This window comes from Streptomyces sp. NPDC030245 (assembly GCF_055572995.1).
Window position 1 is genome coordinate 826,910 of record NZ_JBVICF010000002.1, and the last position, 40,865, is coordinate 867,774.

Consider the following 40,865-nt stretch of genomic DNA (forward strand, 5'->3'; position numbering starts at 1 on the left):
TTCCCGGCCCGGTCCTCGGCCCGTTCCTCGGCCCCGACCACGCGTCGGCGCGCGGGGCGGGGCGTGGGGCGGTGCGCGGGGCCTCCGCGATGCGGCCCGCCACCTCGGACGCCCACTCGGAGATCTGGCGGCGCAGCTCGGCCTCGGCCTCGGCGCGCTCCGCCTCCTCGCGGGCCTGGCCGGTGGCGAGCGGTCCTGCGTCCTCCCACGGGCCGTCCGCACGCGCCTCGGAGAGCAGCCTTCCGCGCGTCTCCGGCCTGCTGACGATCACCGGCAGCGCCGCGAGTGCGGGACCGCGGCCGCTGCCGGGCAGGAGGCGGACGGCGAGAAGGCGTGCGGCGAGGAGGTAGAGGGCACAGAGCAGGGCCGCGACGACCGCCGGCTCGAGCTGCGTGGGGACAAGGTGCGCGGAGATGAACTGCATGCCGGGGCTCTACCCGCTCATCCGTGCGCAACAACGCACACGTGCGGGCCGGTTGTCCGTCCGCCCGACCCGGGCCCTGCCGAACAGCGCGGCGGCGCCACCCCGAAGACACATGGTCTCCGGCGTGACGCCACCGTACGGGCTCACCGGCAGTGGTGTGCTGTCAGCTGTCCTTCGGGGCCGTGAGGCCCTGGGCCTCGCGCTCCACCCGGCGGCGGACGCCGAACCAGCCGACGACCAGGGCCGCGCCCACGACCGGGATGAGGAACAGCGTCTTGCGGCCGACCTCGGCGTCCTTCCACATCAGGCCGAGGACGGCGAGCAGGAACGCGATCGTCACGTACTCGGTGACACCGCTGAAGGGGAGCTGGAACTTCGGCCGGGTGATCTCGCCGCGCTTCGCGCTGCGCACGAAGGCGAGGTGGCAGACCATGATCGTGATCCAGGTGCCGATGATGCCGAGCGAGGCCACGTTCAGGACGATCTCGAAGGCCTTGCCCGGCACCACCTTGTTGAGGCCGACGCCGACGACGCCGAGGGAGGCGGTGAGCAGGATGCCGCCGTAGGGCACCTGGTTGCGGTTCATCTTGGCGGTGAACCGCGGGGCGGAACCCGACATCGCCATCGAGCGCAGGATGCGGCCCGTGGAGTAGAGGCCGGAGTTGAGCGAGGACATGGCGGCGGTGAGGACCACGAAGTTCATCACGTCACCGGCGGCCGGTACGCCGATCTTGGAGAGGACCGTCACGAACGGGCTCTGGGCGGCCGAGTACACCGTGCCCGGCAGCAGCAGCGCGAGCAGGACGACGGAGCCGACGTAGAAGAGGCCGACGCGCCACATGATCGAGTTCACCGCGCGCGGGACGATCTTCTGCGGGTCCTTGGTCTCGCCCGCCGCGACGCCGACCAGCTCCAGCGAGGCGTACGCGAAGACGACGCCCTGCATCACGATCACGACCGGCATCAGACCGTTCGGCATCAGGCCGCCGTGGTCGGTGATCATGTTGAGGCCGGGCGTCTCGCCGCCCACCTTGTGCTGGCTGGCCAGCAGGTAGATACCGATGATCATGAAGGCGCTCAGTGCGGCCACCTTGATGATCGAGAACCAGAACTCCATCTCGCCGAAGTACTTCACCGAGACGAGGTTCACCGACAGCACGACCGCGAGGGCGATCAGGGCGAGCACCCACTGGGGGATGTCGGTGAAGAAGCTCCAGTAGTGCGTGTACAGCGCGATCGCCGTGATGTCGGCGATGCAGGTGGTCGACCAGTTGAGGAAGTACATCCAACCGGCGAAGAACGCGCCCTTCTCGCCGAGGAACTCACGCGCGTACGAGACGAACGAACCGGACGAGGGCCGGTACAGGACCATCTCGCCGAGCGCCCTGACGACGAAGAACGCGAAAACGCCGCACACGAGGTACGCGAGGGCGAGCGCGGGGCCCGCCGAGTGGAGACGGCCGCCCGCCCCCAGGAAGAGGCCGGTGCCGATCGCGCCACCGATCGCGATCATGTTGACGTGACGGGCCTTGAGGTCCTTGCTGTAACCGGCGTCGCCCGCGTCCGCGGGGGCCTGGGGCGCATCTGTGCGGGATGCGTCCAGGACGGCCGAATCTACGGCTTCCTTGCTCACGTGGGGGATCTACTCTCTGGTGCCCGGAAGAGCTCCCGGGGTCCGGATGTGCTCCGGCCCGCGACACCCCTGACGCGCGCGGACCGACGGGACACCTTCCCCCACGGATCACCCCGCACGCGGTGGCGCACGTCACATAGCGGGACTTCTCACATGCTGGTCAGGGGGTGTACAGGGCGTCGATGACCTGCATGTACTTGTCACGGATCACCCGGCGGCGCAGCTTCAGGGACGGCGTCAGCTCGCCGGTCTCCGGGCCCCACTCCTCGGCGAGCAGCCGGTAGCGCTTGATCTGCTCGGTGCGGTTCAGGCGCGCGTTGGCGGCCTCCACGGCGCGGGCCACCTCCGCGAGGACCGCCTCGTGGGTGACCAGGTCCCCCTCGATGCCGCGCGCGGCGGCCCAGGCGGGCGCCATCTCGGGGTCGAGGACGAGCAGCGCCACCAGATAGGAGCGGCCGTCCCCGTGGACGAGGGCCTGGCCGATCAGCGGGTGCTCCTTGAGGGCGCTCTCGACGAGGGCGGGCGCGACGTTCTTGCCCGTCGAGGTCACGATCAGCTCCTTCTTGCGGTCGGTGAGCCAGAGGTAGCCGTCCTCGTCGAGCCGCCCGATGTCCCCGGTGGCGAACCAGCCGTCCGCGTCCCGCACGTCGTCGACGCCGCCGTCCGGCCTCAGATAGCCGTCGAAGACCGTCGCGCCGCGCACCAGGATCTCGCCGTCGTCGGCGACCCGTACTTCGAGGCCTTCGAGGGGGCGGCCCACCGAGCCGAGCCTGAACCCGTCGGGCCCGTTCGCCGTGACGACACCGGAGGTCTCGGTGAGCCCCCACGCGTCCATGATCACGAGGCCGAAGCCGGCCCAGAACCTGGCCACGTCCAGCGGCATCGGCGCCGACGCGCTCGCGGTCCACACGAGCCGGTCGAACCCGGCCAGGGCGAGCAGCGGGTCGAGGACCCGCTCCTTGGCCTCCTCGTACGCCGCCCGGAGCTCGGCGGGCGGCTCCTCCCCGCGCTCCCGGCAGGCGATGTGCGCGCGTGCCGTCTCGTTCGCCGCCTCGATGGCGCGGCGCCGCTCCTCCGGCAGCCCGGCGAGCGCGGCCCGCACGGACGCGGCGAGCTTCTCCCACACGCGCGGGACGCCGAAGAACTGGAAGGGGCGCAGCTCGCGCGCGGTGGCGGCCACTTGTGCGGGGTCGGCGCACAGATAGACGTGGGCGGCGCGGAGCACCGGCAGGTAGATGCCGAGCAGGCGCTCCGCGATGTGCGCGAAGGGCAGGTAGCAGATGTGCCCGACATGTTCGGGGAACTCGACGACGCCGTCCAGGGCGATGCCGTTCAGGATGACGTTGCGGTGCGTGAGGCGGACGCCCTTGGGGTCGCCGGTGGTGCCCGAGGTGTAGACGACGGTGAGCGGATCGGCCGGGCGGTTCTCGCGCCAGCCCTTCTCGAAGACGTCGGGGTTGAAGAGGCGGCTGCCGGTGGCGTGCAGGGAGCCGTACGTACGGTGTTCGCCCGCCTCGGCCGCCTCCACCACGACGAGGCGCTCCAGCGGGGCCGTGTCGTCCGACAGGAGGGGTTCCCAGCGGGGCAGTTCCCGGGCGCCCTCGACGATCGCGAAGCGGGCCCGGCTGTGCCGGACGATGTGCGCGACCTGTTCGGGGGCCGAGGTGCCGTACACGGTGACGGGCACGGCTCCGAGGTGCACCAGGGCGAGGTCGCTCAGCCAGTGCTCGGGGCGGTTGCCCATCATCATCAGGACGTGCTCGCCGCGCTCGACGCCGAGCGCGGCGTAACCGGCGGCGAGGACGCCCACCTTGCGCCGCGCCTCGCGCCAGGTGAGCGTCGACCACTCCTCCCCCACGCGCCACGACAGCGCGGGCAGGTCTCCGTGGTCCTCGGCGTTGCGGAGCAGCAGGGCGGGGAGCGTGATGTCGGCAGGATCTCCGGGGAGTCGCAGGATCGTGGTCATGACCGCCTCCTGGTGCCATCGATTGGGGCGGAGGGTTTCACAACACTGGTGTGCCAGCAATACTGTTGCACCATGACGACCGATACCGAGGGCGTGGTGACCGAGGCCGGTGAGCCGACGCTCACGGTCGACGAACTCGCCGCGCGCGCGGGCGTCACGGTCCGCACGATCCGCTTCTACAGCACGAAGGGGCTGCTCCCGCCGCCGGTGATCGGCCCGCGCCGCGTCGGCCGCTACGGCCAGGAGCACCTGTCCCGGCTCGCCCTCATCGAGGAGCTCCAGCACCAGGGGATGACGCTCGCCGCGATCGAGCGGTATCTGGAGCAGCTGCCCGCGGACCTCAGCGCGCACGACCTGGCCATCCACCGCGCCGTGGTGGCCTCGTGGGCGCCCGACTCGGCGGAGGACACCCCGCACGCCGAGCTGGAGCGCAGGGCGGGCCGCGCGCTCGGCGACGAGGACCTGGACCGGCTCGCGGCGATGGGCGTGATCGCCCGCACCCCGTCCCCCGGCACGTACCGCGTGGACCTGGGCCTGCTCCGCCTCGGGGTGCAGCTCTTGGACGTGCCCATCGCGCACGAGACGATCCTGGCGGCGCGCACGGTCCTGATGGAACACACCCGCGAGGCCGCGCACCAGCTGTCCCGGCTCTTCCGCGACGAGGTCTGGGGGCCCTACCGCGAGCGTGAGTCGGACCCCGAGCACGTGGCGGCGATGCGGTCGCTCTCGGCCCATATGCAGCCGATGGTGGTGCAGGCGCTGGTGACCGCGTTCCAGCGGTCCCTCAAGGAGGAGCTGCGGGAGTGGCTCAAGGAGAGCTGAGCCACTCCCGCGGACGGGCGACGGACGACGGGCGACAGGTCAGCCGTCGCTGAACCGCTCGCCGTTCTCCGCCTTCTCGATGAGCAGTGCGGGCGGCGTGAACCGCTCTCCGTAGCGCTCGGCGAGCTCACGCGCGCGTGCCACGAATCCGGGCAGGCCGCCTTCGTAGCCGTTGATGTACTGAAGGACGCCGCCCGTCCAGCCCGGGAAGCCGATGCCGAGGATGGAGCCGATGTTGGCGTCGGCGACCGACGTGAGGACGCCCTCCTCCAGAAGGCGTACGGTGTCGAGCGCTTCGGAGAAGAGCATGCGCTCCTGCATGTCCTCGAACGGGATCTCGTGCCCCGGCTTGGTGAAGTGCTCGCGCAGCCCCGGCCAGAGCTTGGCGCGCTTGCCGTCCACGTAGTCGTAGAAGCCCGCTCCCCCGCTCCTGCCGGGGCGCTCGAACTCATCGACCATGCGGTCGATCACGGTGTCCGAGGGGTGGCCCGCCCAGGTGCCGCCCGCCTCCTCGACGGCCTTCTTCGTCTCGTTGCGGATCTTGCGGGGCAGGGTGAGGGTCAGCTCGTCCATCAGGGACAGGACCTTCGCCGGGTAGCCCGCCTGGGCCGCCGCCTGCTCGACCGAGGCGGGCTCGATGCCCTCGCCGACCATCGCGACGCCTTCGTTGATGAAGTGCCCGATGACGCGCGAGGTGAAGAAGCCGCGCGAGTCGTTGACGACGATCGGCGTCTTGTTGATCTGGCGCACCAGGTCGAAGGCGCGGGCGAGCGCCTCGTCGCCGGTCCGCTCGCCCTTGATGATCTCGACGAGCGGCATCTTGTCGACGGGCGAGAAGAAGTGGAGCCCGATGAAGTCGACCGGGCGCGTGACCCCCTCGGCCAGGGTGGTGATCGGCAGGGTGGAGGTGTTGGAGCAGAGCAGCGCGTCCGGCTCGACGATGTCCTGGATCTCCTGGAACACCTTGTGCTTGAGCGAGGTGTCCTCGAAGACCGCCTCGATCACGGCGTCGCAGCCCGCGAGGGCCTGCGGGTCCGCGGTCGGCGTGATGCGGGCGAGCAGCGCGTCCGCCTTCTCCTGTGTCGTACGGCCGCGCTGGACCGCCTTGACGCAGAGCTTCTCGGAGTACCCCTTGCCCTTCTGCGCCGCCTCCGCGGAGACGTCCTTGAGGACGACCTCGATGCCCGCGCGGGCGCACGAGTACGCGATGCCGGCGCCCATCATGCCCGCGCCGAGCACGGCGACCTTGCGGACCTGGCGCGGCTCGATGTCCTTGGGGCGGTTGGCGCCGGAGTTGACGGCCTGGAGGTCGAAGAAGAACGCCTGGATCATGTTCTTCGCGACCTGGCCCGTGACCAGCTCGGTGAAGTACCGGGCCTCGATGGTCAGCGCGGTCTCGAAGTCGACCTGGGAGCCCTCGACGGCCGCCGCGAGGATGTTCCGCGGGGCCGGGTAGTTGGCGCCCGCGGTCTGCTTCTTGAGGTTGGCGGGGAAGGCGGGGAGGTTCGCCGCGAACTTGGGGTTCGCCGGGGTGCCGCCCGGGATGCGGTAGCCGGGCCGGTCCCAGGGCTGCTGCGACTCGGGGTTGGCGTCGATGAAGGCGCGGGCCTTCTCGATCATCTCCTCCGGGGTGGCGGCCAGTTCGTGGACGAGACCGTTCTCCAGGGCGCGCTTCGGGTTGTACTGGGTGCCCTGGAGGAGCACCTTGAGGAGGGCGTCCGTGATGCCCATGAGGCGGACGGTACGGGTGACGCCGCCGCCGGCGGGCAGCAGGCCGAGGGTGACCTCGGGCAGGCCGATCTTGGAGCCGGGGGCGTCGAGGGCGACGCGGTGGTGGGAGGCGAGGGCGATCTCGTAGCCGCCGCCGAGGGCCGCGCCGTTGATGGCGGCGACGACGGGCTTGCCCAGGGTCTCGATGCGGCGCAGGGAGTTCTTGATGGCGTTGCCCGTGTCGAACGCCTGCTGGGCGTTGTCCGGGCCGACCTTGATCATGTCCTTGAGGTCGCCGCCCGCGAAGAAGGTCTTCTTGGCGGAGGTGTAGATGAACCCGCGGATGGCGTCCTTGTCGGCGGCGACGGCTGCCTCGGCGCGGTCGGCGATCGCCGCGATGGAGTCCTTGAACGCCTGGTTCATGGTGTTCGCGGACTGGTTGGGGTCGTCGAGGACGAGGGTGACGACACCGGTGTCGTCCTGCTCCCAGCGGATGGTCGTGCTTTCGGTCATGTTCGCTTCTCCGTGAGGTGTGGGGCGGGCGGGTTTGGGGGGGGCGGCTGGGGTTCGTGGCCGACTGGCCGCCGGTGGGGGCTGGTCGCGCAGTTCCCCGCGCCCCTGAGATGCGCACTCCGTGCGCCATCTCAGAGGGGCGCGTCGGGGAAGGCGCGGCGGAGCCGCGGGCCTTCAGGGGCGCGGGGAACTGCGCGAGCGACCACGACTCACCCGCGGTCGGCGACGCACCCCGGCCCCAACGGCGCGACCCCTACAGCCGCTCCACGATCGTGGCGATGCCCATGCCCCCGCCCACGCACAACGTGGCCAACCCGTACCGAAGATCCCTCCGCTCCAGCTCGTCCACGAGCGTCCCGAGGATCATCGCCCCGGTCGCCCCGAGGGGGTGACCGAGCGCGATCGCACCCCCGTTGACGTTCACCTTGTCCAAGGACAGCCCCATGTCCTTCACGAAGCGCAGCACGACCGCCGCGAACGCCTCGTTGATCTCGACGAGGTCGATGTCGTCGATGGTGAGACCGGCCTTCGCGAGCGCCTTGCGGGTCGCGGGCGCGGGCCCGGTCAGCATGATCAGCGGCTCGGAGCCGGAGACCGCCGCGGAGACGATCCGCGCACGCGGCGCGAGACCGTAACGCTCACCGACCTCCTTCGTGCCGATGGCGACGAGCGAGGCGCCGTCGACGATGCCGGAGGAGTTGCCCGCGTGGTGCACGTGGTCGATCTCCTCGATCCAGTGGTACTTCTGGAGCGCGACGGCGTCGAAGCCGCCCAGGTCGCCGATGTCCTTGAAGGACGGCTTCAGCTTGGCCAGGGAGTCGGCGGTGGTGCCGGGCCGCATGTGCTCGTCGTGGTCGAGGACGACGAGGCCGTTGCGGTCCTTGACCGGGACGACGGACCTGTCGAAGCGGCCGTCCTTCCAGGCCGCGGCGGCCCGCTCCTGCGAGAGCGCCGCGTACTCGTCGACGTCGCGCCGCGAGAAGCCCTCGATGGTGGCGATGAGGTCGGCGCCGATACCCTGCGGCGCGAAGCCGGTCTCGAAGTTGGTCATCGGGTCGTTGAACCAGGCACCGCCGTCGGAGGCCATCGGCACCCGCGACATCGACTCGACGCCACCCGCGAGCACCAGGTCCTCCCAGCCCGAGCGGACCTTCATCGCGGCGAGGTTGACCGCTTCGAGGCCGGAGGCACAGAAGCGGTTCTCCTGGACGCCGGCGACCGTGTCGGGCAGGCCCGCGGCGATGGCGGCGATCCGCGCGATGTCGGAGCCCTGGTCGCCGACCGGGCCGACCACGCCGAGGACGATGTCGTCGATGGCGGCCGGGTCCAGGTCGGGGAAGCGCGCCCGGATCTCGTGGATGAGGCCGACGACGAGGTCGATCGGCTTGGTGCCGTGCAGGGCACCGCTGGCCTTGCCGCGTCCGCGCGGGGTGCGGATCGCGTCGTATACGTACGCTTCGGTGGTCACGCGTGAGCCTTTCGGGGGTGTCCGGGAGGGTGAGGGTGCGGGTCAGCCGAGGAGGGAGCGGCCGATGATCTCCTTCATGATCTCGGTCGTACCGCCGTAGATGGTCTGGATGCGGCCGTCGGTGAAGGCCTTGGCGACGCGGTACTCCGCCATGTAGCCGTATCCGCCGTGCAGTTGCAGGCAGCGGTCGGCGACCCGCTTCTGGAGCTCGGTGGCCCACCACTTCGCCATCGACGCGTGCACGGCGTCGAGTTCCCCGTTCGAGTGATCGACGATGCACCGGTCGAGGAAGGTGCGGGTGACGGCGCACTCGGTGGCCATCTCCGCGATCTCGAAGCGGATGTGCTGGAGCCGGGAGAGCGGGCGCCCGAAGGCCTCGCGCTCCTTCACGTAGGTCGTGGTGATGTCCAGGAGGTGTTCGGCGGCGGCGATCCCGGCGACGGCGATGCCCATGCGCTCCTGCGCGAGGTTCGTCATCAGGTGGACGAAGGCGCCGTTGAGCTCGCCGAGCAGGTTCTCCTTGGGGACGCGTACGTCGTTGAAGAACAGCTCGGCGGTGTCCTGGGACTTCTGGCCGATCTTGTCGAGGTTGCGGCCGCGTTCGAAGCCCGGCGTGCCACGCTCGACGACGAGGAGCGACAGGCCGTGCGCGCCGCCTTCGGGGGAGGTCTTGGCAACGACGATGACGAGGTCGGCGAGGATGCCGTTCGAGATGAACGTCTTGGAGCCGTTGAGCACCCAGTGGTCGCCGTGGTCCTCGGCGCTGGTGCGGATGCCCTGGAGGTCGGAGCCCGCGCCGGGCTCGGTCATCGCGATGGCCGTGATGGTCTCGCCGGTGCAGAAGCCGGGCAGCCAGCGCCGCTTCTGCTCCTCGGTGGCGAGCGAGGTCAGGTAGGGGCCGATGATGTCGTTGTGCAGGCCGATCGCGAGTCCGGCGGCGCCCGCGCGTGTGAACTCCTCGGCGAGGACCGCGGCGTAACGGAAGTCGTCGTTCCCGCCGCCTCCGTACTCCTCGGGGACGGCGAGGCCGAGCAGCCCCTGCTTGCCGGCGGCGAGCCAGGCGTCACGGCTGACGATGCCGTCCTTCTCCCACTGCTCGTAGTGCGGCAGCACCTCCTTGGCCAGGAAGGTGCGGACGGTCTCGCGGAACGCCTCGTGTTCCGCGGAGAAGATCTGTCGCTTCACGTACGGCCTCCTAGAGCCAGCCCTTGACGGTTTCGATCAGTGCGGCCGGGTCGGGGCCGACGGGTGTGACGTTGAGCATGGTGACGCCCGCCGCGCGGAAGGCCTCGACACGTTCGCGGACGTGGCCTTCGGGTCCGCAGAGGGACATGAGCTCGCAGAACTCGTCCGGGACGGCGGCCTCGGCCTCCTTCTTCTTCCCGGCCAGGTAGAGCTCCTGGATGAGCGCGGCCTCTTTCTCGTAGCCGTACGCGACCGCGAGGTCGTTGTAGAAGTTCTTCCCCTTCGCGCCCATGCCGCCCACGTAGAGGGCGATCCGGGGTCGCGCGAGGTCCCGTAGGGCCGCCGCGTCGTCGCCGATGGCCAGCAGTCCCCCGGCGACGGTTTGCAGCGGTCCGAGGGCCGGGTCGCGCTTCTCCTTGCCGGCGGCGAGCGCGGCGCCCCACACCTCGTGCGCCTTCTCCGGGATGAAGAGGGTGGGCAGCCAGCCGTCGGCGATCTCGGCGGTCATGCGGACGTTGGCGGGGCCCAGGGAGGCGACGTACAGCGGCACTTCGGGGCGCACCGGCCTCGTGAGGATCTTCAGGGGCTTGCCGAGCCTGCCGCCCTTCTCCGGAGGCAGCGGCATGTCGGTGATGCCGTGGTGGTCGATGACCTCGCGGCGCAGGATGCGGCGGGTCAGCTCGATGGTCTCGCGGGTGCGGCCGAGCGGCTTGTCGTACGCCTTGCCGTGCCAGCCCTCGACGACCTGCGGGCCCGAGGCGCCGAGGCCGATGATCGCGCGTCCGCCGGAGACCGCGTCGAGCCCCGCGGCGGTCTGGGCGATGAGGGCGGGGGTGCGGGAGTAGACGTTGAGGATGGCGGCGCCGATCCTCATGCGCTGTGTGCGCGCCGCGAGGTAGCCCATGATCGTGGGCGAGTCGAAGCCGTACGCCTCCGCGACCCACACGGCGTCCAGGCCCGTGGATTCCAGGGCGGCGATGCCGTCGGTGCCCTCGCGCGGGTCGCCCGCGTAGGCGAGCGGGACCGAGATCTCCATCAGTGGTCTTCCTCTCCCTTGCCCGGTGCGGCCGTCAGATCCGGTACGTCCCAGTCGCGGGCCACCTCGGCGGTGTCGGCGCCGGGCTGCGCGGGGCCGGTGCGGACCCGCGTCGGGGTGGCGGAGAAGCGGGGCGCGGGGGCGGGCTGGGTGATGCCGCCGTGGTCGACGAAGGTGCCGCGCGCGGCGAGGTGCGGGTGGGCGGGGGCCTCGCGCAGGGAGAGGACGGGCGCCACGCACGCGTCGGAGTCCTCGAAGAGGGCCGTCCACTCGTCGCGCGTACGTTCCCTGAAGCGGGCGGCGACCGCCTCGCGCAGTTCGTCCCAGCGGGCCAGGTCCTTGCGGGCGGGTGCCACGTCGGCGAGGCCAAGGAGGGTGATGAACTCGTCGTAGAACTGCTGCTCCAGGGAGCCGACGGCCATGTAGCCGCCGTCGGCGGTCTCGTAGGTGCCGTAGAATGGGCAGCCGCCGTCGAGGAGGTTGGCGCCGCGGCGGTCCTGCCAGCCGCCGGCCGCGAGCATGCCGTGGATCATCGCGGAGAGGTGGGCCGCGCCGTCGACGATCGCGGCGTCCACGACCTGTCCGGCGCCGTGCACGCGCGCGTGGTGGAGCGCGGCGAGGATGCCGACGACGAGGTAGAGCGAGCCGCCCGCGTAGTCGCCGACGAGGTTCGCGGGGATCGCGGGCGGCTCGTCGGCGTTGCCGATCATGCCGAGGGTGCCGGTGACGGCGATGTACGCGATGTCGTGCCCGGCGCGCTGCGCGAGCGGCCCCTCCTGGCCCCAGCCGGTCATCCGGCCGTAGACGAGCGCGGGGTTGCGAGCCTGGCAGGCGTCGGGGCCGACGCCGAGGCGCTCGGCCACGCCCGGCCGGTACCCCTCGATGAGGACGTCGGCGCGCTCGACCAGGTCGAGGACGCGGGCCGCGCCGCCGTCGGCCTTCAGGTCGATGACGACGGAGCGTTTGTTGCGGTTCGTCACGTCGTAGTGGGGGTCGATCGCGAGGCCGCCGCCGCGGGGGCGGTCGACGCGCACGACGTCCGCGCCGAGATCGGCCAGCAGCATGGCCGCGAACGGGCCGGGCCCGATGCCCGCCAGCTCCACCACGCGCACTCCGGCGAGCGGTCCGTGAACGCCCTTGTCCGGCACTGCCATTGAGCCCCCAGCGCTATGAACCGGCTATGACACAACTGATGTAACACCAGTGATGCTAAGAACGTGTTCCACTCTGCACAAGCCCCTGGCGAGCAAGCGCTTAGCGCGCACGCTAGCCTCGGCCACTCACGACCGCACGGGGGCGTACAGCGGAGAGGTGTCATGACCAGTCAGCACGGCGAGATCGACGCGACCGGCGGGGCCGGCGGGAACGACGGGACGGGCGGGAAGACGGACCGCACCTACGACATCGTGCTCTTCGGAGCGACCGGCTTCGTGGGGATGCTCACCGCCGAGTACCTCGCCTCACACGCCCCCGAGGGGTTGCGGTGGGCCATCGCGGGGCGCGACACGGGGAAGCTGGAGCGGCTGCGCGAGCGCCTGGCCTCGCTCGATCCCGCCTGCGCCGAACTGCCCCTGGTGCGCGCCGATTCGGCCGACCCGGACTCCCTGCGGGAGATGGCCGCCCACGCGCGCGTGGTCGCCACGACCGTCGGTCCCTACCTGACGTACGGGCAGGAACTCGTCGCCGCGTGCGCGGAGGCGGGCACCGACTACGTGGACCTGACGGGCGAGCCCGAGTTCGTCGACCTCATGTATGTGCGGCACGACACGCGCGCGCGGGAGACCGGCGCCCGCCTCGTGCACGCCTGCGGCTTCGACTCGGTCCCGCACGACCTGGGGGCGTACTTCACCGTGCAGCAGCTGCCCGAGGGGGTGCCGCTGCGCGTCGACGGTTTCGTGCGGACCAACGGGCAGTTCTCCGGCGGCACGTTCGCCTCCGCGCTCAACCAGTTCGCGCGGGCGCCGCAGATGCTGGCCGCCGCGAAGGAGCGGCGCCGCCGCGAACCCCGCCCGGCGGACCGCAAGGCGTACGCCCCGCCGAGCGCGCCCAGGTACGCGGGTGAGGTGGGCGCGTGGGCGCTGCCGTTGCCGACGATCGACCCGCAGGTGGTGCAGCGCTCGGCGCGGGCCCTGGAGCGGTACGGGCCCGACTTCCGCTACCGGCACTACGCGGCCGTGAAGACGCTGCCGGTCGCGCTGGGCGCACCGGTGGCCCTCGGCGGTCTGCTGGCGGCCGCCCAACTGCCGCCCGCGCGACGGTGGTTGTCGGGCCGGCTCAAGCCCGGCGACGGGCCGAGCCAGGAGCGGCGGGCCAGGACGTGGTTCTCGGTGCGGTTCGTCGGCGAGGGCGCCGGCACGCGCGTCTTCACCGAGGTCTCGGGCGGCGACCCCGGGTACGACGAGACGGCGAAGATCCTCGCCGAGTCGGCGCTCTGCCTCGCGCTGGACACCCTGCCGCCGTCCGCGGGGCAGGTGACGACCGCCGTGGCGATGGGCGACGCGCTGCTCGCGCGGCTGCGGGCGGCGGGGATCTCGTTCCGGGTCGCCGCGGTGCGGTAGTACGGCGCGCGAAGATGCCCCGCACGTTCGCGTGCGGGGCATCCATCGGCAGGTCAGACCACCGGCACCGGGTAGGTCGGGTACTCCACCCCGGAGACGTACTGGACGACCCGGATGACCTGGCACGAGTAGCCGAACTCGTTGTCGTACCAGAGGTAGAGGATCGCGTTGTCGCCGTCGACCTTGGTGGCGCCGGCGTCGACGATCGAGGCGTGGCGCGAGCCGATGAAGTCGTTGGAGACCGCGTCGGGGGCGCTGGTGAAGTCGATCTGACGCTTGAGCGGCGAGGTCAGCGACACGTTGCGGAGGTAGTCGAGGACCTCCTCGCGGGTCGTCTCGCGGCCGAGCCGCAGGCTGAGGATGGCGATCGAGACGTCCGGCACCGGCACGCGGATCGAGCTGCCCGTGATCGGCGCCTTCAGGTCCGGCAGCGCCTTGGCGACGGCGGAGGCGGCACCGGTCTCCGTGATGACCATGTTGAGCGGCGCGGAGCGGCCGCGGCGGTCGGCCTTGTGGTAATTGTCCAGCAGGTTCTGGTCGTTGGTGAACGAGTGGACGGTCTCCACATGGCCGCGCACCACGCCGTACTCGTCCGCCATCGCCTTGAGCGGCGGCACGATCGCGTTGGTGGTGCAGGAGGCGCAGGACAGGATCTGCTCGTCCGGCTTGATCGTGTCGTGGTTGACGCCGTGCACGATGTTCGGGACGTCGCCCTTGCCCGGGGCGGTCAGGACGACCTTGTCAATGCCGGGGCGCAGGTGCTGCGAGAGGCCCTCGCGGTCCCGCCACTTGCCGGTGTTGTCGATGAGGATGGCGTCCTTGATGCCGTACGCCGTGTAGTCGACCTCGGAGGGGTCGTTGGCGTAGATCACCTTGATCTCGTTGCCGTTGGCGACGATCGTGCTGTTCGCCTCGTCGACGGTGATCGTGCCCTGGAACTGGCCGTGGATCGAGTCGCGGCGCAGCAGCGAAGCGCGCTTGACGAGATCCTCGGCGGCCCGCCCCCCGCCCCCGCGGACGACGACGGCACGCAGTCGCAGGCCGTTGCCGGAGCCCGCCTTCTCGATGAGCAGGCGGGCGACGAGGCGGCCGATGCGGCCGAAGCCGTAGAGGACGACGTCGCGGCCCTCGCGGCACTCGATCTTGTTGTCGCCGGTGGCGCCCGCGACGGCCTCGGCGGTGAACTCCTCGACGCTCAGACCGCGGTCGTCGCTGCGGTACGTCGCGGCGAGCATGCCGATGTCGATCTGCGAGGGGCCGAGGTCGAGCGTGGTGAGGGCCCGCAGGAACGGCAGCGTCTCGGTGACCGAGAGCTCCGCGCCCGCGATCTGCCGGGCGAATCGGTGGGTCTTCAGGATGCTGACCACCGACTTGTTCACCAAGGAGCGGCTGTGCAGCAGGACCGTCACGTCCCGCTCGCGGTGCAGCTTCCCGATGATCGGGATCATCGACTCCGCGATCTCCTCGCGGTGCTTCCAATTGGTGAACGAGTCGTCATTGACAGTCACAGAAGTATCTTTCGAGCTAGGCGGCGCTCATATGCTAACCCGCCCCTCATTTGATCGTTCAACCCGGTGGCTCACACCCCGGTCGCCTCCCGCAGGGCCGCGCGGCACAGGGCGTCCGCGCGCCGCGTGGACTCCGGGAGGCGGTAGCGGGGCGTCAGGCGCAGCACGTGCGCGCAGGCGTTGGCGAGGCTCACCCGGTGGCCGACCGAGACGAAGACCGGCTTCACGCCCTCCCGAGTGCGCAGCGCGCGGCCCACCTCTTCGGCGCCGTCCAGGAGCGGCGCCCCGCTGCCCCGCGCGGCGGCCGGGGCCTCGTACGAGAAGGTGAAGGGGTTCTTGGCGACGCCCAGCGTGGGCAGCCCGGTGAGCACGCCGAGGTGGCTCGCGAGGCCGAAGCGGCGCGGGTGGGCGATGCCGTAGCCGTCGCAGACGACCAGGCCGGGGTCGGTCCGCAGGCCGGCGAGTGCGGCGCGGACCGCCGGGATCTCGCGGAACGCCAGCAGGCCCGGCACATAGGGGAACGCCACCATGCCGACCGCCGTCGACTCCTCGACCACGTCGAGCGTCGCGGCGTCCAGGACGACGACGGCCGCGGCGACGATGTCCCGCTCGTCGTCGTAGGCGACGTCCACCCCGGTCACGTGTCCCGTGCCGGGCGGTGGGCCCTCCTCGTCGAGGACGACGCGGGTACGCAGTTCGTCCTGGACGGCGCGTGCCGTCCGCTCGTCGGTGGGCCAGTCGGGGGGCGATGTGTGGCTGATCATGGTGCGGGCCAGCCTAGTTGGGCGCCGACGGGGTGCGGCGACCGGCGGAGGCGGCCCGGATGTCCGGCATTAAAGACGCGTAAAGATTGCCGGAACCAGGCAATGTCAGGTCTTTCACCGCCGTGCCAGGATCGCTCCGTACCGAGGTGAACGGCATGACGGGGGAAGTGATCCGATGACGGTGTTTCTGGTTCTCGGCATCGCGGGGATCGTGCTCCTGGCGCTCTCGCTCGTCCTCGACGGGGTGCTCGACGGCGTCCTCGGCGGGGCGGGCGCGCCGGACGGGCTCTTCGACGGGCTCCTCTCGCTGCCGGTCGTCGCCGGGTTCGTGTCCATGCTCGGCTTCGGCGGGGCGCTCGTGCTCGGCACCACCGGCCTCGGCGCGGGCCCCGCCACCGTCGCGGGAGCCTGCGCCGGGACCGGCGCGGCCTTGCTGACGTGGAAGTTCACCCGCGCCCTGATGCGTGACCAGACCGCGCGCACCCCGCGCGGCGACGACCTCGTGGGCACCCCGGGGTCCGTGGTCACCGCGATCCCGGCCGACGGCTACGGCGAAGTGCTGCTGCACCTCGCGGGCCAGCGCGTGAAGTTCGCGGCCCGCAGCTCCGTCGCCGTGGCGCGGGGCACCGAGATCTGGGTCGACGCGGCCCTCTCGCCGACCTCGGTGACCGTGCGGCCCGTGGAGCGCTGACCCGGCGCACGCCCACCGGCCGCCCGTACACCACCCATCACGAAACCGATCTGCCGTCCCCGGGCGGCAGGGGGGAACGCACCATGAGCCCAGTCCTGATCTCCGTCGTCGGAGTCGTCGTACTCCTCGTCCTGTCGGCGCTCGTCGTCATCACGCGCTACAAGGTCGCCGGGCCCAGCGAGGCCTTCATCGTGACCGGCCGGCGCGGCAAGAAGTCCACCGACCCGGACACCGGCCGGGTCATGACCGACAACAGCGGCCAGAAGGTCGTGGTCGGCGGCGGCGTGTTCGTCGTGCCGTTCGTGCAGCAGAAGTTCACCCTCGACCTGTCGTCGCGGCACATTCCGATCGCCGTGCGCGGCGCGGTCACGCTGCGCGGTGTAAAGGCGAACCTCGAAGGCGTCGCCATCGTGAAGGTCGGCGGCACCGAGGACTCGATACGGGCCGCGGCGCAGCGGTTCCTGGTGCAGCAGGACGGCATCGTCGGCTTCACCCAGGAGGTGCTGTCGGGCGCGCTGCGCTCCATCGTGGGGCGGATGTCGGTCGAGGACATCATCCGGGACCGTGCCGCGTTCGCCGGGCAGGTCGCCGAGGAGGCCGAGGCCAGCCTCTCCGGGCAGGGCCTGGTCCTTGACGCCTTCCAGATCCAGGACATCACCACCGAGGGCTCCTACCTGGAGGACCTGGGGCGGCCCGAGGCGGCCCGCGCCAGGCAGGAGGCGGACATCGCCGAGGCGGTGGCGCGGCGCGCCGCCGAGCAGGCGCGGCTGAAGGCCGAGGAGGAGATCGCGGTCGCCCAGCGGACGTTCGCGCTCAAGCAGGCCGAGATCAAGGCCGAGACGGACGAGGCCGCGGCCCGCGCCGCCGCCGCGGGTCCCCTCGCCGAGGCGGCCCGCAGGCAGGACGTCCTGTCCGAGCAGGAGAAGGTGGCCCAGCGCCAGGCCGCCCTGACCGACCGCGAGCTGGACACCAAGGTCCGCAAGCCCGCCGACGCCGCGCGCTACCAGGCCGAGCAGGAGGCGGAGGCCCGCAGGATCGGCCTGGTCAAGCAGGCCGAGGCCGACGCGGAGCGGGCCCGGCTCACCGGTGAGGGCGAGAAGGCGCACCGCGCGGCGCTCGCCGACGCCGTGCGCCTGGAGGGTGAGGCGGAGGCCGCCGCCATCGGCGCGAAGGGGGCCGCCGAGGCGGAGGCGATGCACAAGAAGGCCGACGCGTTCACGCGGTACGGCGACGCCGCCGTCCTTCAGATGCTCGTCGAGGTCCTGCCGAGTGTCGTCGCCAAGGCGTCGGAGCCGCTCAGCGCGGTGGACAAGATGACGGTGATCTCCACGGACGGAGCGGGCCGGCTCTCGCGCACGGTCGCCGACAACGTCGCCCAGGGCGTCGAGCTCCTCAACTCCACCACGGGGGTCGACCTCGCGGAGCTCCTGAAGAACCTCACCGGAGCCAAGGCGTCGGCCCCGGCCCCGGCTCCCGCGCCCGTCAACGGCCGGATCGAAGTGACCGACTAGGGGCCGTCACGCCCCCGTGCGCCGCATCACGAGCGCCAGGGTGTCGTCCTGGTGCAGCACGTCACCGAGCAGGTCCGCGGCCAGCAGGCCGGGGACCTGCTCGGTCGGCCGTGCGCGGTGCCGGCACAGGGCCTCCTTGAGGCGGGCCTCGCCCGCGATGGGGTCCCGGCGGCTCTCGGTGAGGCCGTCCGTGTACAGGAGCAGGACGTCGTCGGGGGCCATGGTGGTGGTCAGGACGCGGTCGCTGCCGGGCAGCGGAAAACCGATGCCGCGCCCGCGCACCTCCAGGTAGGTCGCGCTGCCGTCGCCGTGGGCGAGCAGGGCCGGGGGGTGGCTGCCGTTGGCCAGGGAGAGGGTGCCGTCGACCGGGTCGAGGCGGGCGAGGAGCAGGGTCGCCATGACGTTCTGGTCGAAGGGGGCCAGGATGGTGTCGGTCCGCGCGACGATGCTCTCCAGCGGGTGGCCTTCGAGAGCGAGGGTGCGCACCGCGTGGGTGACGGTCAGCGCGGTGCGGGTGCTGGTGATGCCGTGGCCGATCGCGTCGACGACGGTGATGTGGACGGTGCCGTCCGGCAGGGTGAACCAGTCGTACAGGTCACCGCCGGTGGGGGCGTCGTCGCTTGCGGGGGCGTAGTGCACGGCGAGTTCCAGGCCCTCGACGTGCAAGGGTCTCGGGCGCAGCGCGTCCTCCAGGGCGCGCAGGGTGCGGCCGTGCGCCGTGCGCAGCTGTTCGTCGCGCTCTTCGAGCTGTACGTAGAGGGCGAGGACCCCGCTGTTCGTCTCGGCCAGCTCGTGCTTGAGCCGCTGGTGTTCGTCGGCGAGGGCGTCCGCGCGCGCCAGCGCGGCCCTGAGCTCCTCCTCGAGCAGGGCGATGTCGGTCTCGCCGTGCTGCGCCGCCGGGGTGGGGGCGGCCGGGGGCGACTGCCGTCCGGCGTGGGGCGCCCCGTGTCCGTACGGACCGGTGGACGGCAGGGGCAGGTTCCATACGAAGGTGCCGTCCGGCTCGGTCATCGCGCGCAGCGGCAGGCGGTCCGTCGCCACCTGCGCGCCGGTGCTCTGGGGCGGCAGGCGCAGGGCGAGGGTCAGCCGGTGGGCGCCGTCCTCGCCCGTCTCGCGTCCGCTCAGCAGCGTGACCGGGCTGCCGCCGCCGAGGGTCGGGGCGGCGACCTCGCTCAGCGACAGGACGAGGCGTGCCCGGTCGTCGGCCGGCAGCCGGTGTCCCAGGGCGATGCTTCGTACGGTGTGCCGCAGGGCCTTGAGCGTACGGAAGGTTTCGCGGGTCATCTCATTCCCAGGTGCGGGCCGAGGGCCAGGATGGTGGCGTCGTCACGACGGCGGCGGTGGGTGTGGGCCAGGGAGGCCGCAAGGAGCACCGGGGGCAGTGTGAGGCGCGCGTCGGTGGGGGCGTGGGTCCACCGGTGGTCGATGCCGTCGGTGTACAGGACCACGGTGGTGTGTGCGGAGACGTCCACGAACCGGCTCCTGGGCGTGGGGAGGTTGTAGCCGACGATGCCGGCGTGCCCGGTGAACTGGTGGTGGACGCCTTGGGGGGACAAGGTCGTGGCGCGGACGTTGCCGATGCCGCAGAACTCGGCCCGGCCGCCGGATATGCGCAGTACGGCGACGGCGGCGCCGCGGGTGTGCCGCAGCGCCTTGTGCAGTGCGGCGACGATCTCCACCAGGGGGGCGGTGGGGTTCGCCAGGAAGGTGCGTTCGGCGCGCTGGGCGGCCGTGGCGGCCTCGGGGCCGTGACCGAGCCCGTCGATCATCAGCGCGGTCCTGGCGCCGTCGTGTTCGGCGACCGCGTATCCGTCGCCGCTGTCCCGCTCGCCGTCGGCGGGCAGGCAGAGCGCGCCGGGGGCGCCCGGGGCTCGGGACGCGTCCGGCTCGGCGAGGCGGGCGTGGGCGAGCGTGCCGAGTCCGGCTTCCGAGCGGATGGTGAAGTCGGTGGCGATGCGGCGCGCGGCGCCGAGACCCGCTCCTATCGTCTTGGTGGTGCTGTAGCCGTCCCTGAGGCTCAGGGCGACGTCGGGCATGCCGGGGCCGCTGTCGACGGCGACGATGTCCATGCCGCCGCGCAGCGGCGAGCGCTGGACGAACAGGGCGCCGTTCCTGGCGTGCTTGACGATGTTGCTGGCCAGCTCGCTGGCGAGGACGGCCGCCTGGTCGGGCAGCGCTCCCGGCATGCCGTGCGCGACCGACCTGGCCTGGTCGGCCGCGCTCTGCACCGCGCTGGGGTGGTCTATGGCGATGTGCAGGGTGCGTGCCGCCACGTCTGTGTTCACCGTCGTCCGTTCCAGCGCACGGCGGTGATCGTCGTCCCCTGGCCCGGCGCGGTCTCCACCTTGAACTCGTCCATGAGGCGGCGGGCGCCGCCAAGACCGTGGCCGAGCCCTGCCCCGGTGGTGTACCCGTCGATGAACGCCTGGTCGAGGTCGGCGATGCCCGGCCCCTGGTCGGTCACCGAGAGCCGCAGCCCGCGCCGGCCGCCCTGCCCGATGATCTCCAGGGTGACGGAGCCGCCGCCGCCGTGGACGTAGGCGTTGCGGGCCAGCTCGCTGGCGGCCGTGACGATGCGCGTCTGGTCGACGAGCCCGAAGCCGGCCCGCAGCGTCGCTTCGCGCACCGCGTGCCGCACCGCGAGCAGGTCCTCCTCGGCCCGGATGACGTGCTCGCTGCGGACGGGCTCGGCCTCGGTACGGGTCTGGGCGGGGACGGTGTGCGTTTCTTCGAGGTCACCGTAGAGGGACACCACGGCTCCCCTTGGCTGACGGGTCAGGCTGCCAGCCCAGTGCGATCATCCCCTGCTCCGCGTTGAGGGTGGTCTCGACACCGGACAGCTGAAGCCCCAGTTCCACCAGGGTGATCGCGACCGCGGGACGCATGCCGGCCACTATCACCCGGGCTCCGAGCAGTCGCGCCGTGGTCGTCAGCTCCATCAGCGTACGGGCCACGAACGAGTCGATGATCTCCAGGCGGGAGATGTCGATGAGGATCGCGCGCGCCCGGTCGGCGACGATGCGCTGCGTCAGCTCCTCGGTGAAGGCGATCGCCGCCCGGTCGTCGAGCTCGTTGAGCAGGCCGGTGACCAGCACGTCACCGAGCCGCAGAATCGGTACGCCGCTCAAGGCGCCGCTCACCGCGCACCCGCGAACGAGGCCCGCTGCTCCGGCTGGTCCGTCACCATCGGGATGGCGGCGGCGAGGGCGTCGGCCAGTGTCGCGCGGGTCAGGATGGGCGACAGGTCGATGCCGAGCTGCGCGATGATCTGGGCGATCGGCGGGCGGATGCCGCTGATCACACAGTCGGCGCCCATCAGCCGCACGGCGTTGACGGTCTGCATGAGGTGGTGCGCCACCGCGGTGTCCACCGTGGGGACGCCGGTGATGTCGATGATGGCGACCTGCGCCTCGTCCCGCTCGATGGCCTCCAGGAGGTTCTCCATCACGACCTGGGTGCGGGTCGTGTCGAGCGTCCCGATCAGCGGGACGGCGAGGACCCGGTCCCAGATGCGCACCACGGGCGTGGAGACCTCCAGGAGCTGGCGGCTCTGGCGCCGGATGATCTCCTCGCGGCCCTCGACGAAGGTCTCGAAGGAGATGGCGCCCGCGGTGTCGAGCAGGCGGTTGATGAACAGGGCGGCCTGGTAGAGGGCGGTGACGTCCCGCGTGTCCTGCTGCACCGCTTCGAGGAGCGCTTCCTTCAGCGCCAGCACGGCCATGTAGGTGGCCGTGGCAGTGGCGCCTCCTCGGGCGCGGCGCAGCGAGAGGTCCGTCACAGCCTGCCGCAGACTGCGGTGCGAGGCCACCACGTCCTGGACGGGACAGTCCGTCTCCAGGCCGGCGAGCAGTGTCGCGACCAGGGAATCGGCTTCCTCGTTCAGTTCGTCCTCGGTGATGCCTGTCTGAAGGACCGCCTGTTCCGACTGAAGCTGCACCCAGCGATCGGCCACTTTCTCCCCCTGCTCACGCAGGGCGGCAATGACGCGCAACCGGGCCTCGGGCTCACTGGTGTTCATGCCATCCACCTTAGCAATTGTTGTCGCACGGCAAATATTAACCGAGTTCGACGATCTTCCCGCAGGCAGAGGCTACGTCGCGTCAACTACGCGGACCAGCAGCACCGTTGTCGCCGCGACCGGGCCACGACCGTCTGCGAGTACCTTGATTCGCCGGATGTAAACCCACGCGATCAGGGGAACATCCGCCGGTCGCTCGACACTCCGTCCCCCTCCCCCCGCCGCGGTCAGGCGGACTCCGCCGCGCGGCCGCCCGCCGGGCCGGGCCGGGGCGCCGTGGACTCCACCGATCTGTGGAAACCGCTCAATCCCTCGACCAGGGCGGAGCGCTCCGCGGGCCGCATCTCCGAGATGGCTTCGAGCAGCGCACTCTCCCGGCGGGCCCGCAGTTCGTTGAGGTAATTTTCTCCCCGGCTCGACAAGCGCAGTTCGAGCTCGCGGCGACTGGCTGAACTGAGGGACCGCTCGATGAAGCCCAGGGCATGGAGGCGGTCACACATACGACTCACGGAGGACGGCGCCGACCCCAGGTACTCACCGAGGGCGCGGAGGTTGATCCCCCGCGCACCGTCGAGGGCGTAGAGCACGCGCAGTTGCGACGACGACACCGGTGCCGTCGTGGTGATGTCCCTGCCCCTGCTCCACAGCACCTCGAGCAGCTCGATGACTTCCCGGGCAGCATGCGCGGCCGCATCTCGGCTGCCTCCGGCGGAAGTTTCGGAATCCATGCCCTCAACTGTGACACTTCGCAATGATCCTGTCAGTCGCTGAGACATGGCAGGCCGACGGCTCCTTCGCAAGCTTCTCCCGTGTTTTCGCAGGCTCTTCCCATATCAGGAACGACCCGAACAGGAACAGGTGGTATCCGACAAGTGGACAGACTCACGGCCGTGGAACGTGCGCTGCGCAGATCCGCACCGCACGCTCTCATCGAAGCAGTGCGGGACGCGCTCGCCGTTCACTACGCAGCCGACTCCGTGGAACTGCTCATGGCCGACTACGCGATGACCATACTCCAACCGGTCAGCGCCCTTCCGGAGACCGCGGCACCCGTGCCGGTCCACACCGGTGCGCCCGGCCGCGCGTTCGGCTCCCAGGAACCCCGTGTGGTGAGGGACACACAGGACGGCCCCGCCACCGTCCACCTCCCCGTCACCGTGCGCGGGGACCGCATCGGCATCCTGAGCGTGCGGCTGCCCGCCGAGGCCTGCGATCCCGCGACCGTCCGCGAACTCGCCGAGGCCGCCGAGGTGCTGGCCCACGAGATCGTCGTCGCGGACCGCGACACCGACCTCTACCTCCAGGCGCGGCGGGCCGACCGGCTCACCCTCGCCGCCGAGATGCAGTGGCAGTTGCTGCCCGGCTGCTCCAGCTCCCGTCCGGAGTACGACATCGGGGCCCAGCTCGAACCGGCGTACGCCATCCACGGCGACAACTTCGACTGGTCGGCCTCGGCCGACCAGCTCACCCTCACCGTCACCAACGGCATGGGCGAAGGCATCCAGGCCGCCCTGCTCACCAACCTCGCGGTCAACGCGCTGCGCAACGCCCGGCGCGCCGGACTCTCCCTCGCCGACCAGGCCTGCCTGGCCGACCAGGCCGTCTACGGCCACTTCCAGGGCGCGCTCCACCTCTCCATGCTGCTCCTGCGCTTCGATCTCACCACGGGCGACGTGGAGATCATCGACGCGGGGTCGCCGCGGATGTGGCGGATGCGCGACGGAAAACCGGAGCCCATCGAACTCGACGCACAGCTGCCGCTCGGCATGTCCGAGGACACCCCCTACAGCACGGAGCACTTCCGGATCCTGCCGGGCGACCGGCTCCTGTTCGTCAGTGACGGCGTCTACGACACGGCGTCGCCGACGGGCGAGCGGTACATCGAGCGCGCGCTGACCCGGGCGATGACGAGCACCCGCCTCCTGCCGCCCTCGCAGGTCCCGCGCGCGGTGCTCAACGAGCTCTCGGGATACCGCGGGCCGATCGACACCGACGACGACGCGATGATCGTGTGCCTCGACTGGCGCGGTCGCGGCTGAGCACCGTCGCACCGGAGAACAAGGGCGTTGAACCCGCCACTTTTCGGGCAACAGTTCCTTTCGTACGGCCACGACTCGGGATGGCCGACCCGATGAAGGAGGAGGCTCATGCGGACACAGCACATACCGCTCGACATCGGACCGCCGGCAACCGCCACCTTCGACAAGAGGCCCGAGGCGGTCTCGGACGCGAGGGACCTGACCCGCGGCTACCTCGCGGGGCTCACCCCCGGCGTGGACGACGAGCACGCCGCGAGCATCGAACTCGTCGTCTCCGAGCTCGTCACCAATGTGGTGCGGCACGCCCGCGGCACCCTGTGCGCGCTGCGGCTGCACGCGCGGCCCGGCATCCTCACGGTCGACGTCTCCGACGCCGACCCCCGGCCGCCGCGGGAGCGGGCTCCCGACTTCGAGGGCGGCACCGGCGGCTTCGGCTGGCCCATGGTCCAGCAGCTGGCCAGAGCCGTCGGCGTCACGCGCGGCCCGAACGGCAAGACGGTCCGGGCCGAGCTGGCGCGGTAACGGCACCCCGGCGTCCGCCCGCGCGACCCGCGCGGTGATACTCCGGTCATGGATTGGGCGCTGCGCTCCGCACGGACGGCGGACATCGAGACCATCGCCGAGCTGCGGGCCACGGTGCTGCGACCGGATCTGGAGCGGCTCGGACGCTTCGATCCGCACCGGGCGCGGCAGCGGCTGCGGGACTCGTTCTCCGCCGCGCACACGTCGGTGATCGAGACGGCGGGCGCCTTCGCGGGCTGCGTCACGCTGAGGCCCGCCGCGGACGGTCGATGGCTGGAGCACTTCTACCTGGCGCCGCGGCACCAGGGAAGAGGCCTCGGCTCGGCCGTCCTCGGCCACCTCCTGGAGCTGACCGACGCCGAGGACACGACGGTCCGCCTCGACGTGCTGCGGGGCAGCGCCGCGCGGCGGCTGTACGAGCGGCACGGGTTCACCGTCGAGGACGAGGACCCCGTTGACGTGTTCATGGTGCGGCTGCCAGGGGGACGGCGGGCCTCGGCCGACGTCTGTGGTGCCCGGTAGCCTCGCGATCATGTTCATTCTCGAATTGACCTACACCGCGCCGGTCTCCGCCGTCGACGAGCAGCTGGCCGCCCATGTCGAATGGCTGGACCGGCAGTATGAGACCGGGGTCTTCATCGCCTCCGGCCGCAAGAACCCGCGCGACGGCGGCGTGATCATCGCCGTCGCCGACGACCGCGCGCGGATCGAGGAGATCGTCGCCTCGGACCCGTTCACGACGGCCGGGGTGTGCGCGTACCGGATCACCGAGTTCTTCGCGACGAAGACGGCCCCGGCACTCGCCCCGTACCGCGAGCAGCTGCCCGCCTAGGGCCTGCGTCGAAGTCCCTACCGCGCCGCCCTGCTCCGCTCCAGGCGGGCGATGCGGCCCTTCTCCCCGGCGGCCCAGCAGCCCCGGTCGCGGGCGCAGTCGACGGTGTCGTACGACCCCGTGTCGACCGTCCGCCAGCTCCGGCCGCCGTCCGTCGTCACGTCGGTGCCCGTCGGGCCGACGGCGAGGGCCGTGGAGCGGCTGTGCGGGAACCAGGCCACGCCCGAGCGGTAGGCGGGCGGCGGGCGGCCCGCCGGGTCCCAGTGGCGGCCGCCGTCCCGGGTGACCGCGGCCGCCCGCGGCGAGGCCTGGCCGGCGCGGTAGTCACCGCCGACCGCGATGCCGTGGCTACGGTCGCGGAAGGCCAGGCCGAAGACGCCGCGGGCCGGGTCGCCCGCGGGGACCGGCGCGTCGGTGGCCGTCCAGGTCAGTCCGCGGTCGGCCGAGTGCAGGACACGCGCGCGTGCCGCTCCCCCGGTGGCCAGCCACACGTCGCGCGGCCCGGCGCTCACCAGACACTGGCCGCTCGCCGCGAACCCCGCCTCGCCCGCCTGGGCGGCGGGCATCCCCGCACCGGGCAGGATCCGCCAGGAGCGGCCGCCGTCGGCGGTGGAGAGGATGCGGAACCTGCCGTCGACGGGGTCGCTCAGCGCCAGTCCGTGGCGGCGGTCGAAGAAGGTCATGCAGTCGTAGAAGGCTCGGGCGTCGGTGTTCCGGAAGGACTCGGCCCAGGTGGCTCCGCCGTCCTCGGTGCGCAGTACCCGGGACGCCTCGCCCTCGCCGATGGCGAGCACCACCGCGCGGCGCCCGTCGAAGGCCTCGATGTCGCGGAACTCCAGACCGGCGGCGCCGGGCGGGGAGACTTCACGCCAGCTCTCGCCGCCGTCGGACGTACGCAGCACGGTTCCGCCGGAGCCTGCCGCCCAGGCTGTGTCCCGGCTGACGGCGGCGAGGCCGCGGAAGCGGGCGTCGGTACCGGTGTCCGTGAGCTGCCAGCGCGGATCCCGGTCCGGGCGGTGCGTGCGCTGATCCGCCCCGGCGGCGCCGGGCGCCGCGAGGACGCTTCCGGCGAGCACCACCCCGCAGAGTCCCGCGAGTACCGTCCGTCTCATCGACTTCGACTTCCCCATGCCCCTCATGGCGGGCGAAGCTAGCCGACGCGCCGGGGCTCGTCCAGATGGCCGGAAGGCCTCCCCCCTGAGGTGATCGCGGGGAACCGCGGGCGCCGCCACGGTGTCGCGGTGACAGAGGTCACTCGGTCCGACCCGCCCTCCGTGTGCACGGATCTCGTCATTCCGTCGTCTAGTCAAGTGCCGACCCCAGTCGTCCAGCAGTCAGTGAGGGAGCAGGCGTTGTCCACCGTCATCGAGCAAGCCGTAGAGGCCCGCCTCGTCGCCGCCGCGCCGCGGATGCCGAGCATTCCCGCAACGCTCCACTACGACCGGCTGGATCCCTTCGCCGTGCGGATGAGCTTCCCCGCCCCCGCGACCCTGGAGGGCGTCGAGGTGTACTGGACCTTCGCCCGCGAGCTGCTCGTCCAGGGCGTCGAGCGCGCCGTCGGCGACGGTGACGTGCGCGTGCGGCCGTACGGCTTCGACCGGACCGTCGTGGAGTTCCACGCCCCCGAGGGCACCGCGATCGTCCACATCCGCACCGGGGAGCTCCGCGGCTTCCTGCGCCGCACGACGGCGCTGGTGCCGGTCGGCCAGGAGCACCACCACGTCGACCTGGACCAGGACCTGGCCGAGCTGATGCGGGACGCCCTCTGAGGCGGCCCGCCGGGGGGCCGGTCCCGCCGGGCCGCGCGATAAGACGTTGACACGTTCCGCAGAGCCCCCTACGGTGTAAAACGGTTCTGTTGCCGTCGATAGGAGTAGGACGTTGCTCGTCTGAGGTCATGAGACACCGCGTCACGCAGCCCTCGCTGCCGTGCACGCCGTGTGCGACCTCGGCATCACGAGCCGTCCCGTCCCCCGGCACAGGCCTTCTCTCTTTCTTCGGCCTCTTCTCCGCCGCGGTGTCTCGAACGCGTTGCCCCTGACCGCGCTTCACACCACGCAACCGCGAGGCCCGTATGTCTACATCCCCCACCTCCATCACCTGTACGTCGCTCTCCTTCGCCTGGGCCGACGGAACCGACGTCTTCGACGACCTCCAGGTCTCCTTCGGACCCGGCAGAACCGGGCTCATCGGCGTCAACGGCTCGGGGAAGTCCACCCTGCTGAAGCTGATCGCCGGTGAACTGAAGCCCGCCGAAGGCACCGTGCGCGTGGCGGGCGAGGTCGGCTATCTGCCGCAGAACGTCACCCTCGACACCGGCCTGCGCGTCGACGAGGTGCTCGGCATCGCCGCGACCCGCGCCGCGCTGCACGCCATCGAGGCGGGTGACGTGCGCGAGGAGCACTTCACCACGGTCGGCGACGACTGGGACGTCGAGGAGCGTGCCGTCGCCACCCTCGCCGAGCTCGGACTCGGGCACATCGGCCTGGACCGCACCACGGGCGAGGTGTCGGGCGGCGAGTCGGTGCTGCTGCGCCTGGCCGCACTGCTCCTGCGCCGCCCCGACGTGCTGCTGCTCGACGAACCGACCAACAACCTCGACCTGTACGCCCGTCGGCGCCTGTACGCGGCCGTCGCGGCATGGCCGGGCGTCCTGGTCGTCGTCAGCCACGACCGTGAACTCCTGGACCTGGTCGACCAGATCGCCGATCTCCGTGACGGGGAGGTGAGTTGGTACGGGGGCAACTTCAGCGCGTACGAGGAGGCCCTCGCCATGGAGCAGGAGGCGGCCGAGCGCATGGTGCGCGTCGCCGAGACGGACCTCCGCAAGCAGAAGCGCGAACTGGCCGACGCGCAGGTCAAGTTGGCCCGCCGCAAGCGGTACGGCCAGAAGATGTGGGACCAGAAGCGGGAGCCCAAGATCATCATGGGCGCCCGCAAGCGCGCGGCGCAGGAGTCGGCGGGCAAGCACCGCATCATGCACGAGGAGAAGCTCGCCGAGGCGAAGGAGCGCCTCGACGACGCCGTCGAGGCGGTGCGGGACGACGACGAGATCCGCGTCGACCTGCCCCACACCCTGGTCCACCCGGGGCGCACCGTGCTCACCCTCAGCGGTCTCGAACTGCGCTACGGAGCGCGCGTGGAGGGCGAGTTCGAGCTGCGCGGGCCCGAGCGGATCGCACTGATCGGCCGTAACGGCGCGGGCAAGACCACGCTCCTGCGCACCATCGCCGGAGAGCTCGACGCGGTCCGCGGCGAGGCGCGGACGCACGTCCCGACGCGGTTCCTGCCGCAGCGCCTCGACGTGCTCGACGGCGACCTGACCGTCGCCGAGAACGTGGCGGCGTACGCTCCCGACGCGACCAACAACCGCGTCAGGGCGCGGCTCGCCCGGTTCCTGTTCAAGGGGGCCAAGGCCGACCAGCGGGCGGCGACCCTGTCGGGCGGCGAGCGGTTCCGTGCGGCGCTCGCGGCGCTGCTGCTCGCGGAGCCCGGGCCGCAGCTGCTCATGCTCGACGAGCCGACGAACAACCTCGACATGGCGAGCGTGAAGCAGCTCTCGACGGCCCTGGAGTCGTACGAGGGCGCGCTGATCGTCGCCAGTCACGACCTGCCGTTCCTGGAGTCCATCGGCATCACGCGGTGGCTGCTCCTGGACGGGGAACTCAAGGAGATCACCCAGGAAAAGAAGACGGAGGCTGTCGGGTATTCCGCCTAGCTTCGGGGGCATGGACCAGAACCACAAGGACACGCCCCTGGACACGCACCGGCACATCGTCATCGACGGCGCCCGTGAGAACAACCTCAAGGAGGTGAGCCTGCGCATCCCCAAGGGCAGGCTCACCGTTTTCACGGGCGTGTCGGGGTCCGGGAAGTCGTCGGTCGTCTTCGACACGATCGCGGTGGAGTCGCAGCGCCAGCTGAACGAGACCTTCACCTGGTTCGTCCGCAACCGGCTGCCGAAGTACGAGCGGCCGCACGCGGACGCCATCGAGGAGCTCTCCCCCGCGATCGTCGTCGACCAGAAGCCGATCGGCGGCCACTCCCGCTCCACGGTGGGCACGATGACGGACATCTACTCCGTGATCCGGGTGCTGTTCTCCCGGCACGGCACGCCCAGCGCGGGCCCGGCCACGGCGTACTCGTTCAACGACCCGTCGGGCATGTGCACCGAGTGCGACGGGCTCGGCCGCACCGTGCGGCCCGACTACGACCGCATCCTGGATCCCGCCAGGTCCCTGGCGGACGGCGCGATCCTCTTTCCGCCGTTCGCCGCCGGGACCTGGCAGGGCCAGACGTACACCAACACCACCGATCTGGATACGCACAAGCCGGTCGGCGAGTTCACCGACGCCGAGCGGCGGTTCCTGCTGCGCGGCGGCCGGGGAAAGAAGAAAGTCAGCGTCGACAACACCGGTGGCGCGCGGGACATCGACTACGAAGGGCTCGCCGACCGCTTCGAGCGGCTCTACCTCAACCGCGACCTGTCCGCGCTCGCCCAGAAGACCCGCGACATGGTGCAGGGCTTCCTGATCGAAGGCGCCTGCCCGGCCTGCCGCGGGGCCCGGCTCAACCCTGCGGCGCTCGCCACCCGCGTCAACGGCCTGACCATCGCCGACTGCACCCGCATGGAAGTCACCGACCTGATCGGGGAGTTGGCGGGCATCGACGACGCCGTGGCGGGACCGGTCGCCCGCGCCGCCGTGGCCGCCCTCGAACGCATCGAGGCGATCGGCCTCGGCTATCTCAGCCTGGACCGGGAGACGTCCACGCTCTCCGGCGGCGAGGGGCAGCGCCTGAAGATGGTGCGCCACCTCGGCTCCAGCCTCACCGGCATGACGTACATCTTCGACGAGCCGAGCGTCGGCCTGCACCCGCGCGACGTGGGCCGCCTCAACGACCTCCTCCGCCGGCTGTGCGACAAGGGCAACACCGTCCTGGTCGTCGAGCACGACCCGGACGTGATCGCGGCCGCCGACCACGTCGTCGACATGGGCCCGGCGGCCGGCACCGGCGGCGGCCTGGTCGTCTTCGAGGGCACGCCGGACGAGCTGCGCCGGGCCGACACCCTCACCGGCCGCCACCTGCGGCGCGCCACCGGCATCAAGGAGCACCCGCGCGAGGCGATCGGCGGCCACTGGGTCAAGGGCGCCGATCTGCACAACCTGCGGAACGTGAGTGTGCGGGTGCCGGCCGGGGTGCTCACGGCGGTCACGGGGGTCGCCGGTTCCGGCAAGAGCACGCTGGTGTCGAAGGCGTTCGTCGAGGCGCATCCGGACGCGGTGGTCGTGGACCAGTCGTCCATCGGCATCTCGGGCCGCTCGACCCCGGCGACGTACCTCGGGATCATGGACACGGTACGCAAGCTGTTCGCGCGCGGAACCGGCGCCAAGGCGAGTCTGTTCAGCTTCAACTCCCATGGCGCGTGCGAGCGTTGCCAGGGGCGCGGGATCATCTACAGCGATCTGGCGTTCATGGACCCGGTGACCACGACGTGCGAGGCGTGCGAAGGGCGGCGCTTCAAGGACGAGGTGCTGCGGCTGACCCTGGACGGGCGATCCGTCGTCGACGTACTGGACATGACGGCCGATCAGGCACTGGATTTCTTCGAGCGCTTCGACGAGACGTCGGTGCGCAGGCGCCTGCGGGCGCTGCGCGACGTGGGCCTCACCTACCTCACGCTCGGGCAGCCGCTGAGCACGCTCTCCGGCGGCGAGCGCCAACGCATCAAACTCGCCACGCAGTTGCACCGCACGGGCACCACGTACGTCCTGGACGAGCCGACCACCGGCCTGCACATGGCGGACGTCGACGGGCTGCTCGCGCTGCTCGACCGGCTGGTCGACGCGGGGAACACCGTCCTCGTCGTCGAGCACAACCTCGATGTCGTCAAGCACGCGGACTGGGTGATCGACCTGGGCCCCGACGGCGGCAAGCACGGCGGGCGGATCGTCTTCGAGGGGACGCCCGCGCGGCTCCTGCGTGCCGAGGGATCGTGCACGGCGGAGCATCTGCGACGCGCTCTGGGCGAGGGCGGGCCCCGCGCTGCATGATGTGCGGCACTGTCCCGCCCGCGTGAGGAGAGCAAGCCGTGTCCAGCAAGAAGGCCCTGATCCGCCGCCCGGGACCGCGCCTCGCCGACGGTCTGGTCACCCACCTGGAGCGCACACCGGTCGACACGCGGCTCGCGGCGCGGCAGTGGGAGGCGTACGCGGCGACGCTGGCCGGACACGGGTGGGAGATCTTCGAGGTTCCGCCGGCCGACGACTGCCCGGACGCGGTGTTCGTGGAGGACGCGGTGGTCGTCTTCCGGAACGTGGCCCTCATCGCGCGGTCGGGCGCCGAGTCGCGGCGGGGCGAGACACCGGGCGTCGAGGAGGCCGTGGGCAGGCTCGGCTGCTCGGTCAACTGGGTGTGGGAGCCGGGCACGCTCGACGGCGGCGACGTACTCAAGATCGACGACACGATCTACGTGGGCAGGGGCGGGCGGACCAACGCGGACGGGGTGCGGCAGCTGCGGGCCGTCTTCGAACCGCTCGGGGCGCGGGTCGTCGCCGTCCCCGTCTCCAAGGTCCTGCATCTGAAGTCCGCGGTGACGGCGCTGCCCGACGGAACGGTCATCGGGTACGAGCCGCTGGTCGACGCCGCCGCGCTCTTCCCGCGCTTCCTGCCCGTGCCGGAGGAGGCGGGCGCACACGTGGTGCTCCTCGGTGGCTCGAAGCTGCTCATGTCGGCGAGCGCGCCGAAGAGCGCGGAGCTCTTCGCCGATCTGGGATTTGATCCGGTTCCCGTGGATATCCGGGAGTTCGAGAAGCTCGAAGGCTGTGTGACGTGCCTCTCAGTTCGCCTGCGCGATCTGTACGCCTGACCAGTGCTGAGGCCCTTGTTGCGGCAGGGGCGGGTGGGGGCCGGGCTCACAGCCTCTTTACGGCGGGTTTAACCTACGGCAACGTAACCTACGAGACCGTAGGTAGCGCACCGCTCGCGCTGCCCGCCCGCACCGCTCGCAAGTAGCCCCGTCCCCCCTCTGGAGCCCCCGTGACGATCACCTCTCCCCACCTCGGCAGCACGGACAGCTGGACCGATGCCCGTCTGCTCTACGCGCTGGAGGAAGTGGTCGAGCAGGAACTGAACCGCCACCTCAAGGTGGCCAAGGACTGGATGCCCCACGAGTACGTGCCGTTCTCCGACGCCCGGAACTTCCCCGGCTTCTTCGAGGACGGCGAGGCGTGGGAGAAGGGCCAGTCCCCGGTCACCGACATCGGGCGCATCGCCCTGGTGGTCAACCTGCTCACCGAGGACAACCTCCCCAGCTACCACCACGAGATCGCCTCCCTCTTCGGCCGCGACGGCGCCTGGGGCACCTGGGTGCACCGCTGGACGGCGGAGGAGGGCCGGCACGGCATCGTGATGCGCGACTACCTCCTCGCCTCGCGCGCCGTCGACCCGGACCAGCTGGAGCAGTTCCGGATGGTGCACATGAGCGAGGGCTTCGAGTCGGACAACCGCCACTCGATGCTGCACTCCGTCGCGTACGTCGCCTTCCAGGAGCTGGCCACCCGCATCTCGCACCGGAACACCGGCCACCAGTCGGGCGACCCGGTCTGCGACCGCATGCTGGCGCGCATCGCCACCGACGAGAACCTCCACATGGTCTTCTACCGCAACCTCCTGAAGGCCGCCTTCGAACTCGCCCCCGACCTCACCATGCAGGCCGTGCGGGACGTCGTGGTCAACTTCCGGATGCCCGGTCACGGCATGCCCGGCTTCGAGCGTGCCGCCGCGCAGATGGCCATCGGCGAGGTCTACAACCTGCGCATCCACCACGACGACGTGCTCCAGCCCGTGCTGCGCTTCCTGAAGGTCCTGGAGATCGACGGCCTCGGCCCCGAGGGGTTGCAGGCCCAGGAGGAGCTCGGCTTCTACATGAACGGCCTCGACGCCGAGGCGTCGAAGTTCGACGAGAAGCTGGCCGCGCGCAAGGCGCGGATGGCGGCGCGGGGCGCCTGACCCCGCCAGGCCGACGGCCCGAGGGGGCGGGGGCGGCTGGTGCAGGGGGGCGGGGCGGCTGGATTCGAACCAGCGTGTTCCGGTTTTGGAGACCGCCGCGACTGCCTCTGCGCTACGACCCCGCCCTTGCGGAAGATCGTACGCTCCCCGCCCCTCCGGGTCAGCGGTGGACGCTGCGCACCGCCGCGACGTCCGGCGCGACACCGGGCGCCGGAACGCCCGCGCTCAACGCCGCGAGACGGCGCTTGACGCTCGCCGCGATGCCCCGGCCGAGCACGAACCGGGTGGGGGTGCGGGCGAGTTCGGCGGTGTCGAGGAGCCGGTGGGCCTCCCGGCTGCGCATCCCCGTGTGCGTCAGCACGAGGTGGGTCAGACGGTGCTCCCCGGCCGCGAGCGAGGCCGCCACGGCGGCGGCCGCCTCCTCGTCCAGGTGATTGTCGGCCGCACCGAGCACCCCGGCGGCGCGCACCCGGCCCAGATCGAGCAGCCGCACCCCGGCGGTCACCGACGCGGCGACCAGCCGGGCCGCGGCACGGGGCCCGATGCCGTTGCTCGCGACGGCCAGCCGGTCGAGCCCGCCGTACGGCGCGCGCTCCAGGGCGGCGGCGAGCAGCAGCGCGCCCTCGTCGCCCAGCCGCGCCGCCGACGCGTACAGCTCGCGCACCGCGCCGTTGGCGATCAGCTCCGCCAGCGATACCGCGCCGTCCCGGCCCAGCGGATTGCCGCCCAGGAAGATCCGCTCGACGTGCCGCCCGGTGCCGGCGGCCGCGAGGAGCGCGTCGGCGAGGAGGGCGAGTCCGGCCGCGTCGAGGCCCGTCTGGACGAGATCGAGGGTGTGCAACGTCCGTACGGACGCGATCAGTTCGGCCGCCGCGCGACCGCCCGGCGGCCCCAGCGGATTGCGCTTGAGCCAGACGCCGGTCACGACCTGCGGCGAGGCGCGCAGCTGGTCCGCGATGCGGCAGGCGCCGCCCGCGGTGATGCCGTTGCAGCCGAGGTAGAGGGTCTTGATGCCGCTCTCACCCGCGCTGCCCGTCACCTCTGCGGCTCCCTCGTCGCCGAGACCGTCCGTGCCGAGCAGCAAGTGGCGTACGGGCGAGGCGCCCCCGGTCTCCCGCAGCGCCTCGGCGACGAGGGCCGTGCCCCGTGCGCCGATCGCCTGCTTGCACAGGTCGAGCCGGCCGTCGGGCAGCGCGGTGCCCGCCGTGAAGTCGAGGCGTTCGCCCGCCGGGCGCCCCGACCGCAACCAGTCGAGGAGCGGCCCCAGTTCGGCCACCGGGCGCGGTACGACGCGCGGCACTCCGGCGGTCAGGTCCTCGGTCACGGCCGCGCCCCCGTCACCACTGCGCCTCGCGGTAGTCCTTGAGGAAGACGCCCGAGACGGGTGCGCCCGCCTCGCCGCGCACGATCGGGTCGTAGATCCGGGCGGCGCCGTCCACGATGTCGAGCGGGGTGCGGAAGCCCGCGCCGGCGATGCGGTCCTTCTTCGGCGCGGGGTTCTCGTCGGTGATCCAGCCGGTGTCGACGGCACACATGTGCACGCCCTGCTCGGCGAGTTCGGCGGCGCTGGTGCGGGTGAGCATGTTCAGGGCGGCCTTCGCCATGTTCGTGTGGGGGTGCCCGGCCGTCTTGTTGCGCACGGCGAAGCGGCCCTCGACCGCCGTCACGTTGACGATGTACGTGCGGGGGTGCGGGGAGGCGAGCAGCAGGGGCAGCAGCCGGTCGCAGAGCAGGGCCGGGGCGAGCGCGTTGACGAGCTGGGTCTCCAGGACCTCGGCGGGGTCGAGGGCGCCGAGCCGGGCGGACCAGGAGTTCTCCGGCGCGGGGTCGGGGAGCAGTCCGGCTTCGTCGGCGTCGGCCAGGAGGAGTGCGAGGGCGCCCTGTCCTGCGGCGTCCGGCACCGCCCGCGTCGGCTTGAATCCCGGTGCGCTCCGGGCGAGCGCGGGCAGTTCGGCCTCCTCGCCCGCCGCGAGCGCCGCGTACGACTCAGGAGGTCGCCGGACCGTCTGCGCCGCGTTGTTGACGAGGATGTCGAGGGGGTCGCCCGCCTGCCGCAAATCCTCGCAGAGGCCGAGCACTTGGCGTGGGTCGCGCAGATCGACGGCGAGCACGGTGAGGCGGTCGAGCCAGGCCGAGCTGCCCGGCGCCGCGCGGAAGCGCCGCACGGTGTCGTGGGGGAAGCGGCTGGTGACGAGGAGTTCGGCGCCGTCCCTCAGCATCATCAGGGCGAGCTGGAAGCCGATCTTCACCCGGCCGCCCGTGAGCAGGGCCCGCCGCCCGCGCAGGTCGGTGGTGAGCCCGCGCCGGGCGCGGTTGTCGGCCGCGCAGTCCGGGCAGAGCCGGTGGTAGAAGGAGTCGACCTGTCGATATGACGTCTTGCAGACGTAGCAGGGGCGTGGGCGGCGGAAGACGCCTCCCGTACCGGCGGCGGAGGCGGGCAGGGGCGCGTCCTCGCGGCGGTCGCTCGCGCCGGTCGCGGTGGCGGCCATGACGGCCGCGTCGGCGGCGGACAGCTCGGCGCCGCGCGCCTTGCGTCGGCGCAGCCGTCCGTCGCGGGCGAAGGAGGCGGCGACCTGCTCGGCGCGCAGCCGCGCCGGGTCGTCGACGGGCAGCTCCCGGAGTCTGCCGACCAGGTCGTGGAAGGCGGCGAGGTCCGCCTCGCCGACCCCGCCGCTCTCACTCATGTGTCCCCGCCCCGCCTGTTCCGTGCTCGTGGTCCCGGCCGGATTCGAACCGGCGTATCCGCCATGCCATGGCGGCGAGTCTGCCTCTGCTCTACAGGACCCCCGGCCGCACGCCCCGCGTGCGACCTCCGGATCCTAACCACGGGCGCGCCCCCGTGTCGCACGGGTTTCTTCCGGCCGGCGCCACCGTCTCAGGGGGCGAAGACGGTACTGGCCAGGATCACGTGGACGGCCGTGCCGCCGAGGATGCTCAACAGCGCGTTGTGGCGCCAGAGATGGAGGCCCACGGTGACGGCGACGGCCGCCACGGGGGCCGGGGCGGACGCGCCCGCGTGAGGAAGGTCGCGCAGGCAGTAGAGGACGAGGATCACCATGACGCCCGCGGGCATGCGGGCGGCGAGGTACTGGACGGTCCCGCTCTCGCGCAACGGCACGAGGGCGGCGAAGGGCAGGGCGCGCAGGGCCCAGGTGACGGCGGCGGTGACGAGGACCGCGGCGACGGCGTACCCGGCGTCAGGCATGGCTCAGGGTCCTCCGGGTGACCAGGTGGCGGGCGAGGAGCCCCAGCGTGAACAGGGCGAAGGCGGCCAGCAGCAGCTCGCCGGGGAAGACGAAGCGGGCGAAGACGGCGCTGAACAGGGCGAGCACGGGCGTGGGCAGATCGCCGCGCAGGTCCCGCACGGCGTCGACGGCGAGCACGGTGAACAGGGCGGTCAGCGCGAAGTCCAGGCCCCGGACGCTGTCGGGGATGAGCGAGCCGAGCAGCGCACCGGCGACCGAGCCCGCCACCCAGTACAGATGCAGGAGGAGTTGCAGCCCGAGGATGCGCCGGCCCGGCCAGGAGCGGGCCTGCTCCCCCGAGGTCAGGGCGAACGCCTCGTCGCTGAGCGCGAAGGTCCCGTACGCCTTGCCGGCCCGCCCCTCGACCCGGTGCAGGGGGTAGGACAGCGCGTAGAACACGTGCCGGACGTTCACCATGAAGGCGGCCGCGGCGATCGAGGCCAGCGGGGCGACGGCGGTGACCATGCCGATGAGCAGGAATTCGAACGAGCCCGCGTAGACGAGCGCGGCGGACAGGCCCGCCCACCACCAGTCGAGCCCGGAATGGGTGACGAGAGCCCCGAAGGCGAGACCGAGCGGCAGGAACGCGAGTCCGACGGAGGCGGTGTCCGCGAACGCGGTCCGCACTCCTGAGAGGGAGCGTGACGGCGGGACGGAGGGAGCGACAGAAGGGTCGCCCGCGACGGGTGGTGCTATTCGCATGCCGACATGTTATGAAGATCCACGCCTAATTTGATTGCCAATAGTGGCCCTATGATGGGCCCGTGAGCAATGAAATTCGCCTCGATGCCCTCGACCACGACATTTTGTTTCACCTGCGTCAGGACGGCCGTCTCACCAACGTCGAGCTGGCCAAACGCGTGGGCCTGACCGCGCCGCCCTGCCTGCGCCGGGTCAAGCGCCTGGAGGAGGCGGGCGTCATCGCCGGCTATCACGCCGTGATCAACACCGCGGCGCTCGGGCGCGGTCTCGAAGTCCTCATCGACGTCGAGGTCAGCGCCAACGACCGCGACACCTACCTCGAATTCGAGGAGGTCGTGGCCTCCTACGAGGAGGTCATAGAGGTGCGGCGCATGTTCGGGCGCCCCGACTACTTCATCCGCGTCGCGGTCGCCGACCACGCCGCCTACGAGGCCTTCCTCACCGGCAAGCTCACCGGCCTCCCCTGCGTCCTGCGCGTCGACTCGCACCTGACGATGAAGACGGTCAAGCCGGGATCCTGACCCGCGGCACCCGATTTACGAACGCCCCTCGCGGTGCAACTGTGGGCACCGGGGGTGGAACCCATGGCGCAGACCCATGAGTGGATGTTCTACGAGGTCATGTGGCGCAGCTGGGCGGGCAGGGCGCAGGTGCCCCGTCCCGTGCCGTGGTGGGCGCAGCAGGCCTTCCGGCGCTGGAGCGACGACTTCGACTCCGGGACGTACGAATCGAGGGAGGCCGCCCTGGCCTCCAACGCCCTGTACCGCTACTGGCACATGGTGGGCGTGAAGGACCACCGTCAGGAGTCGCTGATCGGGCAGGCCGGTGAGATCGAGCCGGTCTACGACAAGTACTGCCTGTTCTTCTTCCTGTACGACCCGGCGACGGGCGCCCTGCGCCTGCCGCAGCTGCCCGACGGCGGCACGGTGGCGCAGCGCATGGAGGCCCCGCACCTGCCGGTCGTCCTCACGGACTTCCGTACGCCGGACGGCGTCGCGTTCGTGCAGCGCACCTTCGCGACGGCCGTGGGCGCGCGGCAGCGGGACCTCGTGGTCACGCGGGTGACGGTGGGCTCCGCGACCGGGCAGCCGCGCGAGGGCTGGCTGTGCGCCGCGGTGGTGCCCGCCGGGCCGAGCGGCTTCCAGCGGCACGACCGCAACGGCCGGCAGATCACCGATCGGAGGCTGACGTTCCTGCGGCATCTGCCGCAGGAGAACCGGGTGGAGACGAACAGCGGCTGGGGCCCGGTGTTCGACACCGCGCCCGAGCAGTACGGCGTGTACGGCAACCCGGACTTCAGCCACGACCCGGACTCGTATCTGACGCGCAGCCCGTTCCACGACCTGGTCACGGGCGGCAAGCTGAACGGCGCGGGGCAGGCGCAGGACCAGGTCGCGGGGTTGTGCAGCGCGGCGTTCGCCTGGCCGTTCCGGGTCATCGACGACGAGATGTTCGAACTGGATGTGCGGCTGCCCGTCGACCTGTACAGCGGGGCCGACGACCTGGCCGAGATCAGGGCCACGCCGGCCGCCGAACTGGAGGAGGCCAACCGGGCGTTCTGGACGACGAAGCTGCTCGACCAGGGCTTGCAGCCCGGACTGCCGCGCCCGGTGGCCCACTTGACGGACCTGTTCCGCGAGTCCCGTTCGCAGCTGCTCATCCTCTCCGACCACGGGGAGATCCACCCCGGCCCGACGGTGTACGACTCGTTCTGGATCCGCGACTCGTCCGTGGAGGCCACCGCCTGCTCGCTGGTGGGGGACGGCGCGCTCGCCGAGCACCAGCTGGGCACGCACTACCCGCTGAAGTTCAACCGCGGCACGGGCCGCATCGGGCCGTGCGCTGAGTACGGCTTCTACGGCGGGCCCCACGAGCGGGACGACCGCGAGTGGGACAGCAACGGGCAGGCGCTCTGGGCGATCGGCCGTTTCGACCGCACGCAGGGCAGCGCCGCCGCGTTCGGCGCGAAGCTCTACACGCCGTACGTCATCGACGGCGCCCGCTGGCTGCGCGACAACCGCGACCAGTACGGGCTGCTGCACAGCGGCTGGAGCGCCGAGCACCTGGGTGAGCGCGACAAGCCGCACTACTGGGACGACCTGTGGGCGCTGGCCGGCCTGTACGAGGCGGCGCGGCTCGCGGAGCGCATCGGCTCGCCCGACGCGCCCGAGATCTGGGCCGCCTTCGACGACGTGAAGCAGGCGACGGCGGCCTCGGTGCGCTGGGTCCTGGCGGAGCAGCGCAGGCGCGGGGCGTGGGAGACGTACATCCCGACCGGGCCCGGTGACGTCGGGCGGCTCGACTCGACGATGATCGGCACCGCGGCGTTCTTCCACCCGCTGCGGCTGCACATGGGCAGCAAGCTGGGCACGGACATCGACGCGGCGGCGCGCTTCACCCTCGACACGATGTACGCCCACTTCGTGTCGGGCGGCTACCGGCACGAGGCCGCGTGGAACGCCTACGGCCCCTACCTCACCACGCAGCTGGCGCACGCGTACCTGCTGGCGGGCGACCCCGGGCGGATGGACGAGCTGCTCGGCTGGATCGTCGGGGCGGCCTTCCCGCGGACGGAGGAGCGGGCGGTGGCGCTCGGCGCGTGGAACGAACAGCACGCCTTCACCGTCGCGTCGGACTTCCAGGAGGTGCCGTCGCGGCCCTGGTACATGGGCGACATCCCGCACGGCTGGGCCGCCGCCGAGTATCTGCTCCTGATCCGCGACATCCTGCTCTTCGAGGCGGACGAGGACCACGATCCGCATGTGTACATCGCGCCCGGCGTACGGCCCCACTGGGTGCCGGACGGCGACACGGTGGCCGTCGAGTCCGCTCCGACACTGTTCGGCGAGCCCTTCGGATACCGGCTCACGCACGACGCGGGCAGGCGGACGGTCACGGTGGAGGTGACCGAGGCGCCGGAACGGGTGCGATACGTCTATCCGTGCCGGTTCGGACAGGTCCGGTCTGTGTCGGCGGACGGCAGGGAGCTCCCTGTCTCCGGTGACGACGTCCGGGTCCCCGCGGGGACCCGGCGGTTCGTCGTCGCGTACACCTAGGGACCTGTGAGGCCCGGATCGGTCATCGGTCGGGTTGCTCCTGCTCAAGCACGGGATTCGCGTCTGAGGGCATACCGCTCCTTCTCGGAGAGGCCGCCCCAGACGCCGAACCGCTCGTCGTTGGCCAACGCGTACTCCAGGCACGCCTCGCGCATCTCGCACATCTGGCAGATGTCCTTCGCCTCGCGCACCGAGCTCCCTGGCTCGGGGAAGAAGAAGTCGGCGCCGGTCTGGGCGCACAGGGCCTGCTCCTGCCAGGCGAGTTCCGGCTCGGCTGTCATCTCGATCTGCATGCCACCGATGCTGACGCACCGCGCGAAACAAGCAATCAACGAACGATCAACGCCCGAACGCACGGCTTCCAGGCCCCGTCGACCGGTGCGCCGCTCCGCCTCGCTGCGTCCGGCTACGTTTGGCCACGTGCGGCTGCGCCCGGCTGAGGACTGCCCATCGCCGGGGGCGGGGAAACCGCCGGGGGCGGCAGCGGGGGGGGCGGGGAAACCGCGGAGTGCGGCGGCGCGGGGTGCCGTCCCGGCTGGGCCGCCGACCGGTGCGCCGCTCCTCCTCGCTACGTCCGGCTGGGGACTGCCCACCGCCGGGGGCGGGGAAACCGCCGAGGGCGGCGGCGGGGGGGCGGGTCCCACGCCGCATG

The 40,865-nt window shown here is 71.6% G+C and carries 37 protein-coding genes and 2 tRNA genes (1 of these 39 cut by a window edge); 15 read left to right on the plus strand and 24 right to left on the minus strand.

Features of this window, described 5'->3' with window-relative positions; translation table 11 throughout:
• The 3 genes from ACZ4Z4_RS08105 to ACZ4Z4_RS08115 form a co-directional block, all read right to left on the minus strand.
• Window positions 1–424 carry the 5' portion of a hypothetical protein gene (locus ACZ4Z4_RS08105; RefSeq protein ID WP_468323831.1) on the minus strand. 26 nt of this gene lie to the left of the window's left edge, so only the first 424 of its 450 coding nucleotides appear in the window; it begins with the start codon at window positions 422–424; the stop codon falls past the left edge of the window.
• 163 nt (window positions 425–587) lie between these two features.
• Complete coding sequence (locus ACZ4Z4_RS08110) at window positions 588–2,057, minus strand: amino acid permease (protein ID WP_468323833.1); 1,470 nt, start codon at window positions 2,055–2,057, stop codon at window positions 588–590.
• A 160-nt stretch (window positions 2,058–2,217) separates the two neighbouring features.
• Window positions 2,218–4,023, minus strand: coding sequence for an AMP-dependent synthetase/ligase (locus ACZ4Z4_RS08115; RefSeq protein ID WP_468323836.1), 1,806 nt, complete (start codon window positions 4,021–4,023; stop codon window positions 2,218–2,220).
• Window positions 4,024–4,095: 72 nt separating this feature from the next.
• On the opposite strand from ACZ4Z4_RS08115, the gene ACZ4Z4_RS08120 reads away from it, so the two are divergent.
• A complete protein-coding gene (locus tag ACZ4Z4_RS08120) occupies window positions 4,096–4,845 on the plus strand; it encodes a MerR family transcriptional regulator (protein WP_468323839.1) in 750 nt (249 codons plus the stop codon).
• Between the two features lie 39 nt (window positions 4,846–4,884).
• On the opposite strand, the gene ACZ4Z4_RS08125 is transcribed toward ACZ4Z4_RS08120, so the two are convergent.
• The 5 genes from ACZ4Z4_RS08125 to ACZ4Z4_RS08145 form a co-directional block, all read right to left on the minus strand.
• Window positions 4,885–7,068: a 3-hydroxyacyl-CoA dehydrogenase NAD-binding domain-containing protein gene (locus ACZ4Z4_RS08125; RefSeq protein WP_468323842.1), complete on the minus strand. Its 2,184-nt coding sequence runs from the start codon at window positions 7,066–7,068 to the stop codon at window positions 4,885–4,887.
• 253 nt (window positions 7,069–7,321) lie between these two features.
• Window positions 7,322–8,536, minus strand: a complete 1,215-nt coding sequence (locus ACZ4Z4_RS08130) for an acetyl-CoA C-acetyltransferase (protein WP_468323845.1) — start codon at window positions 8,534–8,536, stop codon at window positions 7,322–7,324.
• Between the two features lie 42 nt (window positions 8,537–8,578).
• On the minus strand, window positions 8,579–9,721 hold the full coding sequence (locus tag ACZ4Z4_RS08135) for an acyl-CoA dehydrogenase family protein (protein WP_468323848.1): 1,143 nt from the start codon (window positions 9,719–9,721) through the stop codon (window positions 8,579–8,581).
• Between the two features lie 10 nt (window positions 9,722–9,731).
• Window positions 9,732–10,757: an LLM class F420-dependent oxidoreductase gene (locus ACZ4Z4_RS08140; protein ID WP_468323851.1), complete on the minus strand. Its 1,026-nt coding sequence runs from the start codon at window positions 10,755–10,757 to the stop codon at window positions 9,732–9,734.
• Window positions 10,757–11,911, minus strand: a complete 1,155-nt coding sequence (locus ACZ4Z4_RS08145) for a CaiB/BaiF CoA transferase family protein (RefSeq protein WP_468323853.1) — start codon at window positions 11,909–11,911, stop codon at window positions 10,757–10,759. The genes ACZ4Z4_RS08140 and ACZ4Z4_RS08145 overlap by 1 nt, the downstream gene beginning before the upstream one ends.
• Before the next feature lie 162 nt (window positions 11,912–12,073).
• On the opposite strand from ACZ4Z4_RS08145, the gene ACZ4Z4_RS08150 reads away from it, so the two are divergent.
• Window positions 12,074–13,315 carry a saccharopine dehydrogenase family protein gene (locus ACZ4Z4_RS08150; protein ID WP_468323856.1) on the plus strand — a complete coding sequence of 414 codons (1,242 nt, stop codon included), beginning with the start codon at window positions 12,074–12,076 and terminating at the stop codon, window positions 13,313–13,315.
• A 53-nt stretch (window positions 13,316–13,368) separates the two neighbouring features.
• Here ACZ4Z4_RS08150 and ACZ4Z4_RS08155 read toward each other — a convergent pair whose 3' ends face one another.
• Window positions 13,369–14,823 carry a glyceraldehyde-3-phosphate dehydrogenase gene (locus ACZ4Z4_RS08155; RefSeq protein WP_468323859.1) on the minus strand — a complete coding sequence of 485 codons (1,455 nt, stop codon included), beginning with the start codon at window positions 14,821–14,823 and terminating at the stop codon, window positions 13,369–13,371.
• A 71-nt stretch (window positions 14,824–14,894) separates the two neighbouring features.
• A complete protein-coding gene (locus tag ACZ4Z4_RS08160) occupies window positions 14,895–15,587 on the minus strand; it encodes an endonuclease V (protein WP_468323862.1) in 693 nt (230 codons plus the stop codon).
• A 175-nt stretch (window positions 15,588–15,762) separates the two neighbouring features.
• Between ACZ4Z4_RS08160 and ACZ4Z4_RS08165 the strand changes: the two genes are divergently transcribed.
• A complete protein-coding gene (locus ACZ4Z4_RS08165) occupies window positions 15,763–16,278 on the plus strand; it encodes a hypothetical protein (RefSeq protein ID WP_468323864.1) in 516 nt (171 codons plus the stop codon).
• An 83-nt stretch (window positions 16,279–16,361) separates the two neighbouring features.
• A complete protein-coding gene (locus ACZ4Z4_RS08170; RefSeq protein WP_468323867.1) occupies window positions 16,362–17,789 on the plus strand; it encodes a flotillin family protein in 1,428 nt (475 codons plus the stop codon).
• A gap of 6 nt (window positions 17,790–17,795) precedes the next feature.
• On the opposite strand, the gene ACZ4Z4_RS08175 is transcribed toward ACZ4Z4_RS08170, so the two are convergent.
• The 6 genes from ACZ4Z4_RS08175 to ACZ4Z4_RS08200 form a co-directional block, all read right to left on the minus strand.
• Window positions 17,796–19,073 carry a PP2C family protein-serine/threonine phosphatase gene (locus ACZ4Z4_RS08175; protein WP_468323869.1) on the minus strand — a complete coding sequence of 426 codons (1,278 nt, stop codon included), beginning with the start codon at window positions 19,071–19,073 and terminating at the stop codon, window positions 17,796–17,798.
• Entirely contained in the window at window positions 19,070–20,062 is a 993-nt protein-coding gene (locus tag ACZ4Z4_RS08180; protein WP_468323871.1) for a SpoIIE family protein phosphatase, read from the minus strand. The genes ACZ4Z4_RS08175 and ACZ4Z4_RS08180 overlap by 4 nt, the downstream gene beginning before the upstream one ends.
• A gap of 8 nt (window positions 20,063–20,070) precedes the next feature.
• Window positions 20,071–20,454 carry an anti-sigma regulatory factor gene (locus ACZ4Z4_RS08185; RefSeq protein WP_468324190.1) on the minus strand — a complete coding sequence of 128 codons (384 nt, stop codon included), beginning with the start codon at window positions 20,452–20,454 and terminating at the stop codon, window positions 20,071–20,073.
• Between the two features lie 70 nt (window positions 20,455–20,524).
• Window positions 20,525–20,917 (minus strand): STAS domain-containing protein, encoded by a 393-nt coding sequence (locus ACZ4Z4_RS08190; protein WP_468323874.1) that lies wholly within the window; start codon window positions 20,915–20,917, stop codon window positions 20,525–20,527.
• Between the two features lie 8 nt (window positions 20,918–20,925).
• On the minus strand, window positions 20,926–21,807 hold the full coding sequence (locus ACZ4Z4_RS08195) for an STAS domain-containing protein (protein ID WP_468323876.1): 882 nt from the start codon (window positions 21,805–21,807) through the stop codon (window positions 20,926–20,928).
• Window positions 21,808–22,034: 227 nt separating this feature from the next.
• Complete coding sequence (locus tag ACZ4Z4_RS08200) at window positions 22,035–22,535, minus strand: MarR family winged helix-turn-helix transcriptional regulator (protein WP_468323879.1); 501 nt, start codon at window positions 22,533–22,535, stop codon at window positions 22,035–22,037.
• A gap of 144 nt (window positions 22,536–22,679) precedes the next feature.
• Here ACZ4Z4_RS08200 and ACZ4Z4_RS08205 point away from each other — a divergent pair, with 144 nt between their 5' ends.
• From ACZ4Z4_RS08205 to ACZ4Z4_RS08220, 4 genes are all read left to right on the plus strand, one after another.
• On the plus strand, window positions 22,680–23,846 hold the full coding sequence (locus tag ACZ4Z4_RS08205) for a PP2C family protein-serine/threonine phosphatase (RefSeq protein WP_468323881.1): 1,167 nt from the start codon (window positions 22,680–22,682) through the stop codon (window positions 23,844–23,846).
• A gap of 108 nt (window positions 23,847–23,954) precedes the next feature.
• Window positions 23,955–24,368, plus strand: a complete 414-nt coding sequence (locus tag ACZ4Z4_RS08210) for an ATP-binding protein (protein ID WP_468323884.1) — start codon at window positions 23,955–23,957, stop codon at window positions 24,366–24,368.
• Window positions 24,369–24,416: 48 nt separating this feature from the next.
• The gene (locus ACZ4Z4_RS08215) at window positions 24,417–24,890 is read left to right on the plus strand and encodes a GNAT family N-acetyltransferase (protein ID WP_468323887.1); all 474 of its coding nucleotides are present in this window, start codon (window positions 24,417–24,419) and stop codon (window positions 24,888–24,890) included.
• A 10-nt stretch (window positions 24,891–24,900) separates the two neighbouring features.
• Complete coding sequence (locus ACZ4Z4_RS08220; RefSeq protein ID WP_468323888.1) at window positions 24,901–25,200, plus strand: YciI family protein; 300 nt, start codon at window positions 24,901–24,903, stop codon at window positions 25,198–25,200.
• Between the two features lie 17 nt (window positions 25,201–25,217).
• Here ACZ4Z4_RS08220 and ACZ4Z4_RS08225 read toward each other — a convergent pair whose 3' ends face one another.
• Window positions 25,218–26,312 (minus strand): WD40/YVTN/BNR-like repeat-containing protein, encoded by a 1,095-nt coding sequence (locus ACZ4Z4_RS08225; protein WP_468323890.1) that lies wholly within the window; start codon window positions 26,310–26,312, stop codon window positions 25,218–25,220.
• A gap of 240 nt (window positions 26,313–26,552) precedes the next feature.
• On the opposite strand from ACZ4Z4_RS08225, the gene ssgD reads away from it, so the two are divergent.
• From ssgD to ACZ4Z4_RS08250, 5 genes are all read left to right on the plus strand, one after another.
• Window positions 26,553–26,969, plus strand: coding sequence for a spore wall synthesis regulator SsgD (gene ssgD / locus ACZ4Z4_RS08230; RefSeq protein ID WP_468323892.1), 417 nt, complete (start codon window positions 26,553–26,555; stop codon window positions 26,967–26,969).
• 305 nt (window positions 26,970–27,274) lie between these two features.
• Window positions 27,275–28,918 (plus strand): ABC-F family ATP-binding cassette domain-containing protein, encoded by a 1,644-nt coding sequence (locus ACZ4Z4_RS08235; protein WP_468323895.1) that lies wholly within the window; start codon window positions 27,275–27,277, stop codon window positions 28,916–28,918.
• 10 nt (window positions 28,919–28,928) lie between these two features.
• Window positions 28,929–31,253, plus strand: coding sequence for an ATP-binding cassette domain-containing protein (locus ACZ4Z4_RS08240; protein ID WP_468323897.1), 2,325 nt, complete (start codon window positions 28,929–28,931; stop codon window positions 31,251–31,253).
• 38 nt (window positions 31,254–31,291) lie between these two features.
• Window positions 31,292–32,068, plus strand: coding sequence for a dimethylargininase (ddaH, locus tag ACZ4Z4_RS08245; protein ID WP_468323900.1), 777 nt, complete (start codon window positions 31,292–31,294; stop codon window positions 32,066–32,068).
• A 170-nt stretch (window positions 32,069–32,238) separates the two neighbouring features.
• Window positions 32,239–33,210 (plus strand): acyl-ACP desaturase, encoded by a 972-nt coding sequence (locus tag ACZ4Z4_RS08250; RefSeq protein WP_468323902.1) that lies wholly within the window; start codon window positions 32,239–32,241, stop codon window positions 33,208–33,210.
• A gap of 48 nt (window positions 33,211–33,258) precedes the next feature.
• Here ACZ4Z4_RS08250 and ACZ4Z4_RS08255 read toward each other — a convergent pair.
• From ACZ4Z4_RS08255 to ACZ4Z4_RS08280, 6 genes are all read right to left on the minus strand, one after another.
• Window positions 33,259–33,334: transfer RNA gene (locus ACZ4Z4_RS08255), tRNA-Trp, on the minus strand.
• A gap of 36 nt (window positions 33,335–33,370) precedes the next feature.
• Window positions 33,371–34,534 carry a leucine-rich repeat domain-containing protein gene (locus tag ACZ4Z4_RS08260; protein ID WP_468323905.1) on the minus strand — a complete coding sequence of 388 codons (1,164 nt, stop codon included), beginning with the start codon at window positions 34,532–34,534 and terminating at the stop codon, window positions 33,371–33,373.
• A 13-nt stretch (window positions 34,535–34,547) separates the two neighbouring features.
• Window positions 34,548–35,894, minus strand: coding sequence for an SDR family oxidoreductase (locus tag ACZ4Z4_RS08265; RefSeq protein WP_468323907.1), 1,347 nt, complete (start codon window positions 35,892–35,894; stop codon window positions 34,548–34,550).
• A gap of 29 nt (window positions 35,895–35,923) precedes the next feature.
• Window positions 35,924–35,995 (minus strand) — tRNA-Ala (locus ACZ4Z4_RS08270).
• A gap of 90 nt (window positions 35,996–36,085) precedes the next feature.
• Entirely contained in the window at window positions 36,086–36,415 is a 330-nt protein-coding gene (locus ACZ4Z4_RS08275) for a branched-chain amino acid transporter permease (RefSeq protein WP_468323910.1), read from the minus strand.
• A complete protein-coding gene (locus ACZ4Z4_RS08280; protein ID WP_468323913.1) occupies window positions 36,408–37,157 on the minus strand; it encodes an AzlC family ABC transporter permease in 750 nt (249 codons plus the stop codon). Before ACZ4Z4_RS08280 ends, ACZ4Z4_RS08275 begins: the two co-directional genes overlap by 8 nt.
• A gap of 62 nt (window positions 37,158–37,219) precedes the next feature.
• Between ACZ4Z4_RS08280 and ACZ4Z4_RS08285 the strand changes: the two genes are divergently transcribed.
• Window positions 37,220–37,678 carry an Lrp/AsnC family transcriptional regulator gene (locus ACZ4Z4_RS08285; protein WP_468323916.1) on the plus strand — a complete coding sequence of 153 codons (459 nt, stop codon included), beginning with the start codon at window positions 37,220–37,222 and terminating at the stop codon, window positions 37,676–37,678.
• Window positions 37,679–37,741: 63 nt separating this feature from the next.
• Window positions 37,742–40,213, plus strand: a complete 2,472-nt coding sequence (locus ACZ4Z4_RS08290) for a hypothetical protein (protein ID WP_468323919.1) — start codon at window positions 37,742–37,744, stop codon at window positions 40,211–40,213.
• Window positions 40,214–40,257: 44 nt separating this feature from the next.
• Here the strand turns inward: ACZ4Z4_RS08290 and ACZ4Z4_RS08295 are convergent, their stop codons facing one another.
• A complete protein-coding gene (locus ACZ4Z4_RS08295; protein ID WP_468323922.1) occupies window positions 40,258–40,506 on the minus strand; it encodes a WhiB family transcriptional regulator in 249 nt (82 codons plus the stop codon).
• Window positions 40,507–40,865: the final 359 nt, after the last annotated feature.

Bases quoted from the DNA above. Each gene is read 5' to 3' on its own strand.
- ACZ4Z4_RS08115 (WP_468323836.1), bottom strand. From the start codon at position 4,023: ATGACCACGATCCTGCGACTCCCCGGAGATCCTGCCGACATCACGCTC.
- ACZ4Z4_RS08120 (WP_468323839.1), top strand. From the start codon at position 4,096: ATGACGACCGATACCGAGGGCGTGGTGACCGAGGCCGGTGAGCCGACG.
- ACZ4Z4_RS08125 (WP_468323842.1), bottom strand. From the start codon at position 7,068: ATGACCGAAAGCACGACCATCCGCTGGGAGCAGGACGACACCGGTGTC.
- ACZ4Z4_RS08140 (WP_468323851.1), bottom strand. From the start codon at position 10,757: ATGGAGATCTCGGTCCCGCTCGCCTACGCGGGCGACCCGCGCGAGGGC.
- ACZ4Z4_RS08145 (WP_468323853.1), bottom strand. From the start codon at position 11,911: ATGGCAGTGCCGGACAAGGGCGTTCACGGACCGCTCGCCGGAGTGCGC.
- ACZ4Z4_RS08150 (WP_468323856.1), top strand. From the start codon at position 12,074: ATGACCAGTCAGCACGGCGAGATCGACGCGACCGGCGGGGCCGGCGGG.
- ACZ4Z4_RS08160 (WP_468323862.1), bottom strand. From the start codon at position 15,587: ATGATCAGCCACACATCGCCCCCCGACTGGCCCACCGACGAGCGGACG.
- ACZ4Z4_RS08165 (WP_468323864.1), top strand. From the start codon at position 15,763: ATGACGGTGTTTCTGGTTCTCGGCATCGCGGGGATCGTGCTCCTGGCG.
- ACZ4Z4_RS08170 (WP_468323867.1), top strand. From the start codon at position 16,362: ATGAGCCCAGTCCTGATCTCCGTCGTCGGAGTCGTCGTACTCCTCGTC.
- ACZ4Z4_RS08175 (WP_468323869.1), bottom strand. From the start codon at position 19,073: ATGACCCGCGAAACCTTCCGTACGCTCAAGGCCCTGCGGCACACCGTA.
- ACZ4Z4_RS08195 (WP_468323876.1), bottom strand. From the start codon at position 21,807: ATGAACACCAGTGAGCCCGAGGCCCGGTTGCGCGTCATTGCCGCCCTG.
- ACZ4Z4_RS08200 (WP_468323879.1), bottom strand. From the start codon at position 22,535: ATGGATTCCGAAACTTCCGCCGGAGGCAGCCGAGATGCGGCCGCGCAT.
- ACZ4Z4_RS08210 (WP_468323884.1), top strand. From the start codon at position 23,955: ATGCGGACACAGCACATACCGCTCGACATCGGACCGCCGGCAACCGCC.
- ACZ4Z4_RS08215 (WP_468323887.1), top strand. From the start codon at position 24,417: ATGGATTGGGCGCTGCGCTCCGCACGGACGGCGGACATCGAGACCATC.
- ACZ4Z4_RS08220 (WP_468323888.1), top strand. From the start codon at position 24,901: ATGTTCATTCTCGAATTGACCTACACCGCGCCGGTCTCCGCCGTCGAC.
- ACZ4Z4_RS08225 (WP_468323890.1), bottom strand. From the start codon at position 26,312: ATGAGACGGACGGTACTCGCGGGACTCTGCGGGGTGGTGCTCGCCGGA.
- ACZ4Z4_RS08235 (WP_468323895.1), top strand. From the start codon at position 27,275: ATGTCTACATCCCCCACCTCCATCACCTGTACGTCGCTCTCCTTCGCC.
- ACZ4Z4_RS08240 (WP_468323897.1), top strand. From the start codon at position 28,929: ATGGACCAGAACCACAAGGACACGCCCCTGGACACGCACCGGCACATC.
- ACZ4Z4_RS08265 (WP_468323907.1), bottom strand. From the start codon at position 35,894: ATGAGTGAGAGCGGCGGGGTCGGCGAGGCGGACCTCGCCGCCTTCCAC.
- ACZ4Z4_RS08275 (WP_468323910.1), bottom strand. From the start codon at position 36,415: ATGCCTGACGCCGGGTACGCCGTCGCCGCGGTCCTCGTCACCGCCGCC.
- ACZ4Z4_RS08280 (WP_468323913.1), bottom strand. From the start codon at position 37,157: ATGCGAATAGCACCACCCGTCGCGGGCGACCCTTCTGTCGCTCCCTCC.
- ACZ4Z4_RS08290 (WP_468323919.1), top strand. From the start codon at position 37,742: ATGGCGCAGACCCATGAGTGGATGTTCTACGAGGTCATGTGGCGCAGC.
- ACZ4Z4_RS08295 (WP_468323922.1), bottom strand. From the start codon at position 40,506: ATGCAGATCGAGATGACAGCCGAGCCGGAACTCGCCTGGCAGGAGCAG.